Origin of the sequence: Bradyrhizobium sp. 26S5 (assembly GCF_036923295.1) — a bacterium.
GTDB classification, from domain to species: domain Bacteria; phylum Pseudomonadota; class Alphaproteobacteria; order Rhizobiales; family Xanthobacteraceae; genus Bradyrhizobium; species Bradyrhizobium septentrionale.
The window spans coordinates 4404518-4457728 of sequence record NZ_CP145948.1; the positions used below are offsets into that span (position 1 = coordinate 4404518).

A 53211-nucleotide genomic window follows, 5' to 3' on the forward strand; every position below is an offset into this window, starting at 1 on the left:
ATCCTTGGCGGCCTTGTGCGCGCGCAGATGCGGCAGCGCGTCCGCGCCGCCGGCGATGTCGATCAGTTCGGACACCCAGCCGATGCCGCTGATCAGGGGATCGTCCCATTCCTCGAAATAGACTTTTGGCCGCGGCGCGGGACGCGGCACCGCCGCGATCGCGTCCAGCCGTTGTGCGAGGCTTTGCGCGAGCTGCCCGGCGCGCTCGGCGGCACCGACCATCGCGCCCAGGGTGCGGATCATTGCGAGGATGCCCGCGACGTCGCGCTGGTTGAACACATGCACGGCGACGCCGGCACGCACGAGATCAGCCACGATCTCGGCTTGCAAATCGGAGAAGGCGAGCACGAGGTCGGGGTCGAGCGCCAGGATCTTTGGAATGTCGGCGGAGATGAAGGCGGAAACGCGCGGCTTCTCGCGGCGGACCTGCGGCGGCCGCACCGCATAGCCGGAGACGCCGACGATACGGTCCTGCTCGCCGAGCAAATAGAGTGTTTCGACCGTCTCCTCGGTCAGGCAGACGATCCGGCGGGGAGGGAAGTCGCGCATCGTGGACGGTATGCAGACTCACGCGCGATTGTCACTGATGCCATGACGTCATCCGCACCATTACCTCGGAGGTCATTGCCGGGCCCGGTCAGGCAATCCATCATGCCGGCACCAACCTCGAAGAAGGCCGAAGGCGCGGTTCTGCCCGCGGACCGACGCCGCAAGAACAAGCCAGGGAGTGCCCATGACGCCGCTCGAAAAGATCCAGTCGATGAAGATGCCGTTCGCGGAACTGAAGGGCGTCACCTTCACCGAGGCCGGCCAGGATCGGGTGGTCGCGAAGATGCTGGTGCGGCCGGATCTCTGCACCCTCCATCACACCATCCACGGCGGGGCGGTGATGGCCTTGGCGGACTCGGTCGGCGCCGCCGCCACCGTGATCAACCTGCCTGAAGACGCCAAGGGCACCACGACGCTGGAGAGCAAGACCAACTTCATCGGCGGCGCCAAGGAGGGGATGACCGTGGTCGCCACGGCAACACCGGTTCACCGGGGCCGGCGCACCCAGGTCTGGCAGACCAGGCTGGAGACCGAGGATGGCAAGCTGGTCGCGGTGGTGACCCAAACGCAGCTGGTATTATGATGAGGCGATAATGTGATCTATCAATCACATCATTGTTTACTTAAATGAATCTCAGTGCTTGAATTATATGGTGCGATGCACAATATTGGGGTGCTAGGGACTCGACGCCTCCTCGAGGGCTACCAAGAGGAGTTATGAAATGAACTATGATTCCATCCGACCGACGTCCGCCAAGGGCACCGTGCGGACGTTGAGCCAGCAGGAGGAGCTTCCTCTGCTGCGCGATCATCTGCTGCGGCTGGATCGCACCAGTCGTCATGATCGCTTTCATGGCTTCATCGACGACAGCTTCATCCGCCGCTATGCCGAGCGCTGCGCCAATGACGGCACGGTCATCATCGCCTATTTCGAGGATGGCGTGGTCCGCGGCGCGGCCGAGCTGCATCCGCCGGAGCAGTCACCGGACGCGCAGCCCGAGATCGCCTTCAGCGTGGAGCGGTCGGTGCGGCGCAAGGGCGTCGGCAGCACGCTGTTTCGCAAGCTGATCGCCGAGGCGCATGCCAAGGGCTACACCAGCCTGCGCATCACCACCGGCGCGCAGAACGATGCGATGCGTGCGCTCGCCACCAAGTTCGGTGCGCAGCTGACCTTCCGTCATGGTGAGTCCACCGGCAGCATCGACTTGACCGAGCAACACCAGGCCGAGCCGGTACCGGCTGCTGCGGTGGTCACGCCGGTCGAGGCTGCGCGCGTGATCGTCGACATGAACCGCGCCTATTGGCGGATGGTGATGCAGATGTCCGGCTGGGGCCGGGCGGCCTGAGCCGATACCTCGGATCAAATGCAAAAAGGGCAATCCGCTCAGCGGATTGCCCTTTTTCTTTCAGCAATCGGATGTCGTCTTTCAGGTGCCGGTGCGCTTGTCGGTCGCAAAGCGCCGGACCACGCGGCGCTCGACCACGACGGAGCGCTGTGCGCCCTGTTCGCCGGCGATCACGCGGGTTGCCGTACCGGTGCGGGCGCTGACGCGCGCGGTCTTCTTCACCTCGGCCAGCACCTCGTCATAGGGCAGTCCCATCAGGGACGACGCGATCTCGGCCTGGGCCTCCACGTCATCGGTGATGCCGATGGCCGCGAAGATTGCCTCTTCAAGGGTCGGCGGATCGTGCCGCACGCGCCTTGTGCCGTATTTGGTGTTCCAGTCTCCGCTCATCGCCGCCTCATCCCTTGAATCGCGGGAGATACGTAAGGGCCCTAATGTTGCATTGCAATATGAATGTGAGATGGCAATCCAGCCATGCAGCTAGAGTCTCTCAATCTTGTGAGCGTCATAAAGTTCGATCGTGGTCGCAGCCGCTGCGAGAGATTGCAGCGCGCGGACGAAGTCACGGGAAGCCGGGACCGCAAAATGCGCCGCCAGCGCGGCGCGATCGGCCCATTGCTCGAAAAACACCAGCTTGAGCGGGTCCTCGCAGTCGACGTGCACCGCGTGCGAGATGCAGCCGGGCTCGGTGCGCGAGCGATGGACATGCTCAAGGCTGAGGCGCCGCACCTCATCGAACGTATCGGGGCGGGCGGTGACGCTGCCGGTGACGACAATCATGATGTCCCCCAGTGCTTTACGGGGCGGCTTCCGCCCCTGACGCATTGATCGGTTGTTGCGGCCAGCGCTTCAATGCGGCACGGCCGGCATCGGTCAGCAGATAGATGCCGCGCTCGGCGCGATCGAACCAGCCATAGACATTATGCTGCAGGATCTTGCCGGCGTCGGGAATATCGGCGCGCAAATCGCGCACCCGCCGTGGCCCATCCGACAGCGCACAGGCGCAGGCCAGCGCCTGCTGCCGGTAGGCGGTCATGATCGGCGCGCGCGTCGAACCGCCCATCACGGGATCGCCCTTGCGCTTCCGGTGCTCGGTGATCAGGCGCGCGCGCTTCTTCGGATTGCGCCTGATGGCCGCGGTCGGCGGCGGCACCAGCACCTCGACGTCGCCGCGGTCGGTGACGCCGAGCATGCCGAAGCCGAGCCGCCGGCACAGATTGCGATAGCGCGCGTCGCTCTCGCGGCCCTTGCCGCGGGCCGAGACCTTTGCCGCGATCCAGACCTCGTCGGCGGCGGCGGCACGGTCGACCGCCTGCAGGATCAGTTCGAGATTGAAGGCGAGCTTGAGTTCACCGATCACGACGACAGGCGGATCGTCGCCGCTCAGTGCCACGAGATCGCAGCCGCCGATCTCGCCCTTCACCGTGAAGCCGAGCTTTTCGAGGAAGCGTTTGACGGGCAGATAAAGCGCAGTTTCCAACGGGCACGGCTCCGGCGGCGGTTCGGCCGCGACTCAATTCGCAGCAGCATAGCCCGGAAAGAGCCCTGCCGCCGCGGACGGAATTTGCTCAAAGCCCGCCCCAGCGGCTATTGTGAGGCTGGGACAAGGCGCGGCTATTTTCATGATCCGGAACGGGCTCTATCACATCACCGTCGAATTTCTCGACGGCGTCTCTGGCGGCAATCAGGGCGTCATGGTGCTGCGCGACGGCCAGATGCGCGGCGGCGACTCGTTCTTCTATGCCTATGGCAACTACACCGCGGCCGATGGCAAGTGGAAGGGCGAGGTCACCAATGAGGAGCATTCGCCGACCTATGGCGAGCGCCCGGTGTGGGAACGCAAGGTGGTCACCATTGGCTTCACCGGCACCTATACCGACGAGACCGCCGAGGGTAATGGCATGGCGCTCGCCGGCAAGCAGAGCATCCGTTTCAGGTCGAGGCTGCGGCTGTTGGTTGCTGACTGACGCGTGATGCGGACCGGCACTGCAAGGTCGAGGGTCTCAAGCGCGTGGCGTCTCCGTTTTCTCGCGGTGCTCAAGAAGCTCGTGGCGATCTAAACCCGCCCATTGACCGGCAGCAGCGCGCCGGTCACGGCGCTTGCGGCGTCGCTGGCGAGGAACAGGATGACGTCGGCGAGCTCCTTCGGCGTCACCCATTTGGAGATATCGGCCTTAGGCATCGCGGCGCGATTGGCCGCGGTATCGATGATCGAGGGCAGCACGGCGTTCACGGTGACCTTGCCCTTGAGTTCGGCGGCGAGGGACTCCGTCAGGCGATGTACGCCGGCCTTCGAAGCCGAGTAAGGGCCCATGCCGGCCGCGGCCTGCAATGCGCCCAGTGCGCCGATATTGATGATGCGTCCAGCGCCCGACTTGGTGAGATGCGGAATGGCGGCGCGCGATGTGTTGAGCGCGGTCATCACATTCATGGCGTACATGCGCTGCCAGGTCGCGGGATCGCCGTCGCTCACCGCCTCGAAGGTGAAGCCGCCGGCGATGTTGATCAGCCCGTCGAGCCGGCCGAAATGCGCGGCCGCCTTGTCGATTGCAGCCTTCGCCTGCGCGGGATCGGTGAGGTCGACACCGCCGAGCTCGATGCGGTCGGCGGTCGGCGCAAGCGTTGAGGCTGCATGATCGATCCCGGCGACGCGCGCGCCGCGCGCCAGGGCCTCCTCGGTGACCACTTTGCCAAGCGCGCCAAGGGCGCCGGTGATGACGATGGCTTTTCCGTTCATGGCGGTCTCCGTATGCGCGAGCAGGCTTCCGCCCACTATGATCAGGCGGAATTCATTTGCAATGCCGCCAATTCCGCCTCCTACTGCGCGCATTCATCAGTTCATTCACCTCAAGGATGTTTGCGATGCCGACACCCAGGCCATGCGAAACCCACCTCGAACTCGTCAAGTTCGGACATCGGTTGCCGCATTTCGCGGAAGCGCTGCGGCATCAACGCAAGATCAAGGTGGTGGCGCTCGGATCGTCGTCGACGGCGGGCGCGGACAACATCCTGCCGTTCCCGCCGCGGCTCGAAATGCTGCTGCGGCAACGCTTCTTCGGCCGGATGATCGATGTGATCAACCGCGGGGTCGGCGGCCAGGAGGCGCCTGAGGAATATTCGCGCATCGAGTCCGACGTCACGACCGAGGCGCCAGTGCTGGTGATCTGGCAGGTCGGCACCAACGCCGTCTACAAGAGCTACAATCCGGCCGAGGTGCGCGCCACGCTGGAGGCCGGGCTCGACGTGCTCGCTGCGCTGCCGCTTGACGTCGTCGTGATGGATTCCCAGTACACGCAGGCGGTTGTCGGGACGCCAGTTGCGCTCAACCTCGCCAATGTGATCATGCCGATGATCGCCGAGGTCACAGCGAAGAAGCGCGTCAACCTGTTCAGCCGTTTCGCGTTGATGAAGCGCTGGGTCGACGCCGGTATTCCCCTGACCGAGCTCGACGATGGCGGCCAGCTTCTGCTTCACACCAGCGAATGGGCGACGAATTGCGTAACCCAGTCGCTGTTTGGCGCCATCGACGACGCCTTGAAGCCGGAAGCGATCACGTAACGCTGACTACGTAAGACTACGGAGTAGGGCCGGTTGGATAAAATTTGCGGCAGTTCCGTAAGTCGTTCGCAGAATCCTTTCCGTAAAAGCGAAACTCCAGCCAAGGTAGGGGTTTTTCTATGGGATATCTTCCGGATCACGGTTTACCGCTTGTTCAGCTTAAGGAGCAGCGGCGCGATCTCGTGGTGGCGCTGCAAAACCGTAACGGGCCGGTGAGCAGCTGGGAATTGATGCAGATCGCGGCGATCCAGCAGGCGATCTCGGCATTCGAGGATGTGATCGCCGATCTCGATGCAGAGCTCGAGCTCGAGGCCGCGGCGGCCTAGAGTTTTTTCGGTTCTGATTGGATCAGAACCGAAGCTCCAGATTCTTGTTTTGACGGGTTTTCTTCACGCGAACCGGTGTCCATCCCGGATCAAGTCCGGGACAGGCTTTCGCTCGAAAACGCTCTGGCGAACTGATCAGCACTGCAGATAGCGGCCTTCAAGCGCCTTGCGCTCGGCTTGGCCGAGCCCGAGGCCTTCGCGGAAATAGCCGTCGAGGCTGCCGTAATCGGCCTCGACCGCCTCGAACGCAGCCTCCAGAAACGCAGCGCGCACGGTACCGAGCACCTGCTTGACGTCATCGGGCAGCTCGGTGCTGTGCGCGGGATCGCGCTTGTAGAATTGATTGGTCAGGAGATAGTCGTCGGCGATCACCTGATCGGACACGCCGAGCGCGTGCAGGATCAGCGCGCAGGCAAAGCCGGTGCGATCCTTGCCGGCGGTGCAGTGGATCACCAGCGGCGCGCGGTCTTCCAGCAGATGGGCAAACAGCGTGCGATAGCGCGGCGTGTTGTCCTGCACATAGCCGCGGTAGGAATCCCGCATCACGTCGATCGCGTCGGTTTCCGAGAGCTGGCGGTGGCTCGCGATCGCGCGCAGCGCGGCCACCACCGTCGGCTCGACCGGCAGCGAATGCACGGCGACGTCGCTCATGCCGCACAGCGCATCGGCGCGCTCGGCGACGCCGCGAAAATCGAATGCGCTCTTCACCCCGAGCGAGCGCACCACGGCGACGTCCTGCGCGGTGAGATGCGCCAGATGGTTGGAGCGGAAGATCTGCCGCCAGCGCACCGTCCGCCCGTCACGCGTCTGGTAGCCGCCGAGGTCACGAAAATTGCTGGCGCCGGCGAGATTGAGATGACGGGCAGGGGCTTCGGACATTGGCGGGCCTGTTGCAGCTGGTGAGGTCTTGGCGCAGAAATCTTGGCGCAGACAGGTCTATAACCGGCGCGTCAGGGGGAGAATATGACTTATCGCGGGGGCGCCATTCTCGTTGGCGCAATTGTCTTGGAGGTTTTCGGTTGCCAGGCGGCATCGGCGCAGTCCGCCTTCCGGAATTATCGCTGTGCCGACGGCACCCAGTTCGTTGCGGGGTTCTTCACCGGGGACAAGCGCGCGCATCTGCAGCTCGACGGCAAGGCGGTGACGCTGACCAAGCGCCTGTCGCTGACGGGCACACGCTACAAAGGCGGCGGCGTCACGCTCGAGATCAGCCGATCTGGGCTTGCCAGGCTCCGGCATGCCAAGCAGCCGGCGACGGCCTGCGAGCAGGCATGAAAAAAGGGCCGAAACGCCTGGTTCCGACCCTTCTTTATTGTTCTGACGCTGTCTGACGTTTCTGCGTCACGGCTCGCTGCCTGATCGACATCAGTGATCGCGGCTCGGTTTGGCGTCGTCGATCGCCGCCTGATGGTACCAGCTCTCGCTGCAAGCCGAGGTCTCGACCTCGCTGGCAAGCCCGCGTACCGTCCGCGCTTCGCCATAGCGGCGTCCGCCGAGAGCCGCGCGGCCCCCTGCCGGGAATTGATAGATCGTTGCCGATCCCTGGTTTTGGCCCGTAGTGATCATGTCAAAGTCTCCTGTGGCCGGAGCGAGCCTCCATGGTGCGCCCGACTCATTCGCGTGTCGTTACCGTGCTTTCGATATCGGCCCGGGCCCGGCAGGGCGCAAGTTGACTAAGAAATAGTCATACTCTGTCTAATTCGTGAGCAAATCCCGATTTGCCTCCTGCGAGGCAGGAGGCAGCTGATCAACGCTTGGGCCATGGCGATGGTTGCTGGGCGCCCGGTGATCGGACACGAACTGTCACACAGCGCTGCCGCTGCATTAATCGGCAGGCGGTGCCGTAGCCGAATTTGCTGCAGAAACGGGCGGCGAGGCGCGCGAAAAGAAGATTTTGGCTGACCGCGGCGCATGCCAGCCGCGCTGCTATGTCGCAGCTAAAAATGCGATGTCCGTTGTGGACATCCGTGAACAGGGTGGGTCCCGCAGTGCAGCGACTGGCATTTTAATTGCTTAGTAAGAGCCGGCCGATGGTGGCCGGGTACGCGTGCGGCGACCGACTGGCTTTCGGTTTCCTCACGGTTTTGCATCATCAACAGAGAGGTTCAATGACCAAGTACAAGCTCGAGTATATCTGGCTCGACGGATATACGCCGACGCCGAGCCTGCGCGGCAAGACGCAGATCAAGGAATTCGCGTCGTTCCCGACCCTCGAACAGCTTCCGCTGTGGGGCTTTGACGGTTCGTCCACCCAGCAGGCTGAAGGCCACAGCTCTGACTGCGTGCTGAAGCCGGTCGCCTGCTATCCCGACGCTGCGCGCGAGAACGGCGTGCTGGTGATGTGCGAAGTCATGATGCCCGACGGCAAGACCCCGCACGTCTCGAACAAGCGCGCCACCATCCTGGACGACGAAGGCGCCTGGTTCGGCTTCGAGCAGGAATACTTCTTTTACAAGGACGGCCGTCCGCTCGGCTTCCCGACCGATGGCTATCCCGCGCCACAGGGCCCGTACTACACCGGCGTCGGCTATTCGAACGTCGGCAGCGTTGCCCGCAAGATCGTGGAAGAGCATCTCAATCTCTGCCTCGCCGCCGGCATCAACCACGAAGGCATCAATGCCGAAGTGGCGAAGGGCCAGTGGGAATTCCAGATCTTCGGCAAGGGCTCCAAGACCGCCGCTGACCAGATGTGGATGGCCCGCTATCTGATGCTGCGCCTCACCGAGAGCTACGGCATCGATATCGAATTCCACTGCAAGCCGCTCGGCGACACGGACTGGAACGGCTCGGGCATGCACGCCAACTTCTCGACCAAGTACATGCGCGAAGTCGGCGGCAAGGAATACTTCGAGAGCCTGATGAAGGCCTTCGACAAGAACCTGATGGACCACATCGCCGTCTACGGCCCGGACAACGACAAGCGTCTGACCGGCAAGCACGAGACCGCGCCGTGGAACAAGTTCAGCTACGGCGTGGCTGACCGTGGCGCTTCGATCCGCGTGCCGCACTCCTTCGTCAACAATGGCTACAAGGGCTATCTGGAAGACCGCCGCCCGAACTCCCAGGGCGACCCCTACCAGATCGCTTCGCAGATCCTGAAGACGATCTCCGAGGTTCCGACCGGCGCCAAGGCTGCGGCCTAAGTGGCTGCGGCCTAAGCAGCGATCGGACCCGGATGGAGCCATCCGGTACCGCAGTCGGGTCCGCCAGGGCGAGCGCCTTGGCGGACCTTTGCTTTTTTAACGACAGTATTTGCAGGCGGCTTGCCGCCGAAAGCGGTTTCGCCGCGTTATGAACCGCGCTAGATAGCGATTGCATTTTGGCTGCCGGGGACACGGCGCTTGTTTGAAGGGTTTTACAAGGTCCGGTTCGAGCTGGGCGGCGCCGTCGGCCGCAGCGTGATGTATGTTGGCGACGGCAGGATGCTCGGCGGCAATTCGGCATTCGCCCATATCGGCAGCTACGAGAAGGACGGCGACGAGGTCGCGGTCGAGATCCAGACCGTCCGCCACAACCCCGACCTGAACTATCGCGCGATGGCCGGCACCGATGACGCGACGCTGATCGCCAAAGGCTGGCCGGACGGTGAGGTCTACCGTTTCAAGGGCGAGCTGAAGGAATTGCCCGGGGTGCCGTTCCAGTCGGTGATGACGCCGATCACCGACGACGAAGTCCCGATTGCCGGCGGGGTCGGCGAGGGCGGCATCATCAACGGGCTGTATTCGATCCACATCCAGTTGCTCGATGGCGTCGATGGCGGCCTGACCGGCGTGATGCTGCTGAACAACGGCCGCATCCTCGGCGGCGACGCGTTCTTCTACTATCTCGGCACCTATACCTCTGAGAAGGGCCGCTGGAAGGGCCAGATCCTCAATCAGGAACACACCTCGGCGATGGGCGAAAATCCCGTATTCGGCGGCCGTGAGGTCGGGATCGGCTTCGCCGGCACCTGCGATGCGGAAGGCGCGCTGCTCGAAGCGACCGCGTTTGCCGGCAAGCGCAGCCTCCGCCTCACGGCCGCGCTCAAGCTGATGCGGCGGGCTTAGGCGGAATGACAAGCGGAATGGGCAATTCGGTTCGCGTGCTCTCGACATTGGCGCTGAAGGGGGCGGTCGCGCGGCTTGCCCAAGCCTATCAGGCGGCAAGCGGTGTTGCGATCGATGCCGATTTCGCGCCGACGCTGGCGCTGCTCGAGCGGCTGCGTGGCGGCGAGGCGGCTGATCTGGTGATTTTGACCAGGGAGGGCCTCGACGAGATGATCGGCGAGGGCCGCGTTGCGCTGGGCAGCGCGGTCGATCTTGCGCGCTCCTATGTCGGCGTTGCGGTGAAGGCAGGCGCCGCGCATCCCGACATCGCAACCGACGTCGCGCTGCGTGCCACGCTGCTCGGCGCGCGGGCGGTGGCCTATTCGCGGCTCGGCGCCAGCGGCATCCTGTTCGCGCGGCTGATCGAGCGCCTCGGCATCGCCACCGCAATCAACGCGCGCGCGGTGATCATTCCCGCAGGCTTCACCGCGGAAAAGCTCGTCAGCGGTGAGGCCGATCTTGCGATCCAGCAGATCAGCGAGCTGAAGCAGATCGACGGCATCGAGGTCGTCGGGCCGATTCCGTTGAACCTGCAGACGCCGGCGGTGTTTTCCGCCGGCCGCATGACCGCGTCGCCGCGCGCAGAGGCCGCCGATCATCTGCTGCGGTATCTCGCATCGCCTGCGGTCGCGCCGGTGTTGCGCGAGACCGGGCTCGAGCCTTGAATTTGCCCGCACCGCGACGCAACCTGCCGCCCATGTTCAAACTGTTCCATGCATTCGTTCTTGCCGCAGCACTCGCCGCGCCCGCGCTGGCCCACGCGCAATCGGCCGACCTCGTGCTGTGCGACCGGCTCGCCGCCGATCCCTTCGATCCCGACAAGCCCGCCGACGTGAAGGGCGTGGGCGAGATCGCGTCGGCGGATATCGCGACCGCGATCAAGTATTGCGCGGTGGCGGCAAAATCGTCGCGCCGCGCGATGTATGCGCTCGGCCGTGCCTATGCCGCCAACCGGCAGACGGCGGAAGCAATGGCCGCCTGGCGCAAGGCGGCCGACAAGGGCTCGACATCGGCAATGGTCGAGCTCGGCGTGCTCTATGGCAACGGCACCGGCGTCGCCAAGGACGAGGCGCAGGCGCGCAAATTGTTCGAGCGTGCGGCGCAGGCCGGTAACGCGCGTGGCGTCAGCAATCTGGCGGCACTCGGCGGCGGCACTGCATCCGACCCGGCACGCGCCCGCGAATTGCTCGCCAAATCCGCCGAGACCAATGCGGAGGCGCAGTACCAGCTCGGCATGATGCTGGCCGAGGGCAAGGGCGGTGCGCAAGACGACGCTGCCGCACGCGCGCTGTTCGAGAAGGCGGCGGCGCAGAACCATCCGGGCGCATTGGAGCGGATGGGGGCGTTTGCGCAGGCTGGCCGCGGCGGTCCGAAGGACAGTGATGCCGCAAAAGCCTATTACGAGCGGGCGGCTGCGCTCGGCGACGAGGATGCCAAGAAGGCGCTGGAGCGCGCCCGCTGCCCCTATGTCATCAAGGACAAGCGCGGCAACCCCGTGACCAATCTCTGCTTCTAGTTCCGGTGGCCCCTGGAATAGAAGAAACTGGCCCTTTCTTGCGGGCACACTCTGATTCTAGACTGGGCGGGGTCAGTATGCGCATCGAAGGCGATGCCTTCTTACGCCGAGCGTAATGCGGCTTTGCGCAAACGTCGGAGACGCCGAGGCACCATGTGATGATTTCTCAGTTCTTCGAAGTCCAGATCAAGGACGGACACGTCAGCCGATATATGGACCTCGCGGCTTCGCTGAGGCCTGCGCTTGACGCCATGGGCGGCTGTCTCTTCATCGATCGCTTCCAGAGCCTGACCCGCAAGAACCTTCTGCTGTCCTATCAGATCTGGCAGGACGAAGGAGCGATGACCGCATGGCGCGTGGATGCGGGGCATCATGCGGTGCAAAAGATCGGCCGCGAGGATGTCTTCTCCGACTACCGCATCCGGATCGCCCAGGTGATCCATGAAGCAAGGCCGGACCGCCCGATCTGGCAGCCAGAGCGACGGACACCATACAATGACCCCGCAAGACGTCCCCCGACATACGTCATTGCGTCGGAGTCGACCAATCCCGAGCTGCCGGTAGCGACCGAGTGGAGTCGCGATTCCTTCCAGAGCATGTATCGCGACGGCCGGTACGCGCACCTCGTCGATTTGCCGGATTATCAATCCGGCCTGGAATTCGGGGCACAGCTGTTCGCCGATCCGACGACCGAATATTTCCGCATCTTCGAGGTCATGCGCGACTACGGAATGTACGAGCGCGCTGAGGCGCCACAGTATTATCCGCCGGTGGAGAGACCGTAGATCACGGCGGCGGGCAGGCCGCGCCGGTCTTCACCCAGGCCTCGACCAACGCGCCGGCCTGCGCCTGCGTGCCCGGTGCAGGTGAGCGGCCGAAGCCGGGATGCCAGGCCCAACTCACCAGCGTGTCCTTGCCGATATGATCGATCAGCTCCTCGACCTTGCGGCCGCCATTGCGCGCGGGATCCCTGATCTGCGCGCAGATCTCGCCGACCGTCTTGCCGGCCCACGCCATCTCGCGCGGCGCGAGGTGCCATTCCGGGTGGCCCGGCACGCGCCCGGGCTCGAAATTGGCGTGCTGGTGGCAGATCGAGCAGCGCATCGTCTCGACGCCGTGGCCGTCGGCGCCGCGCGTGACCGGCGGCTGGTGCATGCGGGTGATGTCGCCTTGCCGCGGGCTGTCGCCGGCGGGATGGCAGTTGGTGCAGCGCGGATGGGTCAGGACCCTGCCGAGCTCGGTGAAGATCGCCGCGGAGCGCTGCTCGACATTCCCGATTCCGGCAAAGCTTTCCGGTGAGGCGAGGGCATGGCTTGCGCTCTCCGATGCCGCGTAGCCGGCGGACAGGCTGGTCGCGAGCGCCGTCAGCATCGCCATGATCCGAAACCGCGTGTCCGATGTCATCGCTCGCGGGCTCATTTGTTGGCGGTCAGATAGCGTTTGGAATCGGCGAGGATCACGTCGCGCACCGCCTGGTGATACTTGATGTAGCCGGTGCAGCGGCACAGATGGCCGTCGAGCGCGTCCGCAATGACGGTTTCGAGTTGGTCCCGTGCCACCGGCGTCTTCGCCAGCCGTTCGAGCAGAACCTGGCCCTCATTGAGGAAGCCGGCCGTGCAGTAGCCGCACTGGAACGCGAAGTGGTCGATGAAGGCCCGCTGCAAGGCCGAGAGCTCGCCATCTTTGGCGTGGCCCTCGACGGTGCGGATCGCCTTGTCGTCGAAATTCGCCGCCGGCACCACGCAGGTCGGGCTGGTATAGCTGGTACCGTCAGGATTATCGATGATGACAGCGCAGCTCAGGCACTGCGCGGCGCCGCAGCCGAACTTGGTGCCGGTCATGCCGAGCATCTCGCGCAGGAAATCGTTCATCGAGAGGTCGTCACGGACCTCGACCGGTCCGTGCTTGCGGCCATTGATGGTGACGTTGAGGGTGGTCACGCAAGCGCTCCCTTAAGCAGGCTCGAGGTCACCGGCAATGAGCGGAAGCGGTGGCCGGTGGCGTCGTTGATGGCGTTGAGCAGCGCCGGCACGATCGGGATCATCACCACCTCGGCCATGCCCTTGGGCGGTTCGTCCGGGGTCAGCGGCGGCAGCATCTCGATCTCGAGATCGTGCAGCGGCAGGTCGGAGCCGCGCGGGATCAAATACTGGCCGAGATTCCACTGCCCGTTGCCGGGGCCGCCTTCGAACGGCGGCAGGGTTTCGAGCAGCGCGTAGCCGACGCCCATGGCGAAACCGCCATGCGACTGTCCGAGCACCACTTCGGGCACCAGCGCCTGGCCGCACTCGAACACGCTGTAGGCCTTGGCGATGCGCAAGCTCCCGGTCGCGCGCTCGATCTCGACGCGCACCAGCGTGCCGCACATCGAGGTATAGGCGGTGCCGATCCGGTTGTTGTCGGTCGGCGGGAACTTCACGCTGACGCGGTCGATCCGTTCGAATGCGCTGCGGCCACGGCGGATCGCCAGCGCGTCGATCTCGGCGGGGTACTGCTCGCCGAACAACGGGAAGCGCGCGCGCGACCAAGCCCAGCGCGAGAAGCTGTGCGCCACCGCGCCGGTGACGAAGCCGCGCGCATGCGCGGTCGCCGCAAGCTTTGGCAATGGCAGCGGCGCGAGCTCGCCGAGCACGAGTCGCCCGTCCCGCCAGCGCGCTTTGTCCCATTGCCGGGCGCGCGGATCGGCCTTGCCGATCTGCCAGAGCTCGAGCGCCGCCGGCCACAGGCCGAAGCGGAAGATGATGCGGGCGGCCTCGGCCGACGAGTGCGTGCCGACATGGGCGCCGATCGAGGCGCTGGTCGCTGAACTGATCGCGGGCACCCAGCGCGGGTTCTTCTCGGCGAGATCCTGGGTCTTCTGATCCATCGTGTAGGGATCGCCCGAGGTGACGAGCCCGAGCGCGTCGTAGCTGTCGACCCGGGAGACGGCGACCTCGTCGGCGACGGCGCCGAGATGGCCCGCGACCCGGTTGGCAAGCGCGGTGCCGATGCCGTTGCCCATCTCGACATGATCGCAGAAGATCGCGATCCGTCCCTCGGGATCGATCTCGACGCGGCCGAGCGAGCAATCCGCGCCCGCGCCGTAGTCCTTGGTGACGCAGGCGACGCCGGTGCCGATCAACCGTCCCTCGGATGCGGTTTGCTTGAATTGCGCGCGCTGCTGCCAGATCGGATGCTTCTCGAGCTTGTCGAGGATGTCGGGCGTGCGCACCGAAACGATGTAGGGGTTGCCGGTCATGGTCCGGCCGTTCTGCTTCAGCGCGTTGTTGCGGCGGAACGCGATCGGATCGACCTTGAGCTCGCTCGCGGCCTCGTCGATCAGGACCTCGAGCGCGGTCATGGTCTGCAGCGTGCCGTAGCCGCGCATCGAGCCTGCGGTCACCCCGCGCGAATGCAGCGCCACGGTGGTGACGTCCACCTTCGGGATGTCGTAGATGCCGATCGCCGCGGTGGCGGCGACGGTCGCGACGTTGGCGGAGAAGTTGGCGAGCCCGCCGCCGTCGAGCACATGGTCGGCGGCGAACGCGGTGATCTTGCCGCTGGTGCGATCGATGCCGATCCGCGAGCGCATCTTGATCGGATGACGTTTGATGCCGCCCTGAAACTGCTGGTAGCGGTCGTGCGCCAGCCGCACCGGCCGTCCCGGGAAGAACATCGCCGCCAGCGCCACGTACAGCACGAACGGGGTGTGGTCGCGGCCGCCGAAGCCGCCGCCGACATGGGCGAACTGCGCGTTGATGTGCGACGGCCGGAAGGGCGGACGGGCCTTGCCCAGCATGAAGGCGATCGACTCGGTCGCCTCATAGGGCGACTGCACGCCGAGCACCAGTTCGAGATTGCCGCTGTTGTCGCTGTACCAAGCGAGCCCGCTCTCCGGCTCGAGGAACATCGGATCGACCGACTGGGTCTCGAACTCGCGGTCGAGCACGAGCTGCGACGGATCGTCCTTGGCAAGCTGGGCGCGGATTGCTTCGCCATGGGTTGCGGCCTTGGCGTAGTCGGCCTTGGTCTCCTTGGCGAGCGGCAGCCAGACCGGCAGCGCCGCGTTCTGGATCCGGCTCGGCGAAACCCAGCCGGCCTGGATCGGCGAGTAGACGTCGGGCGCGTCAGGTGTGACGCCGGCCACGCGCGTGAAGCGATAGGCGCCGTAATTCGGGATGACGACCGGCCCGGTCTCGTCGCCGAACCTGACGAAGCCACCGTCGCGCAGCGCGAGGCGCGCCCGGTCGAAGGCATCGAACCGCTCGAAGATCAACAGCGCGACCGGCTGACCGAGATAGAGCGGCGTCTTGCCGACGGGGCAGAACAGGTCGTCGGTGTAGAACTCCGGCACCCGCGTGCCGATGCGGTCGAGATCGGCCGCGGTCACGACAACCGACGGCTTCAGCGGGCCGTCGAGGCGGGCGAGGTCCATGCCGGCATAGACATGCGTCGCGTCATCGGCGCGGACCAGGATGGCGTGCGAGGTGGTCGCGGGCCAACCCGGCATGTCGGCGGCACGAAAGTCGGAGGCATAGAGCTTGGCGCCGGTGACCTTGGCCACGCCGTCGACGCGGCCGGCGGCCTTCGCCGCCGGGTTGAAATGGCCACGCCCGGGAAGCGTCTCGCGGCTCGTGAAGGCCGGTTCCTTCGCAAGCGCCAGATGCGACAGGCTGACCGAGATGCCGCCGGCCGACAACCACTTCACGAATTCGCGTCGCGAGGGCCGCATGGTCTGATCTCTCATCAACGCTTCGTCGTCGTGTCGCGCCGGGGTTTATCGATTGGTACGATACACGCGAAAGTATTGCGGCAAAGCGAGCGCGATCGCAACGCCGCAATAGGTCGTAGTCGCCTCACTTGAGGTCGGCGATCGTCGCCGGTCCCGGACCCGGCGTGATCAGGGTCGGCCATTGCTTGGAACCGAACGGCACCAGGGGTGGCAGGAACGTCGTCATGCCGCGCTTCTTGGTCTCCGCGATGATCGCCTCGCGCGCGTCGCCGCCCATCAATTCGTAGTCCATCAAATGGTAGCTGCCGAAGAACAGCGCGCCGACCGAGCGGTCTGCGATGATCCGGGTCAGCGACTCCAGCATGTCCGACGGCGTCGTGGTGAAGGAGATCGTCTCGATCAGCATCAGGCGGCTGTTGATGGCGTCAGGCCCGAAGAACTGCGCCAGCACGCTGAAGATCACGTTGTTCTGCCGCGCCACATAGATCGTGTTGCTGGCACCATAGGTCTTGTCCCAGTCGGCGCCGAGCTGGGTCTTCCAGTCGGCCATCACCGTCATCCAGTGCGCGACCTGGGTCTGCGCGGCCCAGGCGACGTTCCTGGCGAGGTAGGGCGCCTGCTTCTTGCCGAACGCCTCAAGCTTGGTGAATGGGATGGCTCCGGCGGACAGGCAATCATCCATGAAGGCGATGTTGTTCTGCAGGATGGTGCGGTTGTTGTCGCGCCAGTCGGCCTGCATCGGCGTCGCGTCGAGCCCGTCGAGCGCCGACTGCATCCGGCTGCGATAGGCCTGCATCGACCCGCGCCACGCCTTGTCGTCGGGATTGTCGACATAGGGGCCGACCACCTCGGCCAGCGCCATCGTGCTGTGGCCGACCGATTTGAGCAGCTGATAGACGATCGGCACCTGCGGCGCTTCGGTCGGCGGCTTGCCCGGCCGGTAGAGGATCAGGCGCCCGCCGGCACCGGAGAACAGGCCGAGGATCACCGGGTGTTTGTCGAGGATGTTCTTCTGGAAGATCCGCGCCGCATCGCCATAGAGCTCGAACATGCCGGTGTTGAGCGCCAGCACATCCTTGGTCGCGACATCGGCCGGCGTGGACGTGGTCTTGCCCGAGATCGGTCCCATGTAGTCGGGCAGCGTCTGGGCCAGGGCCGCGCCACCGCTGCCGAGCAGCAGTGCCAGGGCGGCGGCCAGGCGAAGGCGATGGGTCATGTGATGCTCCTCGATGCCTCCAGCCAATGCCGAGGGCGGCCGCGCGACCATTGGCGGAATGCGCAAATGCTTGGACACAATGAACTGGAGGTAGATCCCGCGTGACGCGGCACGACGCGGGCGGACGCCTACAGCTAAGCGACGAATCGGCTGGTGTCCACACCCGGACATTGCGGGCTTGCCTGCGCCAAAAGACCCAATGGTGTGGCCTTTGGCCCAGTGCTATGTGGCGAATAGAATCAATTTTATTTATTGGATTTTTGCGTGCTGAACGGACTTTACAAGGTCGAGTACGGCATCAACGGGGCGTTCGGCCGCAGCATCATGTGCTTGCACAACGGCAAGATGATGGGCGGCAATTCAGCCTTCGCCCATCTGGGTAGCTATCAGGTGACGGGAAGCGAGATATCAGCCGAGGTGATCACCGAGCGTCACAATGACGATCCGCACTTCAAGCCGCTGATGGGCGCCGATGTCACCGTCATCAAGGTGCGCGGCCGCACCGAGGGCTCGACCATCCTGCTCGAGGGCAAGGCGGACGCCATGCCGGACGGCGTGTTCTGGGCGAATTTGGCGCCGCTCGACGATGAGGCGTTGCCGCCGCGCGGGGCGGTCGGACCGGGCGGCATCGTCAACGGGCTCTACTCCATCCAGCTCCGCGCACTCGACGGTGTCGACGCCGGCCTCTCCGGGGTCATGCTGCTGATGGATGGCCGTATCCTCGGTGGCGATGCGTTCTTCTACTATCTCGGCTCATATACGTCGGCGGACGGCCGCTGGCGGGGCGAGATCGTCAACCAGGAGCACACGCCGGCGAAGGGCGAATACCCGGTGTTCGGCGGTTATGAGGTCGGCATCGGCTTTGCCGGGTCGTGTCGCGAGGAGGGCGCCGAGCTCGAAGGCATCGCGCTGGCCGGCAAGCGCAGCCTTCGGCTGGCAGCCGAACTGCGGCTGATGCGACGCGCCTAAAGCATGATCCGGAAAAGTGCGAAGCGGTTTTCCGAAGAGATCATGCTCAAAGAGAGCGCCCGGCCGTCTCCTCAGTCCTTGATCAGAAGCACGCCGCCGATGATCAGCGCGATGCCGGCCAGCCGTGAAAACGACACCGGATGCTGCGCCAGTCCGAACACGCCAAAATGGTCCATCGCGATGCCGGCGACCATCTGACCCGCGACCACCAGCGCCAGCAGGGTTGCTGCGCCGAGCGAAGGCAGCAGCAGGATCATCAACAGGATAAAGACGCCGCCGAGGACGCCGCCGCTCCAGGCCCACCAGGGCACGGCCGACACCAGCTTCCAGGACGGCACCGGCTCGCGCGTCGCGACCACCACGACTGCCATCGTCACGAGACCGCCGAGATAGCTGACGAGCCCGGCCCAGGCCGGCGAATTGAGGGTGGCGCGGAGATTGCCGTTCAGGACCTGCTGAACGGCCACGCAGATGCCGGCGCCGAGCGCGAGCAGAGAGAGAAACCAGACTTGCATATGATGCCCCAAAACCGGTCGCCGAAGGACTTTCTGTCATAATCGATTGGCCATGATCGTGGCATGCGTGGAGCGACGCGGGAAACGCCCGGAATGGGCTTCCACCCACGCCCCAGATCGAATAAGAGGCCGCAAACCCTCAGTTCCCAGCAGTAAGCATGATCCGCCTCGATAACGTTTCCAAGCAAGTCGGCCACCAGATCCTCTTCATCGAAGCCTCCGCGGCGCTCCAGAAGGGCGAGAAGATCGGCCTTGTCGGGCCGAACGGCTCCGGCAAGACCTCGCTCTTCCGAATGATCTCGGGTCAGGAGGTCCCCGATGAGGGCCAGGTCTCTCTCGATCGTGGCATTTCGATCGGCTATTTCAGCCAGGATGTCGGCGAGATGTCCGGCCGCAGCGCCGTCGCCGAGGTGATGGACGGGGCGGGGCCCGTCAGCGTGGTGGCAGCCGAACTCAGGGAACTCGAGGCCGCGATGGCCGATCCCGACAAGGCTGATGAGATGGACGACATCATCGCGCGCTATGGCGAGGTGCAGCATCAGTTCGAGGAGCTCGACGGCTACGCGCTCGACGGCCGCGCGCGCGAGGCGCTTTCGGGCCTGGGCTTCAGCCAGGAGATGATGGACGGCGACGTCGGCAAGCTCTCCGGCGGCTGGAAAATGCGCGTCGCGCTTGCGCGTATTCTTTTGATGCGTCCCGACGTCATGCTGCTCGACGAGCCGAGCAACCATCTCGATCTCGAGAGCCTGATCTGGCTCGAGCAGTTCCTGAAGGGTTATGAGGGCGCGCTGCTGATGACCTCGCATGACCGCGAGTTCATCAACCGCATCATCAACAAGGTGGTCGAGATCGACGGCGGCCAGCTCACCAGCTATTCCGGCAACTACGAATTCTACGAACAGCAGCGCGCGCTCTCCGACAAGCAGCAGCAGGCGCAGTTCGAGCGGCAGCAGGCGATGCTCGCCAAGGAGATCAAGTTCATCGAGCGCTTCAAGGCGCGCGCCTCCCACGCTGCCCAGGTGCAGAGCCGGGTCAAGAAGCTCGACAAGATCGAGCGGGTCGAGCCGCCGCGGCGGCGGCAGACGGTGGCGTTCGATTTCCAGCCGGCGCCCCGCTCGGGCGAGGATGTCGTCAGCCTGAAGAACGTCCACAAGGCCTATGGCAGCAAGCGGATCTATGACGGGCTCGACTTCATGATCCGCCGCCGCGAGCGCTGGTGCGTGATGGGCATCAACGGCGCCGGCAAGTCGACGCTGCTGAAACTGGTTGCCGGGTCAACCGAGCCCGATGACGGCGCGGTCGCGGTCGGCGGCAGCGTCAAGATGGGCTATTTCGCTCAGCACGCGATGGACCTGCTCGATGGCGAGCGCACGGTGTTCCAGTCGCTGGAGGACGCGTTTCCGCAGGCCGGCCAGGGCTCCCTGCGCGCACTCGCCGGTTGCTTCGGCTTCTCGGGCGACGATGTCGAGAAGAAGTGCCGGGTGCTCTCGGGCGGCGAGAAGGCGCGGCTGGTGATGGCCAAGATGCTGTTCGATCCGCCGAACTTTTTGGTGCTGGACGAGCCGACCAACCATCTCGATCTCGCCACCAAGGAGATGCTGATCAACGCGCTCTCCGAGTTCGAGGGCACCATGCTGTTCGTCTCCCACGACCGGCATTTTCTCGCCGCACTCTCCAATCGCGTGCTGGAGCTGACGCCGGAGAGCATCCATCAGTTCGGTGGCGGCTACACCGAATATGTCGCGCGCACCGGGCACGAAGCGCCGGGGTTGCGGAGTTAGTTCAAGCCCGCCACCGCGCGCAAAACGCCTCGACGTCGCCTGACTGGAATTCCGGTAGGCGCTCCCAGATGGTCTCAGCCGGCCAGTTCCACCAGGCGATCTGCGACAGCTCGGTCGCGATCCGGCGGCTGAACCGCTCCTTGATCGGCCGGGCCGGCACGCCGCCGACGATCGTGTAAGGCGCGACATCGCGCGAGACGACCGCGCCGGCCGCGAGCACCGCGCCGTCCCCGACGGTGACACCGGGCAGCACGATCACGCCATGGCCGATCCAGACATCGTTTCCGATCACGACGCGATCCGCGCGTCGATTCCTGAAGAAGCCACGATCCCGTTCGGCGGAGGCCGTGTAATATTCAGGGCAATAGGTGAAGCGGTGCTGGGAAGGGCGCTCGAGCGGATGATTGGGCGCGCCGATCCGGACCTGCGCCGCGATCGCGCAGAAGCGGCCGATCTGCGCGTCGGCGACGATGCAGCCGCTAGCGAGGTAGGAATAGTCGCCGAGCTCGGTGTATTCGATCGCGGTGTCGCCGAGAACTTCGCAGCAACGCCCGACCTTGACCTCGCGCAGCCTGACCGTCGGCTCGATGACGGTTTCGGCAAGCTTGGGGCGGGGCGGGGTCGATTGATCCATATGACTGTCCTTGATCCGGCAACTCGCACGAAGTGGTATCTATCACGGCGGGCGGGCACGGCGAGAGTGATTGCTGTCTGCTGAGGGGCCTAGCTCTTAAAATTCCGTCGACCACGGCGATCGCCTTGTTGAGAATCAAGCCGCTAACCGGATCGGGAAATCTACACTGCAGATTGTTGCGCTATCAAAGGATTTGCGTTTCGCTTGCTTGCGTTTTAGGCCTCGATAGGTTTTAAGCCCGGTGACTTCATGCCGTTGGCATGAACGAGAAGCGCGCTGCGTGGTTTTACCACATTCTAGACAGAGTTACGTCGTAGCTCGCGCGCCCCCAAATTCAGAGGATTTCAGCATGGCCAAGATGACGAAGAATCAATTGATCGACGCGATTGCCGAAAGCACGCAGATCTCGAAGAACGACGTAAGGACCGTCATCGAGCACATGGCGACTGTTGGCTATAAAGAGCTGAACGAATCCGGTGAGTTCGTCATTCCTGGCTTTGTGAAAATGTCCGTCGTGCATAAGCCTGCCACAGAAGCTCGCAGCGGCGTAAATCCTTTTACGAAAGAGCCAATGGAATTTGCAGCGAAGCCAGCCAGCAAGTCAGTCAAGGCGTCACCTCTCAAGGTCGCTAAGGACGCCGTCTGAAGACTGCGGTTTGCGGCGAGCCAAGCGCGCAAGAAATGCAACGACGCGTAGCTGGGCGGCCTAATCCTTTAAGCCGTTGACTGCTGCAATGGCCCTGATCATCGCATCCTTCAGCGCTGCGTCGTTGGCGGGATTCGATTGCCGGCGTTGGCCGGGATCGTCAAAGTCGTGGGTCGCGCCGGGATAGAGCACGACGTCGATCTTGCTGCCGGCGGCGACGGAACGCTGCGCGACCTCCTGGCACCGCTCGGGCGACACTTCCTCGTCGTCGGATCCGAGCAGCATGGTGATCGGCGCGGCTGACTTGAGCGTCTGCGCCAGCAGGGCGGCCGGCCCGCAGCCCGGATAGAACGCCAGCGCCGCGCGATAGCCCGACGTCGCCGTACCCTGGCGCTGCATGACGTTCAGCGCGGTGCTGCCGCCGTTCGACCATCCCTGCAGGAAGATGCGGTTCTCCCGGACATCCTTCCGGCTGCGCAGCCAGCTTAGCGCGCCCTCGGCGTCGAGCGGCCGCACGGTCTTTTCGTTGACGTCGGCGCGATCGGGGTCGTCATGCGTGAAGCGGTCGAAGCCATGGGCCTTGCCGCGCGGCCCAAAGCTGTCCGGCAACAGCGCGACGTAGCCGTGGTCGGCCCAATACTGCCCCCACATCGCGTGCCGCTTGGAGAGGCTGCCGGCATTGCAGGCCGCGGACGGAGCTGTGCGCGACACCAGGGTGCAGTCCTTGTTGACGTTGATCGAATAGGGGCCGCCGCGGCCGTGCAGCAGCACGATCGCGGGGTGCGGGCCCGGCGTTTGTGGCCGAAACAGATAGCCGACGATCTCGGTCTTGCCGTCGGCGCTCGGAAAGAAAACGGTGTCGGGCGCGGCCGCCGCCGCTGTCGGCAATGTCGTGAGCATCAGGAGGGCAATCTAAATCGCGCGATGGGTCATTCCTACAGCATGAGCAACATTTTCGGATGAATTACGGCATGACTGCCTCCAGCAATGCAAAGCCGCATGGCACGCTACGCGGTGTTCGGCTTGTGAGGCGAGGGGCCGCCCGCTACCCTTCGCAAAAAAAGCGGGAGCGAAACAGCATGAAACGGATCAGGATCGGCGACATCACGATCGACGCGGTGATCGAGCGCGAAGGACCGTGGCGACGGCCGCAGGATTTCTTCCCGACCTATGACGATGCCGTGTTCAAGCATCACCTGAAGACGATGGAGCCGGAGGTGTTCGATGCCGCGCGGGGCATGATGGTGATCACCTACCAGACTTTCGTGGTGCGGACGCCGCGCTACACCATCCTGGTCGACACTTGCACCGGTGAGGACAAGGGGCACCCGCCGCCGTTCGACTTCCCGGGCAAGGAGCGCTGGCGCAACGAGCTGTTCGCGCTCGGGATCTCCTACGAGCAGATCGACTACGTGTTCTGCACCCATCTGCATATCGACCACACCGGCTGGAACACCACGCTGCGCGACGGGCGCTGGGTGCCGACCTTCCCGAACGCGAAATACGTCTTCCACAAGGGTGAGTATGCGGCCTGGGAGGCCGAGAACGCCAAGGGCGCCAATCCGCCGGGCACGGTGTTTCGCGACAATTGCCTGCCGATCGTCGAGGCCGGGCAGGCGCTATTGGTCGACGACGACTATGCGCTCGACGACACCGTGACGTTGACGCCGACGCCGGGTCATTCGCCCTGCCATTGCTGTATCAACATCTTCTCGAAGGGGCAGCGCGCCGTGGTCGCCGGCGATCTGATGCATCATGCGATCCAGTGCCGCGAGCCGGAATGGTCGGCAAAGCCCGATTGGGATCCGAAGCAATCGGCGATCTCGCGGCGAAAATTCTTTGGCTCCGTGGCCGGGACCGAGACGCTGATCCTGCCGATCCATTTCCCGGCCCCGACGGTCGGCCTGATCACCGCGGACGGCGACCGCTTCGACTATCGCTTCAAGCGGGAGTAGAGCGTTTTCGAGCGAAGGTTCGCGTGAAGAAAACGCGTCAAAGCAATAATCTGGAGCTTCGGTTCTGATTCTAATCAGAACCGAAAATGCTCCAGGCGGCACGGGCCGGTCAGCGGTTGAGCGCGACGTCCCTGAAGGCCACAACCATCGTTCGAGCTTGCCCTTCATGTCGAGCAAGAGCTCATAGGCTTTGTCCCGCGGCATCGTCGGCTTGTAGGTCCGTTGTTCGATCAGCGCCGCGAAGATGTCGGAGATAGTCAGGATGCGGACGATGTCCGGAATACTTTCGGAGCACAGCCCGTCCGGATAACCGCTGCCGTCCAGATATTCGTGATGGTGCCGCACCGCGTCGAGAACTTCCGCGGAGATACCCGGCGTGTCCTTCAGCGCGTCATGGCCCAAGGCGGGATGGGTCTGGATCAGTGCGCGCTCGGCGTCGTCGAGCCGACCCGGCTTGTCGAGAACGGTGAGGGGAATCGTCGCCTTGCCGATGTCGTGGAACATCGCCGCAGAATAGAGACGCTCGATGTCAGGCTTGCTCATGCCGAGGCTCATGCCGAAATCGACCGCGATGCCGGTGACCAGCAGGCAGTGCTGGTAGGTGCCTTCGTGGTGGCGGCGGACGGTCGCCAACCAGTCCGAAAGCCCATTTTCAACAATGCTGTCGGCGATTCCCGCTCCGGCATGCCTGGCATCGGCGACGTCGATCGCCACACTGTTCATCACGGCCGAGAACATTGCGGCAATGCTGGCGGCGCCAGCGGATGCCGCTTCAATACTGGTCGGTGACAGATCGTCCGGAACGATCGATGGCGCTGCGATATCGACAAGTCTTGCCAGAAGCTGCGACGGCTTGACCGGACGGAAGAGAGCATCCGTCGCGCCGAGCGCATAGGCCTGGACCATTGCAAGGCGCGTACGTTGATCGACGATGAAGATGCGCCTCGGGATCCGCTTTAGTCTGCTGGAGATCGCTTTCAATGCGGCGATGTTGTCCACGAGGCGCAGGTCGGCGCTCACGACCAATGCCTCGACTTCGCCGCCCCGGAGCCGCGCAGCGGCAAGCAGTTCTGAGGTGATCTCAAATGTTTGCCCCAGAAGTCCGCGGATATCGGACAGTCTGGACGGCGTATCTGCAACAATATGAATCGGCATCGAGGCAGGCGATCTTTTGGCGAAAGGGCGGCGTTACCCGAGCCGCGTCACCTGGGTCCGGCGCGGAACCTGGGTCAGAAACCGTTCGAGATCGGTGCAGAGGCGGTGTGCGAGCTCCTCGTCGATCTCGAACGTCGCGACGGTGCCGGCGCAGTCGATTTCGATGGTCCCGCGCAACGGTGCGGCTGACACGGTCGATACCACGATGTTTGTCGCTCTCGGCATGTCGTCAACTTCCTTTCAGACCGGATGCCGCCATCCTCATTTCGGAATGACCGGGCGTCCCTTTCGCTTTTTCTCTTCGATGAATCTCACGCCGATCTCGGTGCCGTCGACACGGACCAGCTCGCAGCGGCGGAAGGCCAGTCCCCGCGAGGACAAAACCAGGAAGAACTCCTGGGCCTTCAGCACATCAAGCGTTCCGTCGACCTCGAGCCGGGCGCCACTCTGCGAGACGTCGAGCAGGATGCAGCTCCGTCGCCATGTGCCGTCGACACCCATGAGATTGACGGGATAGCGGGTCTCGAGCCTGACGCGCTCCGCCCTGCGGTCACCATACGTCATTACGTACTCACACTTTCACTGAAGGCTTCGCGGTCAGCTCGCTCAGCGAACCGAACCGGATCATGCGCTGCGCGTTCGACAGTGGCAGCCCTTCGAACGTCTGCCGGGCGCGCTCCAGCTCGTCAGGGGCGACCGTCGGGCCGGCCTTTCGGTAGCTGACGATGGCGGCCGTCGTGTTCCAGTTCAGTCGCGACGCGCGGCAGGCGATGACGAGCCCGCTGCTGTCGGCGGCCTCCATCAGCGGCGTGATGGTCTCGATCGGAACGCTCGCGAGCTGCGCCAGCGCCGCGACGACGTTGCGGACCTCTTGCCTGATCGCGAAACGGTTGACGCTGGAATCGTTCAGCTGTCCCGACTTGTTCAGGGCCATCACCGTGGCCCGCGCCTCCGCATAGTCGATCGTGGCTGGTGGTTTTGCGGAGGCGCGGGCTGCGCCGGAATCGATGGCGGCTCGGATCGCGTCCTGAATGTCGGGACGTGCGCGCTTGAGCAGCCGGGCCTGCTGACGCGGCGTGGACCGCATGACGAGATCGGCAAGCACACGGTGCGGCAGGTCGGCGCGCGATATCAATGCGTCCGCGATGCCGTCGTCGCGTTCGGCGGCATCGACCATCATGGCAAAGCCGGCGCTGGTCAGTTCCGCGCCGGGATTTTCGGCCAGGGCGCGCAGGACGCTGCCGTCGCCGCGCATCAGCAGAATGTCCGTGAGCTCCTGGTTGACGGCCTTGCGTCCCGCGATCGCGCAGAGATGTCCTTCGGCCCGCATCCAGGCGATGTCGATCAGGTCGGCATTCGGAATGCAGTCGCATTTGCGCAGGATAGGCGCGGCGACATCGGCGTCGTCATGATTGGCGAGCCGCCGTGCCAGTTCCCGCGGCACCAGACGCAGGTCGGCAAGGGAGCGGCTGAGCGTGGTCAAAGTCCGGAGCTCGACGCTCTCGGTCAGGCGGACCAGGATGTCGTCGAACAGTCCGACGTGATGTTCGTTGAGCCGGTGGGCGTCCTCGATAAAAAGCCCGGCCACTTCCCGCAGCATGCGGGTCCGGCGGTCCGGTGAGCCGGCCTTCAGGACATGGTCGAGTTCGGCAATAAGGTCGGGCGAGGCAATGGCTGTCATTGCGGTACCTAAAATGTTCCGCGATGGGGAACTTCGTCGTCCCCACAACCAATCTGCTCCCCGAATCTTTAATAGGGGTATAGAAATTGATGGGAGGATCGATCCTGGTGGTGGATATCCCGGCAAACACTATCGAAAATCGGCAGCAGCGCTGCTTTGCCAGATTGTCCGGTTCGAGGAGCGGACTGCATTTTTCCTGATTGAGTTCATTGGACGATTCGCATTTTGCGCATGGAAATTATCAGTGAGGCCGGCGCGTTTTGCGCTGCGTCGCGCGAACATTTTCGAGACCCTTTCACAGGAGCAGTCATTTGACGGCGCCATTGCTGGTGCCGAGAGTCTTTCGTTTTGACGACGTCGATGCATTCCGGAGTTCGATCCGAGACCTGGATGTTGATTTCACGCCACTCGCGCGGAAGATTTCGGCCGAGCAGATCATCCTGAGTTTGCCGGGATGCGAGCTCAACTACACCCAATCCTTTCCGCGGATCGTCGACGCGCAGCTTGCGCGGCACACCACGGCGGTCGGCTTCACGATGGATGACGGTGTTCCGATGCGGTTCAACGGCGTCGAGCGCGATCGTGCGGTGATCGTGCTCGGCGGCGGCGGCGCGTTCTATACGTCGGTGGAGGAGACGCCCCGCCAATATGTCTCGGTGATGTTCACGCCCGAGATGGTCGACCGCGGTTGGCCGCAACCGGGTCTCCATTTCAGCATTCACGAAATATCTCAACGCGCGCAGGATCGGCTGCGTGACGTGGTGCGGCAAATCCTGCTCGTGACGTCGCAGCCGGCCGATGATGCCCAGTTCGCTACCGGCGCGTCGATCAAGGAAACGCTGCTTGCGGCGATCGACAACGCCTTCGCCGAGATCGTGCCGGCGAAGTGGGCGACGCGGGCCAACACGACGCGCCAGTTCAAGGTCTTCAACGACGCGCGTGCCATTCTGGCCGGCGACGTGGCTCACCCGATCTACAGTGGTGAACTCGCCAGGCAGATCGGCGTGTCGGTGCGCACGCTGCATGACGCCATCCAGCGCTACCGGGGCGTCAGCCTGCATCGCTATCTGCGGTTGCGCCGGCTCTGGCTGGTGCGCCAGCAACTGCTCGCCGGTGCGCACAGCGTCAAGGCCTGCGCGCTGGCCTACGGATTTTGGCATCTGAGCGATTTTTCGCGCAGCTATCGGTCGCAGTTCGGGGAAGCGCCATCGGAGACGCTGGCCGCCTCGCGCCGTCCGGGCGCCGTGCGCGCCGATTCGGCCGCTGGCAGATACGAATCCTAACCGTCGATCTGAACGGAATCTTAACGGCCGCCGAAGAGGCTATTGGTACGATTCCACCAGAGGCGGCGGTGATGCATCCCCGGAGATTTGCGCGTGTTCGTCCGACAGGATGCGTGTCCAGCGTGGTCAAGCTGCAGCTCGAACCGAAGGCGCCGCTGATCGAATGCCGGCTGGTGGACTACTCTGCCGGAGGGGCCTGCCTGGAGTTTCAGAAGCCGATCCAGCTGCCCGAACGTTTCGAAATGTTTCATGGCAACACCAAGAAGCGTTGCCGGCGGGTCTGGAGCAGAGGTGTGCGGGTCGGCGTCTCGTTCTGAGCGCCTCAGGTGATCCACCCGTCAATAGCCGTTCGGGCCGCGCCGGCGCGACCCGATGGTCTTGTCCCGATGAGGCTGAGGGAAGCGCCGGCGAGGGGCTTAGGCGCCGCTCTGACACTTCTTCATGAACGAGTTTTTGGCCGCGCCGGCGAGCTTCTTGCCGTCGGAGCCGACCGCCTTGGTCTCGCAGGTATCGGTCGTGCACTTCTTCATGAACGAGGTCTTGGCCGCGCCGGCCAGCGGCTTGCCGTCCTTGCCGACCGCCTTCGTCTCGCAGGAGGCGTCCTGTGCAAATGCCGAACCGGCGGCAAAGGTCGCGATCACGGCCGCCAAGAAAATCCGCTTCATCTGGGTTCTCCCTAAACCAAACCAGTGGCCGGATTGGATATCGGATTCTTCGCCCGATCAAGTTCCCACAGCCGATTTTGTCGGTAAAATGCCCCGATCAGAGCAAGGAAATTCCGCGTGCAGCGCGGGACAACATGGGGGACGCCCGGAATGGAATTCGAGACGCTGGTACAGACACGCAAAAGCGTGCGCGGGTTCAAGAAGCAGCCGGTGTCCCGGGCGACCGTCGAGGAGATCATCGAGGTGGCCAAGCGCGCGCCGTCCTCGATGAACACCCAGCCCTGGCACGTCCATGTCCTGACCGGGGCGCCGCTGGAGGAAGTGCGCCGCCGCAACATGGAGGAGATGATCGCCGGCGCCAAGGCCAAGCGCGACATCGTCAGCCATGGCGAGTACCAGGGCGTGCACCGCGGTCGCCAGGTCGACATCGCCAAGAAGCTGTTCGGGGCGATGGGGATTGCCCGCGACGACAAGCCGATGCGGCAGGATTGGGTGCTGCGCGGCTTCCGCCAGTTCGACGCCCCGGTCTCGCTGGTCCTTGCCTACGACCGGGTCCTCGATCCCGGTGCGGTCTGCCATTTCGACCTCGGCGCGCTCTGCTACGGCATCGTGCTGGCGGCCTGGGATCGCGGTCTCGGCAGCGTGATCAACGGCCAGGGCATCATGCGCTCGGACATCGTGCGCGAGGTTGCCGACATCCCGGAGGACCAGGTGATCATGACCTGCGTCGCGATGGGCTATCCCGACGACGGCTTTGCCGCCAATGCGGTGCGGTCGGACCGCGAGGCCAACAGCGATTTTGTCCGCTACGTCGGCTTTGCCGAATAGAGGGATATGACCGTGCGGACCTGCAGCATCACCGGCGCGGTTGTCCTGGCGCTGGTCGTCTTTATCTCGGCCCTTGGCTCCGGGCGAGCGGAGGGCATACGTCTCGATGCGCTCAAGATCCCGGTGCCGAATGCAAGAGGGGCAGGGCCGTCCGTCGCGCTGCTCGACGCAATCGTGCTGCGGCCGGATGACGGGCAGCCGCATCCGCTCATCCTGCTCAATCACGGCTCACCGCGTTCGGCGAGCGACCGTCCGGCGATGAGCCCTTACGGGATGTGGGCTCAGGCTGCGGAGTTCGCGCGGCGCGGCTGGGTTGCGGTGGCGTTCCTGCGCCGCGGCTACGGCGCCTCGCAGGGTGGATGGGCCGAGAATTACGGAGGGTGCTCTGACCCGGACTATGCGAAGGCCGGCCGCGCCGGCGCCAGCGACGTTGCAGCTGCCGCGAAATTCATGGCGGGCCAGGCGTATGTTAGCAAAGGCAAGTGGATCAGCGTCGGCCGCTCGGCGGGAGGCTTTGCCACGGTCGCGTTGACGTCGATGGCGCCGTCGGGTCTGGCCGCTGCGATCGCGTTCGCGCCGGGCCGCGGATCGACTGGCCCCGATACGGTCTGCGAGGAGGACGAACTCGTCGACGCGTTCGCGCAGTTCGGCAAATCCTCGCACATCCCGCTGCTGTGGGTGTCCGCCGACAACGATCATTTCTTCGGGCCGAAACTCGTGACGCGATTGTCGGACGCGTTTGCGAAAGCCGGCGGCAAGCTCTCGCTGGTTCGAACGCCTGCATTCGGCAGCGACGGGCACACGCTGTTCAACGAGAATGGAACGGCGATCTGGGCGCCGATCGTCGATCGCTTCCTTGCTGCCAACAATCTCGTGCTGCGCGATCGGCTGCTCGACGCGCCCGCGCGTCCCGCGCAAATACGCACGCGCTGACCACGCCGCGGGATATTGAATTCCGCGCCGTGAAACCCTCGCGCGAGCGTGAGTGCGAGCGCGCGTTTCCGCTATTTGTGCCGGCAAAAAATGCGCTACTGGTTTTTTGAAGCACAACAGCGCAGGCGAGGAATCTCAGATGAGCGATGATGAACAGACAGCCATGATCCGCGAGACCGTCGCGAGATTCGTCGATCGCGAGCTGATCCCGCTCGAGCCGCAATATCTGAAATCGAAACTGCCCGGCAGCGATCATCCCGAGCTCACGCCGGAACAGCGCAAGCGGCTGCGCGACGTCTCGAAGGAGCTCGGACTCTGGGGCCTCGATGCGCCCGAGGATCTCGGCGGCCACGACCTGCCGACGCGCACGATGGCTGCAGTGCACGAGGAACTCGGCCGCAGCTGCGTGCCCTTCGTGCTGCCGCCGGACTCGCCGAACCTGCGTATGCTGCAGGCGGTCGGCACCGAGGCGCAGAAGAAGAAATATCTGCAGCCCTATATCGAAGGCCGGATGGCATCGGCGATCGCGATCTCGGAGCCGGGCGCCGGTGGCGATCCCGCGGCCATGAAGACCCGCGCGGCGCTCGATGGCGAAGAGTGGGTGCTGAACGGCCGCAAGATTTGGATCAGCAATGCGCGCGCCGCCGACTTCATCATCGTGATGGCGCGCGTCGGCAGCGACCAGCGCCAGGGCGGCATCACCTCCTTTATCGTCGAGAAGGGCACGCCGGGATTCATCATCGAGCGCGAGATCCCGATGCTCGGCGGTGGCTCGACCTACGAGATCGTGTTCGAGGACTGCCGCATCCCGAAGGACTCCGTGCTGGGCGAGGTCGGCAAGGGCTATGCGCCGATGCAGCTGCGCCTGCGCACGCGGCGACTCGAGATGGGATCGACCTGCGTCGGCATCACCAAGCGCGCGCTCGACATGATGTGCGATCACGCCAAGCAGCGCGAGACGTTCGGCGTCAAGCTCGCCGAGCGCCAGGCGATCCAGTGGTGGATCGCCGATATCTCCACGCGGATGCATGCCTGCCGGCTGATGGTGCGCGAGGCCGCCGACAAGACCGATCGCGGTGAGGACATCCGCCACGAGGCCTCGATGATCAAGGTGTTCGCGACCGAGATGGCCTATGACGCCTGCGACCACGCCATGCAGACGCTCGGCGCGCTCGGCGTGACGCTGGAATTGCCGCTCAACGCGCTCTGGCAGAAGGCCCGTCTGATGCGGGTCTACGAAGGCCCGAGCGAGGTTCATCGCCAGTCGATCGCGCGTCGCGTGCTCGGCCTGCGCGGCGGCTAACGGTTATTCAGTCGTGACAGGCGTGGCCGTGCCCCGCCACCGTCTCAGGCCGCCCGCACGTCGGAGAGGAAGCGGTTGACCTGGCCGGCGAGGTCCTTGGATTGCGTCGAGAGCTGTTCGGCCGCGCCCAGCACCTGGGTTGCCGCAGCGCCGGTGTCGTCGGCGGCGCGCTGCACGCCGGAGATGTTGGAATTGACCTCCTGGGTGCCGCGCGCGGCTTCCTGAACGCTGCGCGAGATCTCCTGGGTTGCCGAGCCCTGTTCCTCGATCGCGGCGGCGATCGCGGTGCCGATCTGGTCGATCTCGGTAATGACGTCGACGACGCTCCTGATTGCGGTGACGGTCTCGTCGCTTGCGGTCTGGATCGCGGTGATCTGTTCGGCAATCTCCGTGGTCGCCTTCGCGGTCTGGCCGGCGAGCGATTTCACCTCCGAGGCGACCACCGCAAAGCCGCGGCCGGCCTCGCCGGCGCGCGCCGCCTCGATGGTGGCGTTGAGCGCGAGCAGGTTGGTCTGTGCCGCGATGCTCTGGATCAGCGTCACCACGTCGCCGATCTTCTGCGCGCCGTCGGCCAGCGAACGCGCGGTGTCGCCGGTGCGGCGGGCATGGTCGACCGCGCGCGCCGCGATCTCGGTCGAGGTCGCGACCTGGCGGGCGATCTCCGAGATCGAGGAGGTCAGTTCCTCGGTCGCGCTCGCCACCGTCTGCACGTTGGTCGAGGTCTGATCCGATGCGGCCGCCACGACCGCGGCCTGGCGGTTGGTGGCGGCGGCGGTCGCCGACATCGACTGCGCCGTATCCTCCATCACCGAGGATGCCGCCGACAGTCCGCCGACCAGTTCGGTGACCTTGGCTTCGAAGGCGCGGGTCAGATCGTCGAGCACGCGGGCGCGGCGCATCTTGACGTCGTTCTCGGCTTCCTTCTCGGCAGCGAGGCGATCGGCTTCGATCTTGTTGTCCTTGAACACCTGCACGGCGGCGGCCATGGCGCCGATCTCGTCGTTGCGTGCGGCGCCCGGGATAGCCTCGGCTACGTCGCCCGCGGCGAGACGTGACATCCGGCCGGTGAGGGCGGCGATCGGGTTGAGGATGCGGCGGCCGAGCATGACGATGAGGCCGGCGCTGACCGCAATGACCGCGAGCAGCCCGACCAGCGCAATCACGAAGCTGAACCGCGCCGACGAGTAGGCGCTCGCAAGGCCCTGCTCGGCATTCTCGTAGAACGCGTCGCGCACGGTGATGATGGCGGCGAGGCCGATTTGCGATTCGGGGTAGTAGGTGTCGAGGTCCTGCTCGTACTTGCCGGTCACTGCGCCTTCCTTGGCGAACTTCAGCGCCTTGCCGAACCGCTCGACGTAATCGGCCTGCATCTTGCCGAGCGCCGTCATGACGTTGACAGGCGTTGCCGGATTGTTGCGCAACTCCTGCAGCGTCGAGAGGATCTGCTCGGTGCGGCCGGTCGAGCGGTAGAGTTCCAGCTTCTCCTGATCGGTCGCCACACGCTTGGCGCCGACCAGCGCCTTGTGCAGGCTGGCGTTGAGGCCGCCGATGTCGCGCAGCGTCCAGGCGACGTTGGCGTAGCTGGCCTGGCGATAGGCATTGCCGTCGAGGCCGGCGAGCCGGCGCACCTGCTCGTCGAGCAGCGTGGTGACACCGGCGTTGAACACGGAATTGTCGGCGACGATCTTGCCGGCGGCCGCGCGGCGGGCATCGGCCGGGCCGGCGATTGCAGCCGCAATGGCGTCGCGCAGCCCGGCAAACTTCAGCTTCAGCGCATCGATCGCGCCCGCGACCGCCTCGCCGTCGTCAAGCGATCCCGGCAAGGCGGCGCGCACCTGGTTGACCTTGGCGAGTGCACCGTCGGTCAGCTGGCGCTGACGGTCGAGTTCGGCGATCTGCTTCGGATCGATCGTGGCGGTGCCGAGCAGCAAATTGGTGGCGTAGCCGCGCTCGGGGTTCATGTAGCGCGGGATATCGCCGACGGCGCGGACGATCTCGAGCCGGCTCTGCGCGATCGAGATCTTGTCCATGGTCTGGTACTTGGTCACCGCGACATAGGCCGCCAGTCCGCCGCCGACCGCGGATAGGGAGACGATCGCGGCCGTCAGGAGAGTACCGATTTTCATGGGATGCGCGCCATTCTGGACGAGAGAGGGGAGGCCTCAACCGTACCTTGTGCGCATTAAGCTTGGGTTTACGATGCGCGAGCCGCGGCGCTCCGGGCTAAAGTCCGATCGTCGAAAGGTTCAAGGCGCCGCCCCGCCGTGCGTGGCGTTCAGTGCTCGTCGTCGTCAGCGCCGCCCTTGGTCGCAGAGCGGTGCTGGGTCGCGCCGCCCGAGCCCGCTTCGCCGCAGGGCAGCTGGGTCCAGGTGCCGTCGGCGGCCTGCTGATAGGCTTGGCAGCCGGCTGAAGTCGTGGTGGTGGTGGATTTGTCGTCGGCTTTCTGCCGCTCGGCACTCTTCGCCAGCGCTGGTGTTGCAATGGCAGCGATGGCGGCGAGCGAGCCTGCGAAAACCAGCCCTGCAATCCGCATGTCGGGTTCTCCTTCTCGAAGCGAACTCATATCCAGAAAAGAAATCTGGCGATTTTGGGCCGCGGCAAAGGGCCTGCGACGAATTGCTTAATGCCGGGAAAACGAGCCGGAATGCCGGTTAACATCTGCGCGCCCCGCTGTGGGACGGGTGTTGCCGCACCGTGCTAGGATCGCCATCATGACCCACCGCATTCTCGTCTTCTACGGCTCCTATCGTTCGGATCGCATGGGCATCCGGCTGGCGCATTTCGTCGTCGAGGGCTTTCGCGCCCGCGGCGACGATGTCGAGTTGATCGATGCCAAGGAGGTCGGCCTGCCGATGCTCGACCGGATGTACAAGGAACATCCCAAGGGGCAGGCGCCGGCCGCGCTCGAAACGCTCGCCGGAAAGATCCGCGACGCCGACGGCTTCCTGTTCGTCACCGGCGAGTACAATTGGGGCATGCAGCCCGGGCTGAAGAACCTGACCGATCATTTCCTCGAGGAATGGTTCTGGCGGCCCGCGGCGATCGCGAGCTATTCGGCCGGACGGTTCGCCGGGGTGCGCGCCGCGACCGCATGGCACGGCACGCTGTCGGAGATGGGCATGGTTGTGGTGTCGAGCACGATCAGCGCGGGGCCGATCGCGCAGACCCTGTCGGCCGAAGGCCAGCCGATCGGCGAGGGCGGCAAATCGCTCGAACGCGCCTTCCCACGCTTTGCCGACGATCTTGCCTGGTGGATGGAAGCCGCCAAGGCGCAGCGGGCGCGCAAGGCGCCGCCATATTGAGCGCAGGTCTGCCAGCCCGGGAGTTTTGGGATCATGAGCCTCTTCACGTCACCCTTCGATCCCGCGCGCGAAGCCGCCCTGGTCACCGGCGCGGGCAACGGCATCGGCCGCGCCATCGCGCAGGCCCTGGTCGGCGAAGGCGTGCGCACGGTGTTTGCCGATCTGCATGAGGACAAGGTTCTCGCCGCGATCAAGGCCGCCCCGCGTCCCGAGCTTGCCGTGCCCTGGATCGGCGATCTCGCGCAGCGTGAGGCGTGCGACGCCCTGCTGGCGCATGCACAAGCAAGGCTCGGGCAGGTGACGCATTTCGTCCACAGCGCTTCGCCGCCGCGGCGCGAGGCCGATCATGCGATGGCGGTCGATCAAGAAACCTGGCGGCAGATGCACGCGGTCAATCTCGATGCCGGCTTTCATCTGTCGCGCGACCTGGCGCGCAGGCTGATCGAGGCGAAGACGCCGGGCTCGTTCCTGCTACTCACCTCGCTGCATGCCGGCACGCCCCGCAACCTGCCGCATTACTCGACGGCGAAGGCCGGTATGGCGATGCTGGTGAAGGAGCTTGCCAAGAGCTGGGGCCGCTATGGCATCCGCGTCAACGCCCTGGTGCCCGGCGCGATCGCAGCCGGCGGCTTCGTCGCCGATCCGGCGCTCGCCAAGCACATCCCGCTCGGGCGGCTTGGCCAGGCCGACGATCTCGCGCCGATGGCGCTGGCCGTGCTGTCGCACAAGCTCTCCGGCTACGTTACCGGCGCATCGATCGTGGTCGACGGCGGTCTGTCGCTGACCAACTGGTTCGCGCCGCCGGAGCTCGACTGAGAGTCGAAGTTACTCCTTGGTCCTGATGTAGCCCGCAAGCCGCGTCTTTTGGTCTTGGCACCAAGTCGTCAAGCTGCCGGCGCGGCGCTGATCGAGGTCGGTGGTCTGGGTTGCGATCGCAACTTCGGTCATCAGGTCGTCGGGCTGCTTCTCGCCCATCTTGCCGCCGGTGTGCATATAGGCGATCGCCTTGCGCACCTGCTCGGTGGTGCCGTCGGGGAGGTGCATGTCCTGCGCCCGCTGCACGAGGTCCTGATAGACCAGATCGGTGCCGGGGCACTCGACCTTGGCGGCAAAGGCCTGCAGCACCATCGTGACATAGGCCGCGCGCGGATCGGCGTGGGCAGGGGTTGCTGCGACAATCAGGCCGCCGATCAGCAGAGCGTAACGCATGGAATTCCTCCGAAGGTTTTGGACGTTTTTTACTACGCTAGCGCCCAAGGGAACCGACTGCAACCCACAGGACACAGTCGCTAAAGGAACCGATCAAACAGCCGTGTTCCAGATGGCGCTGCCACGATTTCAGCACGATTTCGGCAGCATCTGGCAAAAGTTAACGCAGGGGAGAATGATCGTGTCGAAGTTGGGGCTTGCTGCTGTGCTGGTGGGTTCGCTTGCACTTGGCGGCTGCATGCAGGCGACGCTGTCGCCCGTGACGGATGCCGCGATGACGCCGCGCGATCGGCAGTTGCTGGCGCATCCGCCCTATGCGGACGCCAAGATCCCGGATCAGTTCCAGCGCCACATTGTCGATTACACGCGCCGCGAGCAGCCGGGGTCGATCCTGGTCGATACCGACAAGCGCTACCTTTATTACGTGCTGCCCGGCGGCAAGGCGATCCGCTACGGCGTCGCCGTGGGCGAGGAGGCGATGGCGTTCTCCGGTGTCGCCACCGTGGGCCGGCTCGCCGAATGGCCGGATTGGGTTCCGACCAAGGACATCCAGGAGCGGCTCGGGCCGTATCCGGCGCGTGTCGCCGGCGGGCCGGCCAACCCGCTCGGCGCCCGGGGCATCTACCTCTACCAGGGCAACAAGGACACGCTCTACCGCATCCACGGCACCAACCAGCCCGAATATATCGGGCAAGCGATCTCGTCGGGTTGCATCCGCATGAACAATCCCGACGTGATTGATCTCTACCAGCGGGTCAAGCCGGGCGCGACCGTGGTCGTGCTGCCGCCGGGACAGAGCGCGTAATTCGCATCGTGTGATGAGTGGCGGCCGATCGCGTATCGCGATCGGCCGCCGTTCTTTTCAATCGCCGGCTGGCCTTCAGCGCAGCGGCATCGGCGGCCGAACGACGGGGCCGCCATCATCGGCATCAACCACGCTGGACTGCTGCTGCGGTTGCACCGGCCGTGGTGCCGCAGCCTGCGGTGCGGCTGCAACCGGCGCCGCCGATGCCGGCGGGGGTGGCGGCGGGATGTAGGCCTGGGCTGGCCGGCGTACCGGCGGCGGAGCAACGGCCGCATGGGGCGCCGCCGGCGGCGGCGTGATTGCGGCGCGCGGACGCGGCGCGACCGGCCGCGGTTCGATGGCCCGGGTTTCGGTCGTCCTCGCGACACGCTGTGTCAACTGATCCTGGCCGGCCTTGAGCTGATCGATGCTGGTCTTGAGCTGCTCGATCTGCTGTCCCATCGACGCCAGATCGCGCGCCATCGACTGCAGCAACTGCGTCTGGTCGGGTGCGGCTCCGGCTGGCGCTGCCGCCGGGGCGGCGGGCGCAACTGGCACCGCTGCGGCCGCCGGGGCTGCGGCAGGTGTGGGCGCGGCCGTGGCGATGTCCTGTGGCGCAGCGGCCGGAGCGGCCTCAGCCGACTGATCGGCGGCAGCCGCCTGCGCGGGTGGGCTCGCCTGGTCGGGAGCAGGAGTGGCTCTTCCTGGTAGCAGCGACGTCAGGGCCTCGACCTGGGGCGCGTACTCCGCCACCACCTGCTTGACGCGATGTCCGTAGTGTTGCCACGCCGCGGTGCCCATGGCGCCGGCGATCGCGAACACGAACCAGAAGGCGCGAATCGCCCATTTATTGGTGGAGCGCGGCGCGCGCTCCAGTCTGATGTCGTCAAGTCTGCCGTCATGGCTCGCGGCGCTGTACTCAGGCGCGGCCGGTGCCGGCGTCATTGTTCCCGGTGTGACTGGTGGCACCGAGGCGACGGACGCAATCGGCGGCGCCGATGAGGGCGCGAGCCTCGGGCCGAACCACGGCTCGCGCTGCTCCGGCGCTGCCTTTCCGTCCTGTGCGGCGGCATCGTCCTTACGTGCCGGTGCGAAGCTCGGCTCAATCGCGAAAATATCGTGCGGATCTGCGTCTTTCAGTGTGGATTGCATGGCGGTCCCCGTTTCAGTCCAAGGTCAACCGCAAATGGGCGGCCGGCAAATTAACGCTCTGTATCGACCCCTGACCCTGTCCCCACGACTCCAGTCCGGTTTGACCAAAGCAAGGCGAGAGGGTGGAGAGGTTGGGGAGTTTCGGGAACCGAAGCCGGAGGCAAAGGGGGCACGAGCGTCGACGTGCACTCGCGAGGGGCACCGGACTGCATTTCCGGACTGAATCTCCCTCGGTTGTGTGGCGTATCCAGCACAGCCGAGGGAAAATCGGGTTACGTGCGGCACGTCTGACCGTGTTCCGCCACCGTTCCGCCCCGTTTGGATTCGGCTGATAGGCAGCTGTTGGATTTTCGGCTTGGGCTGGGGCGCGAGTTGGGGATGCAACATGTCACGCGACGATGCAGTCATTTGGTACGTCGACGTCAAACGCCGTGCGCAGGATGCCGCGCCCGCGATCCGGTTTGCTGATGCGCGAAAGCCGCTCCGGCTGTTCGCCGTGATGATCGGCGCCGCCTCGCTCGCGGCTTGCGCGCAGTCCTCCGTTGTCAGCCAGCGCTCACAGGCGCTCGCGAGCCGGCCAGCCTCGATCGAGGCGACACGGGCAGCATCCTCTGCGCCACGCACACGTGTTGCAGCTGCGCGCAGGCATACGCCTTACGCCTCGCGCAAGACCGGCGACACCAAGATTGCGTCGCACGGCGTCGCGAGCTTCTACAGCGAGGCGCAGCCAACCGCGAGCGGCGAGAAGTTCGACGGGCGCGAACTGACGGCCGCGCATCCCACGCTGCCGTTCGGCACCAGGCTGCGCGTCACCGACGTCAAGAGCGGCCGTTCCGTCACCGTGCGCGTCAACGATCGCGGACCCTACGTTCCCGGGCGCATCGTCGACGTCTCCTATTCCGCCGCACAGTCGCTCGGCATGGTCGGCAAGGGCGTCGCCAATGTCAGGCTCGACGTCGTGCAGTGAACGGCGTGGCAGAAGCCAGGTTCGGGATTTTTGCCAGCTCGATCGGGAAAAAGTCCCGGCATTTCGCGCGCTTTAATCCTGTTGTCCGAACGAGCGCAGCAAATAGAATTGTTGCCGCTACTTCCCCGCGCTCTCCATTTCCAGGCGCGTGGATTTCTACCCAATGAACCTTCCCCGCCTTGGCGTTGTCCCTCCAAGGCGGGGTTTTTCCTTGAGGTCTGCTCGCTGCATGAGCCGATGGGCGGATCCGAGCCATCTCCGCAAAGTCCTGGCACATGCCGGATATGCCGACCATGATGGGAAAGTTGGCGTAGGCGCGACCGCACGTTGCGCGCTGTCATTTCCTGCGCCATCGCTTTCACCAAATTGTCACGCTCCCAACGAATTGCGGCCCAACGCCGCTGCCAACACACCACCGAGCAGAATGCGTCGGCGAGGGACAAGCGTTGGCCTACAAGATGATCGCAGAACGCGAGAACGAAACGGTCAGGATCGAGCGGGAGAGCACCTTCATCATCGTCGCCAAGGCCAAGGTCTGGGCCAGCGAGGGATGGCAGGTCGTGATCACCGACAAGGACGGAAAATCATACCCGCCCGAGGAATTCGACAAGCTGCTGGCGGCGTGAGGTTAGCGCTGCGCTGACACCAGCATCATCATCGGGCGTTCGAGTTCGTCGGCCAGTTCGGGCAGGGCCTTGATCTGCTCGCGCGTCGGAGAAAATTCCTCGATATGGCGTAGCGTGAAGCCGGCGCCGATCAGCGCGTTGAGCGTGGTGCCGATGGTACGGTGATATTTCAGCACGCCCTTCACGTACCAGTCGGTCCGGCGTTCGCCTTCGATGAAGTAGCGGTTGACCGGCCAGGTCTTGCGGCCGTCTTGGTCCTGCCCCCAGCCCGGATGGGCGGGCGCCATGTAGATCGGATGCTCGATGGTGAAGACCAAGTGCCCCTCCGGAACGAGCGTGCGATACAGCATGCGCGCCAGGCGATCGAAATCCCTGATGTAGTGGAAGGTGAGGGCGCTGTAGGCGAGATCGTACGTGGCCTTCGGCAGCTCGAGCGTTTCGAGGTCGGCGATCTCGTAACTGATGGCCGGATCCTGCGTCATCGCGGTGGTGCGGGCGATCATGTTCTGCGACAGGTCGACGCCGAGCACGTCGGATGCACCTTGCTCGCGCATCCAGCGCGACACCCAGCCGAAGCCGCAGCCGAGATCGACCACGCGCTTGCCGGCGATATCGGGCAGCATGGCGCGGATCGCGGGCCATTCGGGCGCGCCGAGCAGTCCGCGGACCTGCCGCGGCAACTGGCTGTAGCCGGCGAAGAAGCCGGGATCGTCATAGATGTTCTGCGCCATGTTAGCGGCAACTCGTGTAGGTCGGAGTGATCTCTCTGTAACCGCCGGCGCGGCGCGTGGGAACCGCCGAATCCGTCGAGTTCGGCGGTGATCCTGGAACCAGACAGCGCGTTCGGCGGTTTTAAGGTCAGCGCGCGGGGCACGCGGTCGCGCCTGTCCCCGCGCCATTCGGCAGCGGAGGAGCGCGTCATGATAGCCGAGACGCAAATCCACACTATCGCGTGGCAGATGTTGCAGACGTACGGCCCGCAAGCGATCGCCCAGGCGGCGCAGAATGCCGTCGACTGCGAGAGCAAGGGCGAGACCGAACAAGCCCGGGACTGGCGCCACGTCGAGGACGCCATGAAGATGATGCGAGGACCGCATCAGAGCTGACTGCCGGAAACGGCGATGGCTGATCGAATGATCCGGCGCCGCGCGCCGCACCATTCGGTTTGCGAACTCCGCAGCGCCGCTTGCCTTCGCCGGAAATTCCGGGAACTCTGTTCAGGCAAGCCGCAGACAAATTTGATTTGGGGAATTCGCCATGACCTTCTCACTCTACGACGCGACCGTTGCCAATTACCTGCAGGTCCTCGGCGCCGCCACGGGCTTTCTCGACAAGAGCCTGGCGCATTTCAAGGAGACAGGCATCGATCCGGCCGAGATCGTCGAGACCCGGTTGTTTCCGGATATGTTGCCGTTCCGCTTTCAGGTGGTCTCGCTCGCGCATCATTCCCGCGGCGCGATGCAGGCCGCGAAGAACGGCGTGTTCGCCCCGCCGTCCGGCAAGCCAGATCTGGATTACGCCGGGCTGCAGGCGCTGGTGAAGGACGCGCACAGCGAATTGTCTGACCTGACGCCGGATGCGGTCAACGCGCTGCTCGGGCGCGACATCACCTTCAAGGTCGGAGAGCGGTCGATGCTGTTCACGGTTGAAGGATTCCTGATGTCGTTCTCGCTGCCGAATTTCTTTTTCCATTCAACCACCGCCTACGACATCCTCCGTCACAAGGGCGCGCCGCTTGGCAAGCGCGACTTCATCGGCCGATTGAATCTGAAGAAGTGACCGGGCCTCGCACCGGCCGGTCTTGAACGGGGAGATGTCCGCCGCGCGCTGCCGTTCGCTGATACATACAATCTTAGATAGTGAATCAACGCCACGGTTGTGGCGCGGCCCGAACGATGCTATAAATCTCAGGTAGTGCGATTGATGGTTTCAACTCAATTGCTGACCGCCGGTGAAGGCGGTTCGGCGGCGCTTCGTCGTGCGTGCTTGAACGCCGTTGGCCGGACATGTTCGGGGCCTCTCATGAAGACATGGCTTGTCGGAATCGTGCTGCCGCTGCTGGTCGCAATGGCAATCGTGGCGTCGCCATTGCGGCCGGTTGCGCAGACCCAGTCCTCCTATCAGCCGCAGGCGCAGTTCTGCGTCACCGGCAACACCGGCGCGCTGTGCTCGAAGCTGCCGGCCTATATCGGCCCGGATTCGCGGCTCGGACTGACCGTCGGTTACAACGGCCTCTATGGTGATCCGCCCCGGAGTGCATCCGAGGATGTGCAGACGCCGTTCGACAATATGGCCTGGCAGATGTTCGTGGCGCTCAACTGGGCGGCAAGCGGCGCGGAGCAACCGGCCGCACAGGGGCTGACGGCGCCGGGACCGCGGGTCTGGCAGACCTATCCCAAGGTCAGCTCGCTGTTCGGCAATTCGAAGGTGAGGGCCGGCTGCCCCCAGGCGCTTGCCCTGCCGATCTTCTATATCGGCTCCTACGGCAACGGTAAGCCGGCGCCGAACAACGAGGAGTTCCTGCAGGCCTCGACCAATCTGCCGCTGATCGATGTCAACGGCAACTGGACGCTGTTCGAGCGGCGCGTCAATGCGATCGAGGCGTCGTATCTGCGCGCGCCGCAGGGACTGTCGGCGCAGACGCTGACGACGCGCGACGGGCAGCGCAATTTCATCAAGGCCAATCCGAAGGGCGCCGATTTCACCGCGTCGGCGTCGGTGCCCGACGGCAAGAACGGCTCGATCGAGATCAAGGCGGCCTGGCGCATCCTCGATCCGGCCAAGGACGACGCGTCGAAATATTACACGCAGAACATCCTGCTCGCCGTCTCCGGCGATCTCGTCCGCAACGGCAAGCCATTCTGCCGCAGCGAGAAGGTGGGGCTGGTCGGCATGCATATCCTGCAGCGCAATCCGTTCGTCGAGCAGAACAAGGCGCTGCTGCCGCAATGGATCTGGGCGACCTTCGAGCATGTCGACAACGCGCCGCTGGCGCAGGCGCCGTGCAACGTGTCGAACGGCTGCGGCAGCGCCACGTCGCCGACCTACTGGATCAACAAGCCGAGCTGCGGCCCGGCGGCGACAGCGCCCGGTGCGCATTATTCCTTCTACGACCCGGCGCAGTCGGGGCTCGGCACCAATATCGCGCCGCAGGGTCTGCTCGGCACCAAGACGCAATTCCCGTGGAATCCGACGCGGCCCTATGCGCACGGCGCGACCAGCCAAGCAACGGCGATACCGCAGGCGGTGCGCTGCTGGCAGATCTATCCGACGACGACGGTGTTGAACGAGCAATGGCGGATGGCGCTGGGCTCGCTGAAGAGCGTGTTCCAGAATTACATGCTGATCGGCACACAATGGGGCGGGCAGCTCGAACCGCCGACGCCGCCGAATCCCGTGCCGGCCAATGCGGTGCCGGGCATGCTCTCCAACACCACGCTGGAGACCTACATCCAGAACTACAATGGCAGCGATCCGAGCCTGCCGGGTCCTGGCTCCTGCGTCAGCTGTCACAACTTCGCGACACTGGTCGACAACAAGACGTCGGCCAATTTCAGCTTCCTGCCGAGCCTGGTCGACCCGGTCGCCGGGCGCAGCATGATCAGGACCGCGCGCTGACCGGTGCGGTCCTTAAGGCCTCAAGCGTGCCGGCGCTAGCCGATCCGGCGCCACCGCGGCACCGGATCGAGCGGCGTGCGGTAGAGCTCACGCCGGTCGATGTCGGTGACGCGCACGGCACAGCCGCGTGCCTTCAGCTCCGGCTTGACCTGCGACAGCTCGCAGGCGAGCTGGTCGGCGCGATCAGAGGCGAGGCTGATGTCTTCGAGGATGATGGTTCCTTGATTGCGGAACTCGTCCCCCACCACGAGATCGAAGGTGTAGTACGGCATTCCGAAGTCTCCGTTTCGGTTTGCATCACAGGGTAACACTGAGTCGTGCATTCCCTAAGATGCGTGGCGCACAATCGTCGGGCGATCGCGCAAAAACGGTGTGCAGCACATCCAGCACGATGAACGATCAAGCACGCGTCGCACGGCGAAGGAGTCCTGTGAGCCAGCTCACCGCCATGCCGTTAAGATTTGATTAAAGCTGTCGTCGCAAGCTTGGGCCCAAGTGGAATGGCAAGTGGAATTGCGGCGGAACCGGGCTCCGGGAACCGGCAGCTGCAGGAGAAGGCCGGTGGCGTAACGCCCGCCGGCCTTTTCTCGTCGCGGATGCGGTTTTCGTCGCGAACGACTCGGAACTAGTCGCGCAGCGTGGCTTGCCTGGCGCGGCATTTCGGACCGGGCCCGCGCATGTAATACAGCTCGGGGCGATAGGGGTGGCAGATGCTCTCGATCAGCGCCAGGCAATCCGCAACGAGGCGGGCAAGGCGGCGGCGCAGGGGCTGCAAGGTGAGTTCCATCGATTTCATGACATGCCCTCAGTGCAGCTCGCCGAGCACGGCAGTGAAGGGCAGGTCGAAGATCTCGGTGCCGATATCGTCGGTGACGTGGACCGCCCAGTTGCGCCAGTCTTCCGCGCTCGGTGTCATCATGTAGCTGCGGGCCAGCTGCTCGGCATACACGCGCACGTCCGTCAGATCCATCGCGGTGCCGATGCGATCCAGGATCACGTGCTTGTCGTCGGAGCAGTGAAAGAAAACTGCAGACATCTTCCAATTCCCATGCCGAAGCGATTCTCACGCACAAAAATAGCAGTGCGCGTGGGCACGGAGAATCCGGGTCATCCCCCATCGGTAAACTACGGGGATTCCTGACGATTTGAATCACGCGGCCGTGATTGGCGGTTAAGGTTAAAAGATCGGCTCACCGACCGCCACCTCGCCGCGCGGGCCGAGCACGATCACCCTGCCATCTGCGTCCTTCGCCCCGAGAATCAGCAGTTCCGAGGTGAAACCAGCGATGTTCTTCGAACCGAGATTGCAGACGCACACCACCAGCGAGCCGAGCAGCGCCGCCGACTCGTAATTGGTGATCTGCGCGCTCGACCACATGATCCGATCAGTGCCGACGTCGACGCCGACCTTGTAGGAGGGATTGCGGGCGCGCGGAAACGGCTGCACCTCGACGACCCTGCCGATCCGGATATCGAGGCGGGCGAAGTCGTCGTAGCTGGCTTGCGGCTTGAGCGGGACCATCAGCGCTCCTGGAAGGCGAGGCGGACGCCGAGCGCGATATAGATCGTGCCGACAACACGGCCCTGCCATTGCCCGATGCGGCGATGCCGCCTGATCCACGGGCTGATCTGGCCGGCGGCGAGCGCGAGCAGCGAGGTGTAGGCCGCGCTCATCGCGACGAAGATCAGGCCAAGCGTCGCGAACTGCGCCACCGCCGAGCCGTGGCCGGAGTGGACGAACTGCGGCAGGAAGGCGAGGAAGAACAGCGCGGTCTTCGGATTGAGCATTTCCGCCCAGATCGCCTGCCGGAACGCGCGCCGCGGATCGACCGGCTGCGACGCCGGCAGATGCAGCTCGTCATTCTTCTCGAACAGAGCGCGGACGCCGAGCACGATCAGGTAGATCACGCCGGCATATTTCACGATCGAGAACGCCAGCGCCGAGGTCATCAGCACGGCCGAAAGGCCGAACGTTGCCATCGCGGTGTGGACGAGGTCGCCGAGCGCGATGCCGAACCCGGTCGCGACGCCGACGCGTCGCCCGCCGGTCGCCGAGCGCGCGAGCACCAGCAGCACGGCCGGCCCGGGAATCAGGAACAGGCCGAGCACGACGGCGGCGAAAGTGAGGAGGGTGGTGATATCGATCATCGGACGTGTCCCGGATGTCAGGCAGCGGAAATGGCGATCGCTGCGAAGCGTGGCTTCGGATCAAGCATCACGTCGGCGCTTTCGACAATGCGCATTTCCTCGGTTCCCCTCTGCGCCGTACGCTGCAGCACACCGTGGATGCCTGACGCGGCATGGCTCAGCGCGTCCGGTGTCGCGAGGCCGCGCACGCGGGCGGCGACGAACAGGGCGGCGAACAGGTCGCCGGTGCCGGACGGGCTGATCGGCACCCGCGGGGTGCGCACGCGCCAGGCCCCAACGCTATCAGGACCGGTACGCTCGATCGCCAGCGTCTCGATCTCGCCGTCGGGTGTGCCGGCAAGCTCGGCGCTGGTGATGACGATGGTCGAAGGACCCCGCGCCATCAGCGCGCGGGCCTGCCCGATGACGTCATTGATTGTCGTGACGCGCTCGCCGCAGAGGAATTCGAACTCGAAATGATTGGGCGTGATGATGTCGGCGAGCGGGCAGAGCTGGTCGCGCACCAGCGGCGGAATGTCCGGTCGGACGAACATGCCGCGGTCGCGATCGCCGAGCACGGGATCGCAGCAATAGAGCAGGCCCGGGTTCGCGGCCTTGGCGCGGGTGACGAAATCGGCGACGTCGATGGCGATATCGGCCGAGCCGAGATAGCCCGACAGGATCATCCGCGCGCTTTCCACCGCGCCGCGCTCCTCGATGCCGCGCAAGAGGTCGGCGACCAGCTGCACGTCGAGCACCCGGCCGCGGATGGTCGGATAGCCCGGCCGGTTGCTGAGCAGCGTGGTCGGCACGGCGACGACATCGATGCCATGCAGCTGGATCGGAAAAATGGCGGCGCTGTTGCCGACGTGGCCCCACGCGACCTGCGACTGGATCGAGATGACGGTCATGCCCTCGGCATCACCCGAACAGCGCGGCATAGATCACGTAGAGCCAGCCCAGGATGCCGTGGATGATCGCCCACAGGATCGAATGGTTGTTGGTGTAGGAGATCGCAATCGCCAGCGCCGAGCCGAACCCGACGCCATATTTCGCACCCTCGACGCGGACGCCATAGTATCGATTGCCGTTCATGGGGGTCCTTCCAGCGGGAGGGCGTGAGACTGGTGACAGCGTAACCCGCCGATTGTCATGAGTTCAACGGCGGATCGCGCTTTGCGCGGGGATGACGGGGTAGGTTCGGATTCGAATGTCAAACGGCTCGTTCGGTGTCATCACCCGCGGATGCGGGTGATCCAGTATTCCAGAGACGCCGGTGCTGGAGCCGAAAGGCCGCGGCGTACTGGATCGCCCGGTCAAGCCGGGCGATGACAGTGTGGGTGGGGACACAGCTTCGCATTCTCGCGGCGCGCTCTGCCCGAGCTTTGCTCTTCGTTTCGCCCTCTCTCTTGAAGAGGGCGCAGAGAAAGCCGGGTGCCGATCGCACCCATGGGTCCCGTGCAACAAAAAGCACGGGAGGTAGGACCACAGGTGTAACCGGAGACTCCGGCCTTCCCTGCGCGATGGCTTTACGGCTTACTTCGTGCTCTCCCCGGCGAGACTTGGCTTGTTTGTCACCGCCTTCGCAAAACGCTGTCGCGCCTTGCTTGGGGACACCGGCCGCTAGGGCGTCAGGACCACACGACTTCACCGTCCGCTTCACACGCATTCGTCGACTGCGCGCTCGGCGTCCACCGCATCTCACCGCAACACCCGTGACGATCGCGAAGCGCCCCTCGATCGGGTGAGACGGGCGATTGAACATTTGAGTTGGGTGAAACGCCAAGCGGAATATTTTCTTATTGCGATACTGACAGGTTTTGCCGAGTTGCCCGTCGGGTTGATTTGTCGCAGGCGGCGCAACCGGATTTGATTTGCGACCCCTGTGCCGGGGACCTCGCCGGTCACGGTCCGATCAACCGATTGTGTCGGATCGCAGTGGAAGAGGATGCGCGGTTCGACCGTCCTGTATCCAAACGCTTGCCCATGGCGTCGGAACCAGCCGGCGATCGATCATGGTGTGAGCGCGAACCGATCGGCAGGCGGGCGAGCAATGCCCCGGCGTGCCTGATACAACAGGAGCAACTCATGATCAGGATCAAACACATCGCGGCGGGATTGGCCGCTCTCGCCATGCTGACGACATCGGCAATCGCGCACGAGGCCCCGGCGGCCGGGCCATACGCGTTCGCGAAGGGTCATGCCGGCGCCGCTGCCGCCAGCCACTGGAGCGGCGGACCTCCGCACATGGCGGCTCCGCGCTTCGGCGAGTCCGAGGCGCAGCCCCGCGACCTGCCCGGCGGCGTCTGCGATGTCGGCGACAACGCGATGATCTGCTGAGCCTGATGATGCATGGCGGTGATATCAGGCGAAACTTGCGCTAGCCTTGGTGGGTCGTCTCCCTCCAGCCGCGAGCGCCGCCGCCATGCACATCCTGCGTCCCCAGTTTCGCATCGAGCAAGACCTCGCGCTGGCCTTTGCGGCGGCGCGCGGCTTCGGCGCCATCGTCGCTGCCGATGCGCGCGGCCCGCGGGCCTCGCACGTGCCGTTCGTGATCGAGCGGCGCGACGATCGCGTGATCGTGCAGATCCATCTCACCGCGAAGAACCCGCTGGTCGAGCTTGCCGACGGTGTCAGGCGCTTCCTGCTGATCGTCTCCGGCGACGACGCCTATATCTCGAACGACCGGTACGTCTCGCGCGACAACGTCTCGACCTGGCTCTATGAATCGGTGCATTTGTCAGGCGTCGCGCATCTGCGCGGGCTCGACGAGAACCGCGGCCATGGCGATGCGCTGCTCGCGGCCTCCGAGGCGCGGCTGCCGAAGCAGCCCTGGGACCTCGCGCAGATGGAGCCCACCAAGCGCGAACAGATGCTGTCGGCGATCCGGGTGATCAATCTCGTCGTCGACGAGATCGAGGGCCAGTCGAAGCTCAATCAGCACAAGAGCGATGCGGACTATGTCGCGCTGGTCAATCGCCTCGCGGATGCGGAGGAGACGGCAAGCCGCCGGCTGGCCGCGAAGATGCGCGCGCTGCGGCCGGAGCTTGAATACCAGAATACGGAGTGGCGCGCAGGGCGGGTTAGCGAAGCGTAACCCGCCGTGGTCGCGTCGTAGACAGATGGCGGATAACGCCGGAGCCTGTCATCGGGCCGCGCTTCGCGCGGACCCGGTGGGCTAATCCGTCCTACAAAGTGCATCTGCATCGAGGTTGCGAGCGTGTTGTTAAGAAATGCGTCGCGCTGATTTTTTCGATTCCGATTCGTTCTTTGCGAACAAAATGGAATCGGATGGGGAACGCAGTCAGGACGCGAACTGCAAGAAGCTCGTGACCTCGCTGTTGAATCGGTCTTCCTGCTCGACATTGAGGATGTGGACGCCGGGCAACAGAACGAGCTTTGCATTGACGATCGTCGCGGCGATCTCTTCGCTGTGACTGGCCCGTGTGACGGTGTCGCTCTCGCCGCCGATGACCAGGGTCGGCGCCGCAATCAGTGAGATTGCCCGGCGTAGATCGACATCGCGCAGGGCCGCGTAACATCCGGCAAGACCGCGCGGCGGGGTGGTCAGCACCATGTTACGGAATCCGTCGACGACCTCGATCGGCTCGGCCAGCATCGTCGCGGGAAACCAGTTGCGCATGAAGCCGTCTGCGATTCCATTCATATCCGGAGCAGCCAACACCGTGCGGATCTGCTCGTCGAACGACAGTTCCGACGCGAGATACGACGAGGTGTTCGACAGGATGAGGTGGCGGATGCGTTCGGGCGCGAAGATGCCGAGCCACTGCCCGATGAATCCGCCCAAGGACAAACCGAGGAAATGCGCCCGTTCGATCTTGAGGACGTCGAGCAGTTCGACGACATCTCGGCCAAGGCGGTCCAGCGAATAGGCGCCCGCGGGCGCGTCCGAACCGCCGTGACCGCGGGTGTCGTAGCGGAGAAGGCGAAAGGATCGGCTCAGCGCCGGCACCGAACGATCCCACATGTGCAGGTTGGTGGCGATCGAGTTCGATAGCACGAGCACCGGCCGGTTGTCAGGACCATCGATCCGGTACGCAATCCGGCAGCCGTCCCCCGTCGTGAAGTGCTGATCGCCGCTCATCTCAGTAATCCCTTCTGCTGGTGGAAGCCGACGGCTTCGCGTCGAGCCAGGCTAGGACTCGCCCTTGCGAGAGAAAATTACTAAGATTGATCAATCCCTGTAGGGTTTATGGACAATGGATCACATCAAGCTCCACGATTTGCGCTGCTTTGACGCTGTCGCGACGAAAGGCAGCTTTCAGGCCGCCGGAGCCGCCCTGAACCGATCGCACCCATCGGTGTTCGCTGCGGTCGCCCGCCTCGAGCAACAGCTGGGCCTCACGCTGTTCGATCGCAGCGGATACCGCGTTGGGCTGACGGACGCCGGTCGGACGTTTCACGAGCGTGCGCAGATGACGCTGCGCGAACTCGATCTGCTGCAGACCTATGCTGACCAGCTCGTCAGCGGAGAAGAGGTTGTCCTGCGTGTCATAATTGGCGACCTGTGCCCTCGGCCGCCCGTCCTGCAAATGCTCTCGCGGTTCTTTGCCCGGTACCCCAAGACGCGCCTGCACCTGGAATATGAGGCTATCGGGGGACCTCTGGAGCGCTTGATCGAAGGTGACGCCGACCTCGTGTTTCATCGTGCGGACCCGTCAGATCCGCTCTTCGAACAGGTCAAGCTCTCAACCACGGCAATGGTGCCGGTTGTCGCTCCCGGGTTTCTGCCATTTGCGCGGACCAGTGAGATCACGCCGGAGCGGATGCGTCCCTTCACGCAGTGCGTCATTCGCGATACGGCGCGGCGACTGTCGTCGGAAAACTTCTTCCTGATCGGCGGTGCCCATCAATGCACGGTGCCGGATCAGGCGATGAAGAAGGAGCTGATCCTTCACGGTCTCGCATGGGGTCATCTGCCCGCGTGGCTGATCGAGGATGAGCTCGAGGACGGCAGACTGATTAGCATCGCTGGACCGAATCTTCCGGGCCGCGAGGAAAATCTGGCGGCAATCCGCCATCGCCAACATTCGCACGGACCGGTCGCCGAAGCGCTTTGGCTTCACCTCGAAGGCTGGCGGCTCGCCCGGCGCGCGGGGCGGGCTGGCAAACGGGTCCGCGCAAAGCGCGGCCGATGACACTAAAGCGCGATGAGTCTCAGGTTGTATTCATCATCGCGCCTTAGCCCTTTGTTTGAGCATGATCTTTTCGAAAGATCGCTTCGCACTTTTCCGGATCATGCTTTAGCCGTAACTCGCCGCAGTCATCCGCGGAGAGGCGGCGGATTACGCTTGCGCTAATCCGGCCTACAAAGTGCATCAGCATCAAATCGTGCGAACGTGTTGTTAAGAAACGCTTCGCGTCAATTTTTCGATTCCGATTCGTTCCTCGCGAACGAAATGGAGTCGAATGGGGAACACGACCGTGATGCGGCCTGTCGCTTTCTCTGAGAGACAACCGTGCGCAGCGCGCCTGAACTTCTCGGCGATACTCCGCGCCGAGCGCAATAATCCCACCATGGCACAACATCGATTGCCCGGACGCGACCCGTGGATGCATCTTGTTAACGCCTGAGCTGCGCCGACTTTTTCGATTCCGATTCGTTCCCCGCGAACAAACTGGAGTCAGATGCGGAACGCGGCTGTGGCGCGCGAAGCGTTTCTCTGCTCCACTTGGCGCGCAGGAGAGTGGACTGATGGCCAGGAAAGCAGTCAAGATGGCAACCAGGACATCGAGAAAGCCGGCGTCGCGGCGCACGGTGCTGGCGATCGACATCGGCGGCACGCATGTCAAGGTCATGACCGACAGGGAGCGCATCAGGCGCGAATTCGAGTCGGGTCCAAACCTGTCCGCGACCGAGATGGTGCGGCAGGTCAAGACGCTGACCAAGGACTGGTCCTATGATGTGATCTCGGTCGGCTATCCCGGGCCGGTGGTTCACAACCGTCCGCTCGCCGAGCCGCACAATCTCGGCCGCGGCTGGGCCGGATTCGATTTTCACGCGGCGTTCGGCCGTCCGACCAAAGTCGTCAACGACGCGCTCATGCAGGCGATCGGCAGCTACCAGGGCGGGCGAATGCTGTTTCTCGGTCTCGGCACCGGACTCGGCTCCGCGATGATCGTCGAAGGCGTGTTCGAGCCGATGGAGTTGGGTCATCTGCCGTACCGCAAGGGTGCGACGTTCGAGGACTATGTCGGCGCCGCAGGCCTCGAGCGTCGCGGCCGCAAGAAATGGCGCAAGAGCGTCGACGACGTCATCGCGCGCCTGTCGGCCGCGCTGGAGCCCGACTACATCGTGCTCGGCGGCGGCAATGCCGACAAGGTCGACAACCCGCCGCCCAAGGTGAGGTTCGGCGACAATGCCAACGCATTCGAGGGCGGCTTCCGGATGTGGAAGAAGGGCACGGGCAAGGCGAGCAGCGCGCCGCGTTGACGCCGGAAACGCCACCAAATTGCCGCAACTGCCGAAGTTTCACGCTGCTCCGTCATCCCTGTTCCCGGAACTGATCGGGTGCGCCGCTCGTTTTATGCGGCATAACATCCATGAGGAGTGACAATGCGAAGCTTGATTATTCCACTCGTCGCGGCGCTTGCGATCGGCGCGGCGACGCCGGCGATGGCCTTTGATTCCGGCAGCCAGATCTCGATGGAGGCGGCGCTCGACGTCGCGACCAATCTCGGCATCGTGACGGTGTCCAACACCCAGTTCCTCGGCGACGAGTGGGAGGTCGAGGGCCGCGACCGTCTCGGCCGCTGGATGCAGGTCGATGTCGACGCGCGGACCGGCGAGGTGCGCAATGTGGACCGCGGCTGGTAGCCACGTCTTCTCTCGGTGTGAGCAAGTCACACGTAGCCCGCATCGGCGGCTTTTCTTGATGTCAGCCGGCAGGTGACACGCGCGACCTGCGATACTGACTACGGTTTTCGGACGGCCGGCGGCGCAGGGCGCACGCCGGCCGTTTGTTATCCAGAACTGCACGATGCCGTGCTTTGGCGGAATGGCACAAAGGTGGAGTATGCTTGCGGCAGATTCTTAAGGTCCGGCCGCCGATGCGGCGCCCCCTCAAGACAAGGAGACAGGCCGTGGTCAAACCGTTTCCGTCCAGAACCCACATCGGCAACCACTTGCTGCATCCGGAAACCCAGATGCTGAATTACGGCTACGACCCGCAATTGTCGGAGGGCGCGGTCAAGCCGCCGGTGTTCCTGACCTCGACCTTCGTGTTCCGGACCGCCGAGGACGGCAAGGACTTCTTCGATTTCGTCGCAGGCCGGCGCGAGCCTCCGGAAGGGATGGGGGCAGGGCTGGTCTATTCGCGCTTCAATCATCCGAACAGCGAGATCGTCGAGGACCGGCTTGCGATCTATGAGCGCACTGAAAGCTGCGCGCTGTTTTCCTCGGGCATGTCGGCGATCTCGACGACGATCTTCGCCTTTGCGCGGCCCGGCGACGTGATCCTGCATTCGCAGCCGCTCTATGGCGGCACCGAAACGCTGTTCACCAGGACGCTCGCGGGCTTCTCGATCAGCGCGGTGGGCTTTGCCGACGGCCTCGACGAGAGCGTCGTCCGCGCTGCCGCTGACGAAGCGATGAAGAAGGGCCGGGTTGCGATGATCTTCATCGAGACCCCGGCCAATCCAACCAACGGCCTGGTCGATATCGCGCTTATCAGGCGCATCGCCGACATGATCGGCAAGGCGCAGGGCTTTACCCCGATCATCGCTTGCGACAACACGCTGCTCGGGCCGG

The 53211-nt window shown here is 64.5% G+C and carries 66 protein-coding genes and 1 pseudogene (2 of these 67 only partly in view); 35 read left to right on the forward strand and 32 right to left on the reverse strand.

Going from position 1 to position 53211, the window contains the following annotated elements:
* A protein-coding gene (locus tag V5279_RS20180) for a cobalamin-binding protein (RefSeq protein ID WP_338700323.1) crosses the window boundary here: on the reverse strand, window positions 1-549 show its 5' portion. It extends 237 nt beyond the left edge of the window; the window shows 549 of its 786 coding nt (coding positions 1-549); its start codon is at window positions 547-549; the stop codon falls past the left edge of the window.
* A gap of 184 nt (window positions 550-733) precedes the next feature.
* On the opposite strand from V5279_RS20180, the gene V5279_RS20185 reads away from it, so the two are divergent.
* Together V5279_RS20185 and V5279_RS20190 are read left to right on the forward strand one after the other, a co-directional pair.
* On the forward strand, window positions 734-1132 hold the full coding sequence (locus V5279_RS20185) for a PaaI family thioesterase (RefSeq protein WP_166294755.1): 399 nt from the start codon (window positions 734-736) through the stop codon (window positions 1130-1132).
* A gap of 139 nt (window positions 1133-1271) precedes the next feature.
* A complete protein-coding gene (locus tag V5279_RS20190; RefSeq protein WP_166294757.1) occupies window positions 1272-1895 on the forward strand; it encodes a GNAT family N-acetyltransferase in 624 nt (207 codons plus the stop codon).
* Between the two features lie 81 nt (window positions 1896-1976).
* Here V5279_RS20190 and V5279_RS20195 read toward each other — a convergent pair whose 3' ends face one another.
* The 3 genes from V5279_RS20195 to V5279_RS20205 form a co-directional block, all read right to left on the reverse strand.
* Window positions 1977-2285 (reverse strand): hypothetical protein, encoded by a 309-nt coding sequence (locus V5279_RS20195; protein ID WP_024581534.1) that lies wholly within the window; start codon window positions 2283-2285, stop codon window positions 1977-1979.
* A 90-nt stretch (window positions 2286-2375) separates the two neighbouring features.
* Window positions 2376-2675 (reverse strand): putative quinol monooxygenase, encoded by a 300-nt coding sequence (locus tag V5279_RS20200; protein ID WP_338700330.1) that lies wholly within the window; start codon window positions 2673-2675, stop codon window positions 2376-2378.
* A gap of 16 nt (window positions 2676-2691) precedes the next feature.
* Complete coding sequence (locus tag V5279_RS20205) at window positions 2692-3375, reverse strand: DUF2161 domain-containing phosphodiesterase (protein WP_338700332.1); 684 nt, start codon at window positions 3373-3375, stop codon at window positions 2692-2694.
* Window positions 3376-3517: 142 nt separating this feature from the next.
* On the opposite strand from V5279_RS20205, the gene V5279_RS20210 reads away from it, so the two are divergent.
* The gene (locus V5279_RS20210) at window positions 3518-3862 is read left to right on the forward strand and encodes a GrlR family regulatory protein (protein ID WP_338700334.1); all 345 of its coding nucleotides are present in this window, start codon (window positions 3518-3520) and stop codon (window positions 3860-3862) included.
* A gap of 89 nt (window positions 3863-3951) precedes the next feature.
* Here V5279_RS20210 and fabG read toward each other — a convergent pair whose 3' ends face one another.
* Window positions 3952-4632, reverse strand: coding sequence for a 3-oxoacyl-ACP reductase FabG (gene fabG, locus V5279_RS20215; RefSeq protein ID WP_338700336.1), 681 nt, complete (start codon window positions 4630-4632; stop codon window positions 3952-3954).
* 125 nt (window positions 4633-4757) lie between these two features.
* Here fabG and V5279_RS20220 point away from each other — a divergent pair, with 125 nt between their 5' ends.
* Together V5279_RS20220 and V5279_RS20225 are read left to right on the forward strand one after the other, a co-directional pair.
* Window positions 4758-5453 carry an SGNH/GDSL hydrolase family protein gene (locus tag V5279_RS20220; protein WP_338700338.1) on the forward strand — a complete coding sequence of 232 codons (696 nt, stop codon included), beginning with the start codon at window positions 4758-4760 and terminating at the stop codon, window positions 5451-5453.
* Between the two features lie 119 nt (window positions 5454-5572).
* On the forward strand, window positions 5573-5779 hold the full coding sequence (locus V5279_RS20225; protein WP_029082249.1) for a hypothetical protein: 207 nt from the start codon (window positions 5573-5575) through the stop codon (window positions 5777-5779).
* 135 nt (window positions 5780-5914) lie between these two features.
* Here the strand turns inward: V5279_RS20225 and V5279_RS20230 are convergent, their stop codons facing one another.
* A complete protein-coding gene (locus V5279_RS20230; protein WP_338700341.1) occupies window positions 5915-6658 on the reverse strand; it encodes a tyrosine-protein phosphatase in 744 nt (247 codons plus the stop codon).
* A gap of 84 nt (window positions 6659-6742) precedes the next feature.
* Between V5279_RS20230 and V5279_RS20235 the strand changes: the two genes are divergently transcribed.
* Entirely contained in the window at window positions 6743-7054 is a 312-nt protein-coding gene (locus V5279_RS20235) for an MliC family protein (protein ID WP_338700343.1), read from the forward strand.
* Window positions 7055-7144: 90 nt separating this feature from the next.
* Here V5279_RS20235 and V5279_RS20240 read toward each other — a convergent pair whose 3' ends face one another.
* Complete coding sequence (locus V5279_RS20240; protein ID WP_166294770.1) at window positions 7145-7345, reverse strand: DUF2735 domain-containing protein; 201 nt, start codon at window positions 7343-7345, stop codon at window positions 7145-7147.
* Window positions 7346-7887: 542 nt separating this feature from the next.
* On the opposite strand from V5279_RS20240, the gene V5279_RS20245 reads away from it, so the two are divergent.
* The 5 genes from V5279_RS20245 (at window position 7888) to V5279_RS20265 (ending at window position 12165) form a co-directional block, all read left to right on the forward strand.
* The gene (locus V5279_RS20245; RefSeq protein ID WP_029082245.1) at window positions 7888-8922 is read left to right on the forward strand and encodes a glutamine synthetase beta-grasp domain-containing protein; all 1035 of its coding nucleotides are present in this window, start codon (window positions 7888-7890) and stop codon (window positions 8920-8922) included.
* A 198-nt stretch (window positions 8923-9120) separates the two neighbouring features.
* Window positions 9121-9825, forward strand: coding sequence for a GrlR family regulatory protein (locus V5279_RS20250; RefSeq protein ID WP_338700347.1), 705 nt, complete (start codon window positions 9121-9123; stop codon window positions 9823-9825).
* A 17-nt stretch (window positions 9826-9842) separates the two neighbouring features.
* A complete protein-coding gene (locus V5279_RS20255; protein WP_338700349.1) occupies window positions 9843-10529 on the forward strand; it encodes a substrate-binding domain-containing protein in 687 nt (228 codons plus the stop codon).
* 32 nt (window positions 10530-10561) lie between these two features.
* Complete coding sequence (locus tag V5279_RS20260; RefSeq protein ID WP_338700351.1) at window positions 10562-11380, forward strand: tetratricopeptide repeat protein; 819 nt, start codon at window positions 10562-10564, stop codon at window positions 11378-11380.
* Window positions 11381-11538: 158 nt separating this feature from the next.
* On the forward strand, window positions 11539-12165 hold the full coding sequence (locus V5279_RS20265) for an antibiotic biosynthesis monooxygenase (protein WP_338700353.1): 627 nt from the start codon (window positions 11539-11541) through the stop codon (window positions 12163-12165).
* Window position 12166: 1 nt separating this feature from the next.
* Here the strand turns inward: V5279_RS20265 and V5279_RS20270 are convergent, their stop codons facing one another.
* From V5279_RS20270 to V5279_RS20285, 4 genes are all read right to left on the reverse strand, one after another.
* The gene (locus tag V5279_RS20270; RefSeq protein WP_338700354.1) at window positions 12167-12784 is read right to left on the reverse strand and encodes an Isoquinoline 1-oxidoreductase subunit; all 618 of its coding nucleotides are present in this window, start codon (window positions 12782-12784) and stop codon (window positions 12167-12169) included.
* Window positions 12785-12795: 11 nt separating this feature from the next.
* Window positions 12796-13320, reverse strand: coding sequence for a (2Fe-2S)-binding protein (locus V5279_RS20275; RefSeq protein ID WP_166294784.1), 525 nt, complete (start codon window positions 13318-13320; stop codon window positions 12796-12798).
* Window positions 13317-16091 (reverse strand): xanthine dehydrogenase family protein molybdopterin-binding subunit, encoded by a 2775-nt coding sequence (locus tag V5279_RS20280; protein WP_338701307.1) that lies wholly within the window; start codon window positions 16089-16091, stop codon window positions 13317-13319. The genes V5279_RS20275 and V5279_RS20280 overlap by 4 nt, the downstream gene beginning before the upstream one ends.
* 124 nt (window positions 16092-16215) lie before the next feature.
* The gene (locus V5279_RS20285; RefSeq protein WP_338700357.1) at window positions 16216-17307 is read right to left on the reverse strand and encodes a hypothetical protein; all 1092 of its coding nucleotides are present in this window, start codon (window positions 17305-17307) and stop codon (window positions 16216-16218) included.
* A 264-nt stretch (window positions 17308-17571) separates the two neighbouring features.
* Here V5279_RS20285 and V5279_RS20290 point away from each other — a divergent pair, with 264 nt between their 5' ends.
* Window positions 17572-18276: a GrlR family regulatory protein gene (locus tag V5279_RS20290; protein WP_029082236.1), complete on the forward strand. Its 705-nt coding sequence runs from the start codon at window positions 17572-17574 to the stop codon at window positions 18274-18276.
* A gap of 71 nt (window positions 18277-18347) precedes the next feature.
* On the opposite strand, the gene V5279_RS20295 is transcribed toward V5279_RS20290, so the two are convergent.
* Entirely contained in the window at window positions 18348-18791 is a 444-nt protein-coding gene (locus tag V5279_RS20295) for a DMT family transporter (protein WP_338700361.1), read from the reverse strand.
* A gap of 158 nt (window positions 18792-18949) precedes the next feature.
* On the opposite strand from V5279_RS20295, the gene V5279_RS20300 reads away from it, so the two are divergent.
* The gene (locus V5279_RS20300; protein ID WP_338700362.1) at window positions 18950-20572 is read left to right on the forward strand and encodes an ABC-F family ATP-binding cassette domain-containing protein; all 1623 of its coding nucleotides are present in this window, start codon (window positions 18950-18952) and stop codon (window positions 20570-20572) included.
* Between the two features lies 1 nt (window position 20573).
* On the opposite strand, the gene V5279_RS20305 is transcribed toward V5279_RS20300, so the two are convergent.
* Entirely contained in the window at window positions 20574-21206 is a 633-nt protein-coding gene (locus V5279_RS20305; RefSeq protein WP_338700364.1) for a DapH/DapD/GlmU-related protein, read from the reverse strand.
* A gap of 349 nt (window positions 21207-21555) precedes the next feature.
* Between V5279_RS20305 and V5279_RS20310 the strand changes: the two genes are divergently transcribed.
* Window positions 21556-21852, forward strand: coding sequence for an HU family DNA-binding protein (locus V5279_RS20310; RefSeq protein WP_166204598.1), 297 nt, complete (start codon window positions 21556-21558; stop codon window positions 21850-21852).
* A gap of 60 nt (window positions 21853-21912) precedes the next feature.
* On the opposite strand, the gene V5279_RS20315 is transcribed toward V5279_RS20310, so the two are convergent.
* Entirely contained in the window at window positions 21913-22752 is an 840-nt protein-coding gene (locus V5279_RS20315; RefSeq protein ID WP_338700367.1) for a dienelactone hydrolase family protein, read from the reverse strand.
* Between the two features lie 179 nt (window positions 22753-22931).
* On the opposite strand from V5279_RS20315, the gene V5279_RS20320 reads away from it, so the two are divergent.
* Window positions 22932-23807: an MBL fold metallo-hydrolase gene (locus V5279_RS20320; RefSeq protein ID WP_338700369.1), complete on the forward strand. Its 876-nt coding sequence runs from the start codon at window positions 22932-22934 to the stop codon at window positions 23805-23807.
* 219 nt (window positions 23808-24026) lie between these two features.
* Here the strand turns inward: V5279_RS20320 and V5279_RS20325 are convergent.
* The 4 genes and pseudogenes from V5279_RS20325 to V5279_RS20340 form a co-directional block, all read right to left on the reverse strand.
* Window positions 24027-24962: pseudogene (locus V5279_RS20325) on the reverse strand (HD domain-containing phosphohydrolase); the annotation flags it as partial.
* A gap of 33 nt (window positions 24963-24995) precedes the next feature.
* Entirely contained in the window at window positions 24996-25187 is a 192-nt protein-coding gene (locus V5279_RS20330; RefSeq protein WP_166294799.1) for a hypothetical protein, read from the reverse strand.
* A 36-nt stretch (window positions 25188-25223) separates the two neighbouring features.
* Window positions 25224-25526 (reverse strand): PilZ domain-containing protein, encoded by a 303-nt coding sequence (locus V5279_RS20335; protein WP_166204601.1) that lies wholly within the window; start codon window positions 25524-25526, stop codon window positions 25224-25226.
* Between the two features lie 7 nt (window positions 25527-25533).
* Window positions 25534-26643 carry a DUF2336 domain-containing protein gene (locus V5279_RS20340; RefSeq protein ID WP_338700374.1) on the reverse strand — a complete coding sequence of 370 codons (1110 nt, stop codon included), beginning with the start codon at window positions 26641-26643 and terminating at the stop codon, window positions 25534-25536.
* Between V5279_RS20340 and V5279_RS20345 the strand changes: the two genes are divergently transcribed.
* The 3 genes from V5279_RS20345 to V5279_RS20355 all read left to right on the forward strand — a co-directional run bounded on the left by V5279_RS20345 (window position 26633) and on the right by V5279_RS20355 (window position 28243).
* A complete protein-coding gene (locus tag V5279_RS20345; protein WP_338700377.1) occupies window positions 26633-26995 on the forward strand; it encodes a hypothetical protein in 363 nt (120 codons plus the stop codon). The genes V5279_RS20340 and V5279_RS20345 overlap by 11 nt on opposite strands.
* A complete protein-coding gene (locus V5279_RS20350; RefSeq protein WP_338700379.1) occupies window positions 26955-27926 on the forward strand; it encodes a helix-turn-helix domain-containing protein in 972 nt (323 codons plus the stop codon). Before V5279_RS20345 ends, V5279_RS20350 begins: the two co-directional genes overlap by 41 nt.
* A gap of 71 nt (window positions 27927-27997) precedes the next feature.
* Window positions 27998-28243, forward strand: a complete 246-nt coding sequence (locus tag V5279_RS20355; RefSeq protein ID WP_165123412.1) for a PilZ domain-containing protein — start codon at window positions 27998-28000, stop codon at window positions 28241-28243.
* Window positions 28244-28342: 99 nt separating this feature from the next.
* On the opposite strand, the gene V5279_RS20360 is transcribed toward V5279_RS20355, so the two are convergent.
* Complete coding sequence (locus V5279_RS20360) at window positions 28343-28591, reverse strand: hypothetical protein (protein ID WP_029082223.1); 249 nt, start codon at window positions 28589-28591, stop codon at window positions 28343-28345.
* 150 nt (window positions 28592-28741) lie between these two features.
* On the opposite strand from V5279_RS20360, the gene V5279_RS20365 reads away from it, so the two are divergent.
* The 3 genes from V5279_RS20365 (at window position 28742) to V5279_RS20375 (ending at window position 31655) form a co-directional block, all read left to right on the forward strand.
* Window positions 28742-29419, forward strand: coding sequence for a nitroreductase (locus V5279_RS20365; RefSeq protein WP_166294805.1), 678 nt, complete (start codon window positions 28742-28744; stop codon window positions 29417-29419).
* A 12-nt stretch (window positions 29420-29431) separates the two neighbouring features.
* Window positions 29432-30352, forward strand: coding sequence for an alpha/beta hydrolase family protein (locus V5279_RS20370; RefSeq protein ID WP_338700380.1), 921 nt, complete (start codon window positions 29432-29434; stop codon window positions 30350-30352).
* Window positions 30353-30491: 139 nt separating this feature from the next.
* The gene (locus tag V5279_RS20375) at window positions 30492-31655 is read left to right on the forward strand and encodes an acyl-CoA dehydrogenase family protein (protein WP_338700381.1); all 1164 of its coding nucleotides are present in this window, start codon (window positions 30492-30494) and stop codon (window positions 31653-31655) included.
* Between the two features lie 44 nt (window positions 31656-31699).
* Here the strand turns inward: V5279_RS20375 and V5279_RS20380 are convergent, their stop codons facing one another.
* The gene (locus V5279_RS20380) at window positions 31700-33781 is read right to left on the reverse strand and encodes a HAMP domain-containing methyl-accepting chemotaxis protein (RefSeq protein ID WP_338700382.1); all 2082 of its coding nucleotides are present in this window, start codon (window positions 33779-33781) and stop codon (window positions 31700-31702) included.
* Between the two features lie 149 nt (window positions 33782-33930).
* A complete protein-coding gene (locus V5279_RS20385) occupies window positions 33931-34188 on the reverse strand; it encodes a hypothetical protein (protein WP_338700384.1) in 258 nt (85 codons plus the stop codon).
* 178 nt (window positions 34189-34366) lie between these two features.
* Here V5279_RS20385 and V5279_RS20390 point away from each other — a divergent pair, with 178 nt between their 5' ends.
* On the forward strand, window positions 34367-34957 hold the full coding sequence (locus tag V5279_RS20390; protein ID WP_338700386.1) for an NAD(P)H-dependent oxidoreductase: 591 nt from the start codon (window positions 34367-34369) through the stop codon (window positions 34955-34957).
* 33 nt (window positions 34958-34990) lie between these two features.
* Window positions 34991-35773 carry an SDR family oxidoreductase gene (locus V5279_RS20395; RefSeq protein ID WP_338700388.1) on the forward strand — a complete coding sequence of 261 codons (783 nt, stop codon included), beginning with the start codon at window positions 34991-34993 and terminating at the stop codon, window positions 35771-35773.
* A 9-nt stretch (window positions 35774-35782) separates the two neighbouring features.
* Here the strand turns inward: V5279_RS20395 and V5279_RS20400 are convergent, their stop codons facing one another.
* Window positions 35783-36166, reverse strand: a complete 384-nt coding sequence (locus tag V5279_RS20400; RefSeq protein ID WP_338700390.1) for a hypothetical protein — start codon at window positions 36164-36166, stop codon at window positions 35783-35785.
* 175 nt (window positions 36167-36341) lie between these two features.
* On the opposite strand from V5279_RS20400, the gene V5279_RS20405 reads away from it, so the two are divergent.
* Window positions 36342-36971, forward strand: coding sequence for a L,D-transpeptidase (locus tag V5279_RS20405; RefSeq protein ID WP_224741651.1), 630 nt, complete (start codon window positions 36342-36344; stop codon window positions 36969-36971).
* Window positions 36972-37046: 75 nt separating this feature from the next.
* On the opposite strand, the gene V5279_RS20410 is transcribed toward V5279_RS20405, so the two are convergent.
* Entirely contained in the window at window positions 37047-38102 is a 1056-nt protein-coding gene (locus V5279_RS20410) for a hypothetical protein (protein WP_338700394.1), read from the reverse strand.
* A gap of 385 nt (window positions 38103-38487) precedes the next feature.
* Here V5279_RS20410 and V5279_RS20415 point away from each other — a divergent pair, with 385 nt between their 5' ends.
* Window positions 38488-39069, forward strand: coding sequence for a septal ring lytic transglycosylase RlpA family protein (locus V5279_RS20415; RefSeq protein ID WP_338700396.1), 582 nt, complete (start codon window positions 38488-38490; stop codon window positions 39067-39069).
* Between the two features lie 446 nt (window positions 39070-39515).
* The gene (locus tag V5279_RS20420) at window positions 39516-39695 is read left to right on the forward strand and encodes a hypothetical protein (protein WP_029082211.1); all 180 of its coding nucleotides are present in this window, start codon (window positions 39516-39518) and stop codon (window positions 39693-39695) included.
* 2 nt (window positions 39696-39697) lie between these two features.
* Here V5279_RS20420 and V5279_RS20425 read toward each other — a convergent pair whose 3' ends face one another.
* Window positions 39698-40426: a class I SAM-dependent methyltransferase gene (locus tag V5279_RS20425; RefSeq protein WP_338700398.1), complete on the reverse strand. Its 729-nt coding sequence runs from the start codon at window positions 40424-40426 to the stop codon at window positions 39698-39700.
* A gap of 189 nt (window positions 40427-40615) precedes the next feature.
* Between V5279_RS20425 and V5279_RS20430 the strand changes: the two genes are divergently transcribed.
* The 3 genes from V5279_RS20430 (at window position 40616) to V5279_RS20440 (ending at window position 43313) form a co-directional block, all read left to right on the forward strand.
* Complete coding sequence (locus V5279_RS20430) at window positions 40616-40801, forward strand: hypothetical protein (RefSeq protein WP_156928692.1); 186 nt, start codon at window positions 40616-40618, stop codon at window positions 40799-40801.
* 151 nt (window positions 40802-40952) lie between these two features.
* Entirely contained in the window at window positions 40953-41474 is a 522-nt protein-coding gene (locus V5279_RS20435) for a DUF1993 domain-containing protein (protein WP_166294820.1), read from the forward strand.
* A gap of 243 nt (window positions 41475-41717) precedes the next feature.
* Window positions 41718-43313, forward strand: coding sequence for a hypothetical protein (locus V5279_RS20440; protein WP_338700402.1), 1596 nt, complete (start codon window positions 41718-41720; stop codon window positions 43311-43313).
* Window positions 43314-43348: 35 nt separating this feature from the next.
* Here the strand turns inward: V5279_RS20440 and V5279_RS20445 are convergent, their stop codons facing one another.
* The 7 genes from V5279_RS20445 to V5279_RS20475 all read right to left on the reverse strand — a co-directional run bounded on the left by V5279_RS20445 (window position 43349) and on the right by V5279_RS20475 (window position 46535).
* Window positions 43349-43585, reverse strand: coding sequence for a hypothetical protein (locus V5279_RS20445; protein WP_029082208.1), 237 nt, complete (start codon window positions 43583-43585; stop codon window positions 43349-43351).
* Window positions 43586-43938: 353 nt separating this feature from the next.
* Window positions 43939-44109, reverse strand: coding sequence for a hypothetical protein (locus V5279_RS20450; RefSeq protein WP_338700406.1), 171 nt, complete (start codon window positions 44107-44109; stop codon window positions 43939-43941).
* A gap of 9 nt (window positions 44110-44118) precedes the next feature.
* Window positions 44119-44349: a DUF6894 family protein gene (locus V5279_RS20455; protein ID WP_166204618.1), complete on the reverse strand. Its 231-nt coding sequence runs from the start codon at window positions 44347-44349 to the stop codon at window positions 44119-44121.
* Window positions 44350-44490: 141 nt separating this feature from the next.
* A complete protein-coding gene (locus V5279_RS20460; RefSeq protein WP_338700409.1) occupies window positions 44491-44835 on the reverse strand; it encodes a tRNA-binding protein in 345 nt (114 codons plus the stop codon).
* The gene (locus tag V5279_RS20465; RefSeq protein WP_166294827.1) at window positions 44835-45461 is read right to left on the reverse strand and encodes a LysE family translocator; all 627 of its coding nucleotides are present in this window, start codon (window positions 45459-45461) and stop codon (window positions 44835-44837) included. Before V5279_RS20465 ends, V5279_RS20460 begins: the two co-directional genes overlap by 1 nt.
* Window positions 45462-45478: 17 nt before the next feature.
* Window positions 45479-46351, reverse strand: a complete 873-nt coding sequence (pdxY, locus tag V5279_RS20470; RefSeq protein WP_166294829.1) for a pyridoxal kinase PdxY — start codon at window positions 46349-46351, stop codon at window positions 45479-45481.
* A gap of 10 nt (window positions 46352-46361) precedes the next feature.
* On the reverse strand, window positions 46362-46535 hold the full coding sequence (locus V5279_RS20475; protein ID WP_166204622.1) for a hypothetical protein: 174 nt from the start codon (window positions 46533-46535) through the stop codon (window positions 46362-46364).
* 993 nt (window positions 46536-47528) lie between these two features.
* Here V5279_RS20475 and V5279_RS20480 point away from each other — a divergent pair.
* On the forward strand, window positions 47529-47780 hold the full coding sequence (locus V5279_RS20480; protein WP_166294831.1) for a hypothetical protein: 252 nt from the start codon (window positions 47529-47531) through the stop codon (window positions 47778-47780).
* A gap of 85 nt (window positions 47781-47865) precedes the next feature.
* Complete coding sequence (locus V5279_RS20485; protein ID WP_338700416.1) at window positions 47866-48537, forward strand: FMN-binding negative transcriptional regulator; 672 nt, start codon at window positions 47866-47868, stop codon at window positions 48535-48537.
* A 207-nt stretch (window positions 48538-48744) separates the two neighbouring features.
* On the opposite strand, the gene V5279_RS20490 is transcribed toward V5279_RS20485, so the two are convergent.
* Complete coding sequence (locus tag V5279_RS20490; RefSeq protein WP_338700418.1) at window positions 48745-49545, reverse strand: alpha/beta fold hydrolase; 801 nt, start codon at window positions 49543-49545, stop codon at window positions 48745-48747.
* A gap of 115 nt (window positions 49546-49660) precedes the next feature.
* Here V5279_RS20490 and V5279_RS20495 point away from each other — a divergent pair, with 115 nt between their 5' ends.
* The 4 genes from V5279_RS20495 to V5279_RS20510 all read left to right on the forward strand — a co-directional run.
* Entirely contained in the window at window positions 49661-50599 is a 939-nt protein-coding gene (locus V5279_RS20495; protein WP_338700420.1) for a LysR family transcriptional regulator, read from the forward strand.
* A 557-nt stretch (window positions 50600-51156) separates the two neighbouring features.
* Window positions 51157-51894, forward strand: a complete 738-nt coding sequence (locus V5279_RS20500; RefSeq protein WP_338700422.1) for an ROK family protein — start codon at window positions 51157-51159, stop codon at window positions 51892-51894.
* A 123-nt stretch (window positions 51895-52017) separates the two neighbouring features.
* Entirely contained in the window at window positions 52018-52278 is a 261-nt protein-coding gene (locus V5279_RS20505; RefSeq protein ID WP_029082201.1) for a PepSY domain-containing protein, read from the forward strand.
* Between the two features lie 266 nt (window positions 52279-52544).
* Window positions 52545-53211, forward strand: the 5' portion of a protein-coding gene (locus V5279_RS20510) for a cystathionine gamma-synthase family protein (protein ID WP_338700427.1). It continues 617 nt past the right edge of the window; only the first 667 of its 1284 coding nucleotides appear in the window; its start codon is at window positions 52545-52547; its stop codon lies beyond the right edge, outside the window.

Bases quoted from the DNA above. Each gene is read 5' to 3' on its own strand.
- V5279_RS20405 (WP_224741651.1), top strand. From the start codon at position 36,342: ATGATCGTGTCGAAGTTGGGGCTTGCTGCTGTGCTGGTGGGTTCGCTT.
- V5279_RS20220 (WP_338700338.1), top strand. From the start codon at position 4,758: ATGCCGACACCCAGGCCATGCGAAACCCACCTCGAACTCGTCAAGTTC.
- V5279_RS20500 (WP_338700422.1), top strand. From the start codon at position 51,157: ATGGCCAGGAAAGCAGTCAAGATGGCAACCAGGACATCGAGAAAGCCG.
- V5279_RS20345 (WP_338700377.1), top strand. From the start codon at position 26,633: ATGGCTGTCATTGCGGTACCTAAAATGTTCCGCGATGGGGAACTTCGT.
- V5279_RS20475 (WP_166204622.1), bottom strand. From the start codon at position 46,535: ATGAACGGCAATCGATACTATGGCGTCCGCGTCGAGGGTGCGAAATAT.
- V5279_RS20380 (WP_338700382.1), bottom strand. From the start codon at position 33,781: ATGAAAATCGGTACTCTCCTGACGGCCGCGATCGTCTCCCTATCCGCG.
- V5279_RS20320 (WP_338700369.1), top strand. From the start codon at position 22,932: ATGAAACGGATCAGGATCGGCGACATCACGATCGACGCGGTGATCGAG.
- V5279_RS20390 (WP_338700386.1), top strand. From the start codon at position 34,367: ATGACCCACCGCATTCTCGTCTTCTACGGCTCCTATCGTTCGGATCGC.
- pdxY (WP_166294829.1), bottom strand. From the start codon at position 46,351: ATGACCGTCATCTCGATCCAGTCGCAGGTCGCGTGGGGCCACGTCGGC.
- V5279_RS20400 (WP_338700390.1), bottom strand. From the start codon at position 36,166: ATGCGTTACGCTCTGCTGATCGGCGGCCTGATTGTCGCAGCAACCCCT.
- V5279_RS20445 (WP_029082208.1), bottom strand. From the start codon at position 43,585: ATGCCGTACTACACCTTCGATCTCGTGGTGGGGGACGAGTTCCGCAAT.
- V5279_RS20415 (WP_338700396.1), top strand. From the start codon at position 38,488: ATGTCACGCGACGATGCAGTCATTTGGTACGTCGACGTCAAACGCCGT.
- V5279_RS20280 (WP_338701307.1), bottom strand. From the start codon at position 16,091: ATGCGGCCCTCGCGACGCGAATTCGTGAAGTGGTTGTCGGCCGGCGGC.
- V5279_RS20185 (WP_166294755.1), top strand. From the start codon at position 734: ATGACGCCGCTCGAAAAGATCCAGTCGATGAAGATGCCGTTCGCGGAA.
- V5279_RS20190 (WP_166294757.1), top strand. From the start codon at position 1,272: ATGAACTATGATTCCATCCGACCGACGTCCGCCAAGGGCACCGTGCGG.
- V5279_RS20340 (WP_338700374.1), bottom strand. From the start codon at position 26,643: ATGACAGCCATTGCCTCGCCCGACCTTATTGCCGAACTCGACCATGTC.
- V5279_RS20460 (WP_338700409.1), bottom strand. From the start codon at position 44,835: ATGGTCCCGCTCAAGCCGCAAGCCAGCTACGACGACTTCGCCCGCCTC.
- V5279_RS20210 (WP_338700334.1), top strand. From the start codon at position 3,518: ATGATCCGGAACGGGCTCTATCACATCACCGTCGAATTTCTCGACGGC.
- V5279_RS20355 (WP_165123412.1), top strand. From the start codon at position 27,998: ATGCATCCCCGGAGATTTGCGCGTGTTCGTCCGACAGGATGCGTGTCC.
- V5279_RS20295 (WP_338700361.1), bottom strand. From the start codon at position 18,791: ATGCAAGTCTGGTTTCTCTCTCTGCTCGCGCTCGGCGCCGGCATCTGC.
- V5279_RS20465 (WP_166294827.1), bottom strand. From the start codon at position 45,461: ATGATCGATATCACCACCCTCCTCACTTTCGCCGCCGTCGTGCTCGGC.
- V5279_RS20425 (WP_338700398.1), bottom strand. From the start codon at position 40,426: ATGGCGCAGAACATCTATGACGATCCCGGCTTCTTCGCCGGCTACAGC.
- V5279_RS20310 (WP_166204598.1), top strand. From the start codon at position 21,556: ATGGCCAAGATGACGAAGAATCAATTGATCGACGCGATTGCCGAAAGC.
- V5279_RS20265 (WP_338700353.1), top strand. From the start codon at position 11,539: ATGATTTCTCAGTTCTTCGAAGTCCAGATCAAGGACGGACACGTCAGC.
- V5279_RS20235 (WP_338700343.1), top strand. From the start codon at position 6,743: ATGACTTATCGCGGGGGCGCCATTCTCGTTGGCGCAATTGTCTTGGAG.
- V5279_RS20455 (WP_166204618.1), bottom strand. From the start codon at position 44,349: ATGTCTGCAGTTTTCTTTCACTGCTCCGACGACAAGCACGTGATCCTG.
- V5279_RS20305 (WP_338700364.1), bottom strand. From the start codon at position 21,206: ATGGATCAATCGACCCCGCCCCGCCCCAAGCTTGCCGAAACCGTCATC.
- V5279_RS20450 (WP_338700406.1), bottom strand. From the start codon at position 44,109: ATGAAATCGATGGAACTCACCTTGCAGCCCCTGCGCCGCCGCCTTGCC.
- V5279_RS20395 (WP_338700388.1), top strand. From the start codon at position 34,991: ATGAGCCTCTTCACGTCACCCTTCGATCCCGCGCGCGAAGCCGCCCTG.
- V5279_RS20240 (WP_166294770.1), bottom strand. From the start codon at position 7,345: ATGATCACTACGGGCCAAAACCAGGGATCGGCAACGATCTATCAATTC.
- V5279_RS20335 (WP_166204601.1), bottom strand. From the start codon at position 25,526: ATGACGTATGGTGACCGCAGGGCGGAGCGCGTCAGGCTCGAGACCCGC.
- V5279_RS20480 (WP_166294831.1), top strand. From the start codon at position 47,529: ATGATCAGGATCAAACACATCGCGGCGGGATTGGCCGCTCTCGCCATG.
- V5279_RS20490 (WP_338700418.1), bottom strand. From the start codon at position 49,545: ATGAGCGGCGATCAGCACTTCACGACGGGGGACGGCTGCCGGATTGCG.
- V5279_RS20495 (WP_338700420.1), top strand. From the start codon at position 49,661: ATGGATCACATCAAGCTCCACGATTTGCGCTGCTTTGACGCTGTCGCG.
- V5279_RS20360 (WP_029082223.1), bottom strand. From the start codon at position 28,591: ATGAAGCGGATTTTCTTGGCGGCCGTGATCGCGACCTTTGCCGCCGGT.
- V5279_RS20330 (WP_166294799.1), bottom strand. From the start codon at position 25,187: ATGCCGAGAGCGACAAACATCGTGGTATCGACCGTGTCAGCCGCACCG.
- V5279_RS20375 (WP_338700381.1), top strand. From the start codon at position 30,492: ATGAGCGATGATGAACAGACAGCCATGATCCGCGAGACCGTCGCGAGA.
- V5279_RS20255 (WP_338700349.1), top strand. From the start codon at position 9,843: ATGGGCAATTCGGTTCGCGTGCTCTCGACATTGGCGCTGAAGGGGGCG.
- V5279_RS20410 (WP_338700394.1), bottom strand. From the start codon at position 38,102: ATGCAATCCACACTGAAAGACGCAGATCCGCACGATATTTTCGCGATT.
- V5279_RS20285 (WP_338700357.1), bottom strand. From the start codon at position 17,307: ATGACCCATCGCCTTCGCCTGGCCGCCGCCCTGGCACTGCTGCTCGGC.
- V5279_RS20200 (WP_338700330.1), bottom strand. From the start codon at position 2,675: ATGATTGTCGTCACCGGCAGCGTCACCGCCCGCCCCGATACGTTCGAT.
- fabG (WP_338700336.1), bottom strand. From the start codon at position 4,632: ATGAACGGAAAAGCCATCGTCATCACCGGCGCCCTTGGCGCGCTTGGC.
- V5279_RS20440 (WP_338700402.1), top strand. From the start codon at position 41,718: ATGAAGACATGGCTTGTCGGAATCGTGCTGCCGCTGCTGGTCGCAATG.
- V5279_RS20245 (WP_029082245.1), top strand. From the start codon at position 7,888: ATGACCAAGTACAAGCTCGAGTATATCTGGCTCGACGGATATACGCCG.
- V5279_RS20230 (WP_338700341.1), bottom strand. From the start codon at position 6,658: ATGTCCGAAGCCCCTGCCCGTCATCTCAATCTCGCCGGCGCCAGCAAT.
- V5279_RS20435 (WP_166294820.1), top strand. From the start codon at position 40,953: ATGACCTTCTCACTCTACGACGCGACCGTTGCCAATTACCTGCAGGTC.
- V5279_RS20365 (WP_166294805.1), top strand. From the start codon at position 28,742: ATGGAATTCGAGACGCTGGTACAGACACGCAAAAGCGTGCGCGGGTTC.
- V5279_RS20225 (WP_029082249.1), top strand. From the start codon at position 5,573: ATGGGATATCTTCCGGATCACGGTTTACCGCTTGTTCAGCTTAAGGAG.
- V5279_RS20260 (WP_338700351.1), top strand. From the start codon at position 10,562: ATGTTCAAACTGTTCCATGCATTCGTTCTTGCCGCAGCACTCGCCGCG.
- V5279_RS20270 (WP_338700354.1), bottom strand. From the start codon at position 12,784: ATGACATCGGACACGCGGTTTCGGATCATGGCGATGCTGACGGCGCTC.
- V5279_RS20505 (WP_029082201.1), top strand. From the start codon at position 52,018: ATGCGAAGCTTGATTATTCCACTCGTCGCGGCGCTTGCGATCGGCGCG.
- V5279_RS20300 (WP_338700362.1), top strand. From the start codon at position 18,950: ATGATCCGCCTCGATAACGTTTCCAAGCAAGTCGGCCACCAGATCCTC.
- V5279_RS20195 (WP_024581534.1), bottom strand. From the start codon at position 2,285: ATGAGCGGAGACTGGAACACCAAATACGGCACAAGGCGCGTGCGGCAC.
- V5279_RS20430 (WP_156928692.1), top strand. From the start codon at position 40,616: ATGATAGCCGAGACGCAAATCCACACTATCGCGTGGCAGATGTTGCAG.
- V5279_RS20385 (WP_338700384.1), bottom strand. From the start codon at position 34,188: ATGCGGATTGCAGGGCTGGTTTTCGCAGGCTCGCTCGCCGCCATCGCT.
- V5279_RS20315 (WP_338700367.1), bottom strand. From the start codon at position 22,752: ATGCTCACGACATTGCCGACAGCGGCGGCGGCCGCGCCCGACACCGTT.
- V5279_RS20485 (WP_338700416.1), top strand. From the start codon at position 47,866: ATGCACATCCTGCGTCCCCAGTTTCGCATCGAGCAAGACCTCGCGCTG.